Annotated in this window: 49 protein-coding genes and 2 pseudogenes; 19 read left to right on the forward strand and 32 right to left on the reverse strand. The window is 71.7% G+C overall.

Annotation, left to right across the window (positions count from 1 at the left end; translation table 11 throughout):
- The first annotated feature begins 599 nt into the window (after positions 1 to 599).
- Positions 600 to 1628 carry a tryptophan--tRNA ligase gene (trpS, locus tag ACWC2T_RS38190; RefSeq protein WP_450674926.1) on the forward strand — a complete coding sequence of 343 codons (1029 nt, stop codon included), beginning with the start codon at positions 600 to 602 and terminating at the stop codon, positions 1626 to 1628.
- 92 nt (positions 1629 to 1720) lie between these two features.
- On the opposite strand, the gene proC is transcribed toward trpS, so the two are convergent.
- The 6 genes from proC to ACWC2T_RS38220 form a co-directional block, all read right to left on the reverse strand.
- The gene (proC, locus tag ACWC2T_RS38195; RefSeq protein WP_351215921.1) at positions 1721 to 2533 is read right to left on the reverse strand and encodes a pyrroline-5-carboxylate reductase; all 813 of its coding nucleotides are present in this window, start codon (positions 2531 to 2533) and stop codon (positions 1721 to 1723) included.
- 108 nt (positions 2534 to 2641) lie between these two features.
- A complete protein-coding gene (locus tag ACWC2T_RS38200) occupies positions 2642 to 3433 on the reverse strand; it encodes an ABC transporter permease (protein ID WP_450674927.1) in 792 nt (263 codons plus the stop codon).
- Entirely contained in the window at positions 3430 to 4230 is an 801-nt protein-coding gene (locus ACWC2T_RS38205; RefSeq protein WP_450674928.1) for an ABC transporter ATP-binding protein, read from the reverse strand. Before ACWC2T_RS38205 ends, ACWC2T_RS38200 begins: the two co-directional genes overlap by 4 nt.
- A gap of 115 nt (positions 4231 to 4345) precedes the next feature.
- On the reverse strand, positions 4346 to 5140 hold the full coding sequence (locus ACWC2T_RS38210) for a class I SAM-dependent methyltransferase (RefSeq protein ID WP_450674929.1): 795 nt from the start codon (positions 5138 to 5140) through the stop codon (positions 4346 to 4348).
- 152 nt (positions 5141 to 5292) lie between these two features.
- Positions 5293 to 5817, reverse strand: coding sequence for an EamA/RhaT family transporter (locus tag ACWC2T_RS38215; RefSeq protein WP_450674930.1), 525 nt, complete (start codon positions 5815 to 5817; stop codon positions 5293 to 5295).
- A 46-nt stretch (positions 5818 to 5863) separates the two neighbouring features.
- Positions 5864 to 6187 carry an SH3 domain-containing protein gene (locus ACWC2T_RS38220; protein ID WP_450674931.1) on the reverse strand — a complete coding sequence of 108 codons (324 nt, stop codon included), beginning with the start codon at positions 6185 to 6187 and terminating at the stop codon, positions 5864 to 5866.
- Positions 6188 to 6378: 191 nt separating this feature from the next.
- Here ACWC2T_RS38220 and ACWC2T_RS38225 point away from each other — a divergent pair, with 191 nt between their 5' ends.
- Entirely contained in the window at positions 6379 to 8478 is a 2100-nt protein-coding gene (locus tag ACWC2T_RS38225) for a serine/threonine-protein kinase (RefSeq protein ID WP_450674932.1), read from the forward strand.
- A 52-nt stretch (positions 8479 to 8530) separates the two neighbouring features.
- Here the strand turns inward: ACWC2T_RS38225 and ilvD are convergent, their stop codons facing one another.
- The 4 genes from ilvD to ACWC2T_RS38245 all read right to left on the reverse strand — a co-directional run bounded on the left by ilvD (position 8531) and on the right by ACWC2T_RS38245 (position 13052).
- Positions 8531 to 10384, reverse strand: coding sequence for a dihydroxy-acid dehydratase (ilvD, locus tag ACWC2T_RS38230; protein ID WP_450674933.1), 1854 nt, complete (start codon positions 10382 to 10384; stop codon positions 8531 to 8533).
- A gap of 127 nt (positions 10385 to 10511) precedes the next feature.
- Positions 10512 to 11141: a TetR/AcrR family transcriptional regulator gene (locus ACWC2T_RS38235; protein ID WP_450674934.1), complete on the reverse strand. Its 630-nt coding sequence runs from the start codon at positions 11139 to 11141 to the stop codon at positions 10512 to 10514.
- A gap of 14 nt (positions 11142 to 11155) precedes the next feature.
- A complete protein-coding gene (locus ACWC2T_RS38240) occupies positions 11156 to 11977 on the reverse strand; it encodes a sugar phosphate isomerase/epimerase family protein (protein WP_450674935.1) in 822 nt (273 codons plus the stop codon).
- A gap of 142 nt (positions 11978 to 12119) precedes the next feature.
- Positions 12120 to 13052 (reverse strand): Ppx/GppA phosphatase family protein, encoded by a 933-nt coding sequence (locus ACWC2T_RS38245; protein ID WP_450674936.1) that lies wholly within the window; start codon positions 13050 to 13052, stop codon positions 12120 to 12122.
- 149 nt (positions 13053 to 13201) lie between these two features.
- Here ACWC2T_RS38245 and ACWC2T_RS38250 point away from each other — a divergent pair, with 149 nt between their 5' ends.
- Positions 13202 to 13993 carry a hypothetical protein gene (locus ACWC2T_RS38250; RefSeq protein WP_450674937.1) on the forward strand — a complete coding sequence of 264 codons (792 nt, stop codon included), beginning with the start codon at positions 13202 to 13204 and terminating at the stop codon, positions 13991 to 13993.
- 94 nt (positions 13994 to 14087) lie between these two features.
- On the opposite strand, the gene ACWC2T_RS38255 is transcribed toward ACWC2T_RS38250, so the two are convergent.
- Complete coding sequence (locus tag ACWC2T_RS38255) at positions 14088 to 15842, reverse strand: BACON domain-containing protein (protein WP_450674938.1); 1755 nt, start codon at positions 15840 to 15842, stop codon at positions 14088 to 14090.
- Between the two features lie 200 nt (positions 15843 to 16042).
- Between ACWC2T_RS38255 and radA the strand changes: the two genes are divergently transcribed.
- Positions 16043 to 17452, forward strand: coding sequence for a DNA repair protein RadA (gene radA / locus ACWC2T_RS38260; RefSeq protein ID WP_450674939.1), 1410 nt, complete (start codon positions 16043 to 16045; stop codon positions 17450 to 17452).
- Positions 17453 to 17533: 81 nt separating this feature from the next.
- Positions 17534 to 18658: a DNA integrity scanning diadenylate cyclase DisA gene (disA, locus tag ACWC2T_RS38265; protein ID WP_067052714.1), complete on the forward strand. Its 1125-nt coding sequence runs from the start codon at positions 17534 to 17536 to the stop codon at positions 18656 to 18658.
- Positions 18659 to 18783: 125 nt separating this feature from the next.
- Here the strand turns inward: disA and ACWC2T_RS38270 are convergent, their stop codons facing one another.
- Positions 18784 to 19584, reverse strand: coding sequence for a hypothetical protein (locus tag ACWC2T_RS38270; RefSeq protein ID WP_450674940.1), 801 nt, complete (start codon positions 19582 to 19584; stop codon positions 18784 to 18786).
- Positions 19585 to 19764: 180 nt separating this feature from the next.
- Between ACWC2T_RS38270 and ACWC2T_RS38275 the strand changes: the two genes are divergently transcribed.
- From ACWC2T_RS38275 to cseC, 5 genes are all read left to right on the forward strand, one after another.
- Entirely contained in the window at positions 19765 to 20640 is an 876-nt protein-coding gene (locus ACWC2T_RS38275) for an A/G-specific adenine glycosylase (protein WP_450674941.1), read from the forward strand.
- A 272-nt stretch (positions 20641 to 20912) separates the two neighbouring features.
- On the forward strand, positions 20913 to 21452 hold the full coding sequence (locus ACWC2T_RS38280) for a SigE family RNA polymerase sigma factor (RefSeq protein WP_067006350.1): 540 nt from the start codon (positions 20913 to 20915) through the stop codon (positions 21450 to 21452).
- A complete protein-coding gene (locus tag ACWC2T_RS38285) occupies positions 21440 to 22093 on the forward strand; it encodes a hypothetical protein (protein ID WP_450674942.1) in 654 nt (217 codons plus the stop codon). Before ACWC2T_RS38280 ends, ACWC2T_RS38285 begins: the two co-directional genes overlap by 13 nt.
- 41 nt (positions 22094 to 22134) lie before the next feature.
- Entirely contained in the window at positions 22135 to 22839 is a 705-nt protein-coding gene (gene cseB / locus ACWC2T_RS38290) for a two-component system response regulator CseB (protein WP_450674943.1), read from the forward strand.
- Between the two features lie 10 nt (positions 22840 to 22849).
- A complete protein-coding gene (gene cseC / locus ACWC2T_RS38295) occupies positions 22850 to 24205 on the forward strand; it encodes a two-component system sensor histidine kinase CseC (protein WP_450674944.1) in 1356 nt (451 codons plus the stop codon).
- A gap of 44 nt (positions 24206 to 24249) precedes the next feature.
- Here cseC and ACWC2T_RS38300 read toward each other — a convergent pair whose 3' ends face one another.
- The 3 genes from ACWC2T_RS38300 to ACWC2T_RS38310 all read right to left on the reverse strand — a co-directional run bounded on the left by ACWC2T_RS38300 (position 24250) and on the right by ACWC2T_RS38310 (position 26914).
- Positions 24250 to 24696 carry a VOC family protein gene (locus ACWC2T_RS38300; RefSeq protein WP_450674945.1) on the reverse strand — a complete coding sequence of 149 codons (447 nt, stop codon included), beginning with the start codon at positions 24694 to 24696 and terminating at the stop codon, positions 24250 to 24252.
- Positions 24693 to 25163, reverse strand: coding sequence for a helix-turn-helix transcriptional regulator (locus tag ACWC2T_RS38305; protein ID WP_450674946.1), 471 nt, complete (start codon positions 25161 to 25163; stop codon positions 24693 to 24695). Before ACWC2T_RS38305 ends, ACWC2T_RS38300 begins: the two co-directional genes overlap by 4 nt.
- Positions 25164 to 25345: 182 nt before the next feature.
- Entirely contained in the window at positions 25346 to 26914 is a 1569-nt protein-coding gene (locus tag ACWC2T_RS38310) for an MDR family MFS transporter (protein ID WP_450674947.1), read from the reverse strand.
- A gap of 124 nt (positions 26915 to 27038) precedes the next feature.
- On the opposite strand from ACWC2T_RS38310, the gene ACWC2T_RS38315 reads away from it, so the two are divergent.
- Together ACWC2T_RS38315 and ACWC2T_RS38320 are read left to right on the forward strand one after the other, a co-directional pair.
- Complete coding sequence (locus tag ACWC2T_RS38315; protein WP_450674948.1) at positions 27039 to 27638, forward strand: TetR/AcrR family transcriptional regulator; 600 nt, start codon at positions 27039 to 27041, stop codon at positions 27636 to 27638.
- Positions 27639 to 27804: 166 nt separating this feature from the next.
- On the forward strand, positions 27805 to 28422 hold the full coding sequence (locus ACWC2T_RS38320) for an HAD family acid phosphatase (RefSeq protein ID WP_450674949.1): 618 nt from the start codon (positions 27805 to 27807) through the stop codon (positions 28420 to 28422).
- A gap of 64 nt (positions 28423 to 28486) precedes the next feature.
- Here the strand turns inward: ACWC2T_RS38320 and ACWC2T_RS38325 are convergent, their stop codons facing one another.
- A complete protein-coding gene (locus tag ACWC2T_RS38325) occupies positions 28487 to 31012 on the reverse strand; it encodes an ATP-dependent Clp protease ATP-binding subunit (protein ID WP_208899532.1) in 2526 nt (841 codons plus the stop codon).
- A gap of 430 nt (positions 31013 to 31442) precedes the next feature.
- On the opposite strand from ACWC2T_RS38325, the gene ACWC2T_RS38330 reads away from it, so the two are divergent.
- On the forward strand, positions 31443 to 32102 hold the full coding sequence (locus ACWC2T_RS38330) for an SCO3374 family protein (protein ID WP_450674950.1): 660 nt from the start codon (positions 31443 to 31445) through the stop codon (positions 32100 to 32102).
- Here ACWC2T_RS38330 and ACWC2T_RS38335 read toward each other — a convergent pair.
- From ACWC2T_RS38335 to ACWC2T_RS38380, 10 genes are all read right to left on the reverse strand, one after another.
- Positions 32081 to 32416, reverse strand: a complete 336-nt coding sequence (locus ACWC2T_RS38335) for a histone-like nucleoid-structuring protein Lsr2 (protein WP_351031652.1) — start codon at positions 32414 to 32416, stop codon at positions 32081 to 32083. The two genes, ACWC2T_RS38330 and ACWC2T_RS38335, sit on opposite strands and share 22 nt — an antisense overlap.
- A gap of 216 nt (positions 32417 to 32632) precedes the next feature.
- Positions 32633 to 33166, reverse strand: a complete 534-nt coding sequence (locus tag ACWC2T_RS38340; protein WP_450674951.1) for an amino-acid N-acetyltransferase — start codon at positions 33164 to 33166, stop codon at positions 32633 to 32635.
- A gap of 9 nt (positions 33167 to 33175) precedes the next feature.
- Positions 33176 to 33592: a BlaI/MecI/CopY family transcriptional regulator gene (locus ACWC2T_RS38345; protein WP_450674952.1), complete on the reverse strand. Its 417-nt coding sequence runs from the start codon at positions 33590 to 33592 to the stop codon at positions 33176 to 33178.
- A gap of 227 nt (positions 33593 to 33819) precedes the next feature.
- On the reverse strand, positions 33820 to 33999 hold the full coding sequence (locus tag ACWC2T_RS38350; RefSeq protein WP_351216009.1) for a hypothetical protein: 180 nt from the start codon (positions 33997 to 33999) through the stop codon (positions 33820 to 33822).
- Positions 34000 to 34064: 65 nt separating this feature from the next.
- Positions 34065 to 34736, reverse strand: coding sequence for a hypothetical protein (locus tag ACWC2T_RS38355; RefSeq protein WP_450674967.1), 672 nt, complete (start codon positions 34734 to 34736; stop codon positions 34065 to 34067).
- Between the two features lie 133 nt (positions 34737 to 34869).
- Positions 34870 to 35667, reverse strand: coding sequence for a type III pantothenate kinase (locus tag ACWC2T_RS38360; protein WP_030651508.1), 798 nt, complete (start codon positions 35665 to 35667; stop codon positions 34870 to 34872).
- 5 nt (positions 35668 to 35672) lie between these two features.
- Positions 35673 to 36650, reverse strand: a complete 978-nt coding sequence (gene nadC / locus ACWC2T_RS38365; RefSeq protein ID WP_450674953.1) for a carboxylating nicotinate-nucleotide diphosphorylase — start codon at positions 36648 to 36650, stop codon at positions 35673 to 35675.
- A gap of 29 nt (positions 36651 to 36679) precedes the next feature.
- Positions 36680 to 38389, reverse strand: a complete 1710-nt coding sequence (locus ACWC2T_RS38370; RefSeq protein ID WP_450674954.1) for an L-aspartate oxidase — start codon at positions 38387 to 38389, stop codon at positions 36680 to 36682.
- On the reverse strand, positions 38386 to 39378 hold the full coding sequence (panC, locus tag ACWC2T_RS38375) for a pantoate--beta-alanine ligase (RefSeq protein WP_450674955.1): 993 nt from the start codon (positions 39376 to 39378) through the stop codon (positions 38386 to 38388). The genes ACWC2T_RS38370 and panC overlap by 4 nt, the downstream gene beginning before the upstream one ends.
- Positions 39375 to 40337 carry a Rossmann-like and DUF2520 domain-containing protein gene (locus ACWC2T_RS38380; RefSeq protein WP_450674956.1) on the reverse strand — a complete coding sequence of 321 codons (963 nt, stop codon included), beginning with the start codon at positions 40335 to 40337 and terminating at the stop codon, positions 39375 to 39377. The genes panC and ACWC2T_RS38380 overlap by 4 nt, the downstream gene beginning before the upstream one ends.
- Before the next feature lie 252 nt (positions 40338 to 40589).
- Here ACWC2T_RS38380 and ACWC2T_RS38385 point away from each other — a divergent pair, with 252 nt between their 5' ends.
- Positions 40590 to 41771 (forward strand): threonine aldolase family protein, encoded by a 1182-nt coding sequence (locus ACWC2T_RS38385; protein ID WP_450674957.1) that lies wholly within the window; start codon positions 40590 to 40592, stop codon positions 41769 to 41771.
- Here the strand turns inward: ACWC2T_RS38385 and ACWC2T_RS38390 are convergent, their stop codons facing one another.
- A complete protein-coding gene (locus tag ACWC2T_RS38390) occupies positions 41772 to 41978 on the reverse strand; it encodes a hypothetical protein (RefSeq protein WP_450674958.1) in 207 nt (68 codons plus the stop codon).
- A 174-nt stretch (positions 41979 to 42152) separates the two neighbouring features.
- Here ACWC2T_RS38390 and ACWC2T_RS38395 point away from each other — a divergent pair, with 174 nt between their 5' ends.
- Entirely contained in the window at positions 42153 to 43256 is a 1104-nt protein-coding gene (locus ACWC2T_RS38395; protein WP_450674959.1) for a DUF5937 family protein, read from the forward strand.
- Positions 43257 to 43448: 192 nt separating this feature from the next.
- Here ACWC2T_RS38395 and ACWC2T_RS38400 read toward each other — a convergent pair whose 3' ends face one another.
- Both ACWC2T_RS38400 and ACWC2T_RS38405 read right to left on the reverse strand, forming a co-directional pair.
- On the reverse strand, positions 43449 to 44120 hold the full coding sequence (locus tag ACWC2T_RS38400; protein ID WP_450674960.1) for a response regulator transcription factor: 672 nt from the start codon (positions 44118 to 44120) through the stop codon (positions 43449 to 43451).
- 74 nt (positions 44121 to 44194) lie between these two features.
- Complete coding sequence (locus tag ACWC2T_RS38405; protein ID WP_450674961.1) at positions 44195 to 45403, reverse strand: sensor histidine kinase; 1209 nt, start codon at positions 45401 to 45403, stop codon at positions 44195 to 44197.
- A gap of 118 nt (positions 45404 to 45521) precedes the next feature.
- Here ACWC2T_RS38405 and ACWC2T_RS38410 point away from each other — a divergent pair, with 118 nt between their 5' ends.
- Entirely contained in the window at positions 45522 to 46979 is a 1458-nt protein-coding gene (locus tag ACWC2T_RS38410; RefSeq protein ID WP_450674962.1) for an SAM-dependent methyltransferase, read from the forward strand.
- 52 nt (positions 46980 to 47031) lie between these two features.
- A pseudogene (locus ACWC2T_RS38415) lies at positions 47032 to 47259 on the forward strand (SAM-dependent methyltransferase); the annotation flags it as partial.
- Positions 47260 to 47291: 32 nt separating this feature from the next.
- Here the strand turns inward: ACWC2T_RS38415 and ACWC2T_RS38420 are convergent.
- Positions 47292 to 48443: an NADH-quinone oxidoreductase subunit D gene (locus tag ACWC2T_RS38420; RefSeq protein ID WP_450674963.1), complete on the reverse strand. Its 1152-nt coding sequence runs from the start codon at positions 48441 to 48443 to the stop codon at positions 47292 to 47294.
- 31 nt (positions 48444 to 48474) lie between these two features.
- On the opposite strand from ACWC2T_RS38420, the gene ACWC2T_RS38425 reads away from it, so the two are divergent.
- Positions 48475 to 48978 carry a PH domain-containing protein gene (locus ACWC2T_RS38425; protein WP_450674964.1) on the forward strand — a complete coding sequence of 168 codons (504 nt, stop codon included), beginning with the start codon at positions 48475 to 48477 and terminating at the stop codon, positions 48976 to 48978.
- Complete coding sequence (locus ACWC2T_RS38430; RefSeq protein ID WP_450674965.1) at positions 48975 to 50306, forward strand: PH domain-containing protein; 1332 nt, start codon at positions 48975 to 48977, stop codon at positions 50304 to 50306. The genes ACWC2T_RS38425 and ACWC2T_RS38430 overlap by 4 nt, the downstream gene beginning before the upstream one ends.
- A gap of 59 nt (positions 50307 to 50365) precedes the next feature.
- Here the strand turns inward: ACWC2T_RS38430 and ACWC2T_RS38435 are convergent, their stop codons facing one another.
- Together ACWC2T_RS38435 and ACWC2T_RS38440 are read right to left on the reverse strand one after the other, a co-directional pair.
- Complete coding sequence (locus tag ACWC2T_RS38435; RefSeq protein WP_450674966.1) at positions 50366 to 51763, reverse strand: hypothetical protein; 1398 nt, start codon at positions 51761 to 51763, stop codon at positions 50366 to 50368.
- Positions 51764 to 51861: 98 nt separating this feature from the next.
- Positions 51862 to 52083 (reverse strand): annotated as a pseudogene (locus ACWC2T_RS38440) (esterase); the annotation flags it as partial.

The following is a 52083-nucleotide window of genomic DNA, read 5'->3' on the forward strand; positions in this document are numbered from 1 at the left end:
GCGCTTCCCTTCGGTGTTTCCGACTCTATCAGATCTTTTCTCGATCCGATTTCCTCGGTGCTTTCCAGGTTCCCGCTCTCGCGTTTCCCTTTCCGACGATTCCGACTCTATCAGATCCTTTCGGCGTCTGACTCCCAGTCAGCGGGCTTGTCTTCCCGGCCGCTGGGCCGTTCCGACGAGTGAGACTTTAGCGGATTCCGTGCTCCCGAGCTAATCGGGGGCTGCGTCCTTTCGAACGCGGATTCCTCATTCCGTAAATAAGCACGCCAAAGCACTCGGCGCCGGAGCGTCGATTGCTGGTTGCTACTTGCGGAGTGGCTGTCCGGGGACCGACCGAGATCGGCGCTCACGTCGGACAACCCGGAGAACATTACGGATCGGCGTGGCGAGTGTCAACTCTTGCCCCTGGTGCACTCCGGGGGCGTACGCTGGTGGGCATGACGACGCGTACGTGTACCCAGCTTTGGTGGGCCGCCTGACGGCGGCCGTACTCACGTATGCATCCAACGGCCGCCGCCTCGGCGGCCGTTCTCGTATCTCCTCCGGACTCCGGGGGCCGGCCGCAGGAGCGGCGGTCTCGACCAGGAGGTGGAGTGGAGATGACACGGGTCTTCAGCGGGATCCAGCCGACCGGGCACCTGACCCTGGGCAACTACCTGGGAGCCCTGCGGCGGTGGGTGGAGGCGGACCAGCACCAGGCCGACTCGGTGTTCTGCGTCGTGGATCTGCACGCGCTGACGGTGGACCAGGATCCTGCGCGATTGCTCAGGCTCAGTCGGCAGACGGCGACGCTGATGCTGGCGGCCGGGCTCGATCCCGAGGTCTGCACAGTGTTCCTGCAGAGCCATGTCGACGAGCACACGAGACTGTCGTACCTGCTGGAGTGCGTGGCGACCGACGGTGAGATGCGCCGGATGATCCAGTACAAGGAGAAGACCGCGAAGGTCCGCGAGCGCGGCGGGACCGTGCGGCTGTCGCTGCTGACGTATCCGGTGCTGATGGCGGCGGACATCCTGGGATACGGCGCGGACGAGGTGCCGGTCGGGGACGACCAGGTGCAGCACGTCGAGCTGGCGCGGGATCTGGCGGTGCGGTTCAACCAGCGGTACGGGCACACGTTCGTGGTGCCGAGGGCGACGCGGCCGGCGGTCGCGGCGCGGGTGATGAACCTGCAGAACCCGGCGTCGAAGATGGGGAAGTCGGACGAGTCGGGGCTGGGGGTCGTCTATCTGCTCGACGAACCGGACGACGTGCGGAAGAAGGTCATGCGGGCCGTCACCGACAGCGGGCGGGACGTGGAGTACGACAGGGAGGGGCGGCCGGGAGTCGCGAACCTCCTGGAGATTCTCGCTGCGTGCACGGGTGGGAACCCTGAGTCACTGGCGAGCGTTTACCACTCGTACGGCGCCTTGAAGAAGGACACCGCGGAGGCGGTGGTGGAGGTCCTCGGGCCCGTGCAGGCCAGGCACAGGGAGCTGTGCGCCGATCCTGCCTATGTGGAGGGGGTGCTGCGGGATGGTGCGGAGAAGGCGAGGGCGATGGCGCGGCCGACCGTCGATGCGGCCTATCGGGCGATCGGGCTCTTGCCGCCGGTGTTCGAGACGGCGCTGAGCGCGGCCGGCCGTTAGGACGGTCAGGGCCTGCCGGGCCGGCTCGGGCTTGCGGGCTCGGGCTTGCGGGGGCGGGCGGCTGCGGGTGAGCCGTGGCCCCCGGCGCCGGGTCAGTCCTTCTTGCCGGAGGCGAGTTCGCGGCTGCGGTCGCGGGCGGCTTCGAGGGCGGCGATGAGGGCGGCTCGTACGCCGTGGTTCTCCAGTTCGCGGATGGCGTTGATCGTCGTACCGGCCGGGGAGGTGACGTTCTCGCGGAGCTTGACGGGGTGTTCGCCGCTGTCGCGGAGCATCACGGCGGCGCCGATGGCGGACTGGACGATGAGGTCGTGGGCCTTGTCGCGGGGCAGGCCGAGCAGGATGCCGGCGTCGGTCATGGCCTCGACCAGGTAGAAGAAGTACGCGGGGCCGGAGCCGGACAGGGCGGTGCAGGCGTCCTGCTGGGTCTCGGGGACGCGGAGTGTCTTGCCGACGGCACCGAAGATCTCCTCGGCGTGCGCGAGGTGTTCCTCGGTGGCGTGGCTGCCGGCGGAGATGACCGACATGGCCTCGTCGACCAGGGCGGGGGTGTTGGTCATGACGCGGACGACCGGGGTGCCTGCGGCCAGGCGCTCCTCGAAGAAGGAGGTGGGGATACCGGCGGCGCCGCTGATGATCAGGCGGTCGGCGGGGACGTGGGGGGCGAGCTCGTCCAGGAGGGTGCCCATGTCCTGCGGCTTGACCGTGAGGATGAGAGTGTCGGCGGTCTTGGCGGCCTCGGCGTTGGTGACCGGGCTGACTCCGTAACGGGTGCGGAGTTCTTCGGCTCGTTCGGGGCGGCGGGCGGTGACCAGGAGGTCGGCGGGGGCCCAGCCGGCCCGGATCATTCCGCTGAGCAGGGCTTCGCCGATCTTGCCGGTGCCGAGGACTGCGACTTTCTGGCTCATGGGGTTCAGTCTGGCACCGGGGTCAGGGGCGGCGGTCGGTTGTCCGGTGGGCGGAACGGGGACCGGGCGGGCAGGGGTTCCGCCTGCCCGGGCCGGCGGGGGTGCCAGCTATTCGGTACGCCGTCGTAGGGTCGCCGCCCCCAGCGCCAGCACCAGCAGCGCGCAGCCGGCCACGATCAGGACGTCCCGCACGAAGGTGGCCGTCATGTCGGTGTGCCGGAGGACCTGGTTCATGCCGTCGACGGCGTACGACATGGGCAGGACGTCGGAGATGGCCTCCAGGACGGGGTGCATGTTCGAGCGGGCCGTGAACAGGCCGCAGAGGAGGAGCTGGGGGAAGATCACCGCGGGCATGAACTGGACCGCCTGGAACTCGGAGGCGGCGAAGGCCGAGACGAAGAGCCCCAGGGCCGTGCCGAGCAGGGCGTCGAGGAGGGCGACGAGGAGGAGCAGCCAGGGTGAGCCGGTGACGTCGAGGCCGAGCACCCACAGGGCGAGTCCGGTGGCGAGGGCGGACTGGACGATGGCGAGCGTGCCGAAGGCGAGGGCGTAGCCGGCGATGAGGTCGGCCTTGCCGAGGGGCATGGCGAGGAGGCGTTCGAGGGTGCCGGAGGTGCGTTCGCGCAGGGTGGCGATGGAGGTGACCAGGAACATCGTGATCAGCGGGAAGATGCCGAGCAGGGATGCGCCGATGTTGTCGAAGGTGCGGGGGCTGCCGTCGAAGACATAGCGCAGCAGGATCAGCATCAGGCACGGGACGAGGATCATCAGCGCGATGGTGCGTGGGTCGTTGCGGAGCTGGCGCAGGACCCGGGCGGCGGTGGCGGTGGTGCGGCCTGCGTTGATGACGCCGGTCGGGGCGGGGGCGGTCGTGCTGCTCATCGTGCTGATCGTGCTCATCGGGTGCTCTCCTTGGGGCGGGCTGCCGCGGCTGCCTCGTCGACGAGGTGGAGGAAGGCGGCCTCGACGGTGTCGCTGCCGGTGCGGGTGCGCAGGGCGTCCGGGGAGTCGTCCGCGAGGATCTCGCCGTCGCGCATGAGGAGGAGGCGGTGGCAGCGCTCGGCCTCGTCCATGACGTGGGAGGAGACGAGGAGGGTTGCGCCGCGGGTGGCGGCGATGTCGTGGAAGAGCTTCCACAGGTCGCGGCGCAGGACCGGGTCGAGACCGACGGTGGGTTCGTCCAGGACGAGGAGTTCCGGGGCGCCGAGCAGGGCCACGGCCAGGGAGACACGGTTGCGCTGGCCGCCGGAGAGGTTGCCGGCGAGTGCGTCGGCGTGGCTGGTGAGGTCGACGTCGGTGATGGCGCGGATGACGTGGTGGTGGCGGCGTTCGGCGGCCGCGCGGCCGGGGTCGAGGATCGCGGCGAAGTACTCCAGGTTCTGGCGGACGGTCAGGTCGTCGTAGACGGAGGCGTCCTGGGTGACATAGCCGATGCGCGTGCGCAGGGCGGGGTGGCCGGCCGGGTGGCCGAGGACCTGAAGGGTGCCGGTGACCTTGGCCTGGGTGCCCACGATCGAGCGCATGAGGGTCGACTTGCCGCATCCGGAAGGACCGAGCAGGCCGGTGACCTGGCCGCGGGGCACCGAGAAGTCGAGGTGGTGGAGGACGGTGCGGGGGCCGCGGACGACGGTGAGGTCGTGGGCTTGGACGGCCGCGGTGGAGGGCTGGGGTGGCGGGTCCGGCACGTAATTCATCATGTGATGAATAATCTGCCCGGACAGCCTGCGCGTCAAGGGCCCGGCCGGGCATACGCGCGTGAGCGGCGGCCGGGACGAACCCGGCCGCCGCTCGGAGGGCGCTTCTTCGCTGAAATCAGGGCTTGGTGGCGACGAGCAGAAGGACGTCGTACGTCTCCTCGACGACGCCGTCCGGGAAGACCTTCAGCAGGTGGGCGCGCTCCTGTTCCAGGAAGGCGCTCCTGCGGTCCTCGGGGGTGAGGAGGAAGGCCGAGTGGCTGCCGATGTTCGCGAGGTGGGTGTCGATCGTGACGCGGCGGCTCCAGCGGACGTCGCGGCGGGTGAAGTCCAGGCGTCCGCTGGGGTCGGCCAGGTCCGTGCGCTCGCCGGCCTTGCGCTTCTCGGCGGCGACGTCCACACCGAGGAAGCAGCCGGTGCGGTCGGCGGCCTCGGCGATCCAGTCGATGTCGAGCGCGTCGGTGTTCCACCACAGCGCCAGCGCGCCGCCCGGCCGCAGCACCCGCAGCGCCTCCGGTACCGAGCGGGCGGTGTCGGTCCAGTGCCAGGCCTGGGCGTAGGTCACGAAGTCGGCGTGCGCGTCGGCGATGGGGAGGGCGTCGCCGTTGCCGCGGACGATCGGGAGATGGGGCAGCCCGCGGCGGAACTCGGCGGTCATGCCCTCACCGGGCTCGACGGCGAGCACGTCGGCGCCGCGGGCCTGCAGGAGGGCGGTCGCGATGCCGGTACCGGCCCCGACGTCCACGACCCTGGCGCCGGACAGCGACCGGCCGGCCAGTTCCTCGACGGCGTCGAAGAGGGCGGGCGGGTAGGAGGGGCGGTTCGCGGCGTACTGGGCGGCGGCGACGTTGAAGGAGTGCGCGCGGGTCGTGGGCGAGGGCGGGGGCTGATGGGGCGGTTGCGTCGCGGTCATACGGCCATGGTGGGGGCGACGGGGAGGCGACGACAGCGGGTTTTCGCGGCGGGACGACGTGCAGGTCTCACCAGCACCGCCGCAGCCACATCAACACCACCGGGAGCCCGCGTCACCGGCCCCCTTCTTCACCCGACCGCCGAAGGCCCCCGTCACCGCCGCCGTTTCTTCTTCGACGGGTTGCCGGTGCGGCGGGAGGAGCGGCGGGCGTGGTCCTCGCGGGCCTTGTCGTACTCCTCGCGGTGCAGCTTCTCGCCCGGGGCCTCGGTGAGGGAGCGGAGGAAGTAGGCGAGTAGGGAGCCGACGAAACCGATGGCGAGCAGGCCGCGCAGGGAGGCCTGGCGCTGGGGGTCGTGGCGCTTGTCGAAGCCCTCCCAGGTGTTGCGGAAGGCGAGCGCGCTGCAGATCGCGAACATGGCGATGATCAGCACGGTCACGAAGGCGCCGGTGTCGGCGATCCGGATGCCCTCGTAGGCGAAGCGGAGGACCAGGCAGGAGGCGACGGCCGCGGCGAGCGAGCCGACGGCGACGCCGGCGCGACGGGCCGCGTAGCCGTTGTCGTGGTTCACCCAGGTGGTGCCGAAGAAGCGGAGTGGCTCGGGCTTCGGGCCACCGTTCGGGACCGCGCCGTCTGGGGAGCCCGCCGGGGTGTCCGGGGTGCCGGTTTCGTCGCTCACGGAACGATTATGGCGCCGGGCGCGGGCGGGCTCCGGACGGGGGCCGTCAGGCGCAGCGCGAGGCGATGTAGCCGTCGCTGCCGGTCTGGACGTAGGCGTCGGAGACGTACTCGCCGTTGTCGATGTTGTCCCAGATGTTCGTCGTGCCGTAAGGGCCCGAGACCGTCGTGCCCGGAGCCTGGCAGTAGATCGGTACGTGCATGCCCTCGGGCAGGACGCGTACGATCCCGTAGTTGGTGCCCGGGCCACTGCGGACGTTGAGGCGGACGCCCGGAGCGACCGCGTAGGTGCGTATGGTCGCCTGCGCCGTCATCGCATCGTCCCCGGCACCGGCCCCGGCCCCGGCCTCTTCGGCACGGTCGACAGACATGTGAAACCTCCCCGTTGAACCCATGGCCTGAACCCATGGCCGCCATGGGCGTCAGTGATCCCCGTGATCGAGTCGCAGCGCATGTGCGCGCAACCCGCGCGCGCAGGCTAGCAAGCCGCCTCCGTGTCGCACGAGTCATCGACTAGGCTCCGTGCGTCGCGCGCGCGGACGAACAGCACGGGGGTGGTCGCATGGCGCCACGCGGGAACACGGGAGCGGGCGCGGAAGCGGAACTTCCCGAGTACGCCGGTCACTATCGACTGGAGGAACGCCTGGGTTCGGGCGGCATGGGTGTCGTCCACCTGGCGCGCAGCACCTCCGGGATGAAGCTCGCGGTGAAGGTCGTACACGCCGAGTTCGCCAGGGATCCCGAGTTCAGGGGCCGTTTCCGGCAGGAGGTGGCCGCCGCCCGGAGGGTGAGCGGTGCCTTCACCGCGCCGGTCGTGGACGCCGATCCGGAGGCCGAACGGCCGTGGATGGCCACGCTGTTCATTCCCGGGCCCACTCTCTCCGAGCACGTCAAGCGGAACGGTCCGATGCCGGCCGCGCAGGTGCGGCGGCTCATGGCCGGGCTCGCCGAGGCGCTGCGCGACATCCATCGGGTCGGCGTCGTGCACCGGGACCTGAAGCCGAGCAATGTGCTGCTGGCCGAGGACGGGCCGAAGGTCATCGACTTCGGGATCTCCCGGCCGAAGGACAGCGAACTGCGCACCGAGACCGGGAAGTTGATCGGCACGCCGCCTTTCATGGCGCCGGAGCAGTTCCGGCGGCCGCGGGAGGTGGGCCCTGCGGCGGACGTCTTCGCGCTGGGGTCGGTGATGGTGCACGCGGCGACCGGGCGCGGGCCGTTCGACTCCGACAGCCCGTACGTCGTCGCCTATCAGGTCGTGCACGACGAGCCCGATCTGACCGGGATGCCGGAGGGGCTCGCGCCGCTGGTGCTCCGCTGTCTGGCCAAGGAGCCCGAGGGGCGGCCGACGCCGGACGAGCTGATGCGGGAGCTGCGGTCGGTGGCGGCCTCGTACGACACGCAGGCGTTCATACCGGCTCAGCGTACGGGCGGCGACGGGCCGGGGGCGCCGCGGTCGACCGCCGAGGAGCAGCCGGGGCCGGCGGTCAGCAGGCGCGTCGGCAGGAGGGTGGCGATGGGCGCCGGGGCACTCGGGCTCGCCGTGGCCGCCGCGTTGGCCTCGGTCCAGATGATCGGGGGTGGCGGCCGTGCTCCGGCCGGCCCGAGCCCGCACACGAGGACGGCCGCGTTCAGCTCCTGGCGGGCCGAGCCGACGCCCGAGGCCTCGGGGATGCCGCAGTGCGCGTACGGGGCGGGGACGGTGTTCTGCGCACGGTCCGGTGCCGTCTTCGCGCTCTCCCCTGCCGACGGAAAGCTCCTGTGGCATCGCTCCGCTCCCGCCGGACCCGCGTGCGGGCCGCCGGTTCCGGCGGACTCCCTCGTGCAGTTCTGCACGGACGGCGGCTCCCTGCTGACGGCACGCGACCCCCGCTCCGGCGACGAGGTGTGGCAGCGGCGGCTGCGCCATGGCACGACGGTCCGGCACGCCGGCGGCACGGTCCTGATCACGGGTGCCGACGGAACGGTCACCGGTGTGGACGGCAGGTCGGGCCGTACGACGTGGCACCGGCGCCTGCCCGGCTACAGCGCGCCGTCCCTCGTCTCCTTTGCCGGGGATCCGCTGGCGTACGCGACCACCTCGTCCGAGGACGGGGGGCACACGCATGTGGCCGCGGTGGATCCGGCCACGGGTGCGGTGCGCTGGGAGGCATCGCTGGACGGCATGCTGCAGCCCGTCGGCAGCCAGGGCGGTTCCCTGTTCTTCCTGTCCCTCGACAAGACCTCGGCCGCGAACGCCGTGGTCCGCTACATGCCGGCCTCGAAGTCGTCGCGCCGGGTGGTGCTGCCGGTCCCGCGTGTGTCGCCGCAGGCCACCGCGCACGGCGACACGGTGTACCTGCTGGCCGCGGGCGGCTCGCTGGAAGCCGTCGGCCTGGACGCGGGCAAGCGGCTGTGGCACCTGGAAACGTCCGTCAGTCGTGGTTCCGCCCCGGTCGGGGACGGTGCGCACGTCTACTTCACCGCTGCCGACGGGCGCCTGCTGGCCGTCGACGCACGCGACGGGCGGCTCGTCGGGCAGACTCCGCCGCGGCTCGGTGCCGACGCGGGCGAGGTGACCGCCGAACTGCCGGCCCCCTCGGTCGTGGACGGCCGCGTCTACTCCGGCGCCCCCGACGGAACCGTCTTCGCCGTGGCCGCACGCGATCCGGCCGACTGGTGACACGGCGAGGGGCCGCCCCCACCGGAGGCGGCCCCTGGGGTGGTACGGCTGCTCAGCCCAGCTTGGTCACGTCCCGCACCGCGCCCTTGTCGGCGCTGGTGGCCATCGCGGCGTAGGCCTTCAGCGCCGCCGAGACCTTGCGGTCGCGGTTCTTCGGGGCGTACACGCCGTTCAGGGACTGCTCGCGGCGGGCGAGTTCGGCCTCGTCGACCAGGAGCTCGATCGTCCGGTTCGGGATGTCGATGCGGATGCGGTCGCCGTCCTGGACCAGGGCGATGGTGCCGCCGGAGGCCGCCTCGGGGGAGGCGTGGCCGATGGACAGGCCCGAGGTGCCGCCGGAGAAGCGGCCGTCGGTGATCAGGGCGCAGGTCTTGCCCAGGCCGCGGCCCTTCAGGTACGAGGTCGGGTAGAGCATCTCCTGCATGCCGGGGCCGCCCTTGGGGCCCTCGTAGCGGATGACGACGACGTCGCCGTCCGTCACCTCGTGGGTGAGGATGCGCTGGACGGCCTCCTCCTGGGACTCGCAGACGACCGCCGGGCCCTCGAAGGTCCAGATCGACTCGTCCACGCCGGCCGTCTTCACCACGCAGCCGTCGACGGCCAGGTTGCCCTTGAGGACCGCCAGGCCGCCGTCCTTGGAGTACGCGTGCTCGACCGAGCGGATGCAGCCGCCCTCCGCGTCCTCGTCCAGGGCCGCCCAGCGCTCGGACTGGGAGAAGGCCTCGGCGGAGCGGACGCAGCCGGGTGCCGCGTGCCACAGCTCGACCGCCTCCTGCGAGGGCGAGCCGCCGCGGACGTCCCAGGTCTTCAGCCAGTCGGCCAGGGACGGACTGTGGACGGCGTGGACGTCCTCGTTGAGAAGGCCCGCGCGGTGGAGTTCACCGAGGAGGGCGGGGATGCCGCCGGCCCGGTGCACGTCCTCCATGTAGTACGTGCGGTTCTTCGCCACGTTGGGAGCGACCTTCGCCAGGCACGGCACGCGGCGGGAGACGGCGTCGATCTGCTCCAGGCCGAAGGGGACGCCCGCCTCCTGGGCGGCGGCCAGCAGGTGCAGGATCGTGTTGGTGGAGCCGCCCATCGCGATGTCCAGGGCCATGGCGTTCTCGAAGGCCTGGAAGGTGGCGATGTTGAGGGGCAGGACCGAGTCGTCGTCCTGCTCGTAGTAGCGGCGGGTGAGGTCCATGACCGTGCGGGCGGCGTCGACGTAGAGCTGCTTGCGCGCGGTGTGGGTGGCGAGGACCGAGCCGTTGCCGGGCAGGGACAGGCCGATCGCCTCGGTCAGGCAGTTCATCGAGTTGGCCGTGAACATGCCGGAACAGCTGCCGCAGGTCGGGCAGGCGTTCTCCTCGATCCGGAGGATGTCCTCGTCGGAGATCTTGTCGTTGACGGCGTCGGAGATCGCGTCGACCAGGTCGAGCGTGCGGACCGTGCCGTCGACCAGGGTGGCGCGGCCGGACTCCATCGGGCCGCCGGAGACGAAGACGGTCGGGATGTTCAGGCGCAGGGCGGCCAGCAGCATGCCCGGGGTGATCTTGTCGCAGTTGGAGATGCAGACCAGGGCGTCGGCGCAGTGGGCCTCGACCATGTACTCCACCGAGTCCGCGATCAGGTCGCGGGAGGGCAGGGAGTACAGCATGCCGCCGTGGCCCATCGCGATGCCGTCGTCCACGGCGATCGTGTTGAACTCGCGGGGGATGCCGCCCGCCTCCGTGATCGCCTCGCTGACGATCCGGCCGACCGGCTGCAGATGGGTGTGGCCCGGCACGAACTCGGTGAAGGAGTTCGCGACCGCGATGACCGGCTTCCGGCCGATGTCCGCACCCGGTACACCGGAGGCGCGCATCAGGGCGCGGGCGCCCGCCATGTTGCGGCCGTGGGTGACTGTGCGGGACCTCAGCTCGGGCATCGTCGCTCGCTCCTTCAGAGACTGCGATCAGAGAGACTTCTGACTGGTTACGAGCGTACGCCGATGCTCCAAACCCTGGACACGGTTGTCCGGAATGCGGGACACGTGTTTCATCCCGCCGCCGGTCTCACCTGACCGTGAGGTGGTGCTGCACGACCGGTGCGACGCGCGCGATGATCTGCTCCAGGTCCGCGGAGGCCAGCGGCTCCAGTTTGATCACGTAGCGCATCATCGCCGCGCCCACCAGCTGGGCGGCGGCCAGCTCGGCGCGCAGCTCCGGGTCCGGCAGATCCACCCGGGCGGCGATGCGGCGCAGCAGCTGGGAGGCGATCAGGCGGCGGAACACGGCGGCCGCGGTCTCGTTGTTGACGGCCGAGCGGACGATCGCGAGGAGCGGCGTACGGGTCGTGGGGTTCTCCCAGACGCCGAAGATGAAACGGGTCAGCCGCTCCCCCACCCCGTCCAGGGAGCCGGCGGCCACCGCGTCGGGCGCGTTCAGCGCGGGCGCGAAGGCCACCGCGATCGCCGCCTCGAAGACCTGCTCCTTGGTCCCGAAGTAGTGGTGGACCAGTGCGGAGTCCACGCCGGCCGCCTTGGCGATACCGCGCACGGACGTCTTCTCGTACCCGCGCTCGGAGAACTCCGCGCGGGCGGCGGAGAGGATGCGGTCACGGGTGTCCCCGGACTCGGCCCGCGGGGGGCGGCCTCTTCGGCGGGCCGTCGGCTCCTTCCCGGCGGGAGGCAGGGGCTCGCTCATGGCCGCAGTGTCGCTCATCGCCGGGGCACCCGTACCGCCGACGACAGGTGCTTGCGGGTGAAGGCCAGGGCCTCGGCGAGGTCGGCCTCGCGCTCGGCGCTGGACATCGCCCGGCGGGTGTTGACCTCGATGACGACATGGCCGTCGAACCCGGAGGGGGTCAGGTGCTCCAGCACCTCGGCGCAGGGCTGGGTGCCGCGGCCGGGCACCAGGTGCTCGTCCTTGGCCGAGCCCCGGCCGTCGGCGAGGTGCACATGGCCGAGGCGGTCGCCCATGCGGCCGATCATCTCCAGGGCGTCCGCACGGGCCGTCGCCGTGTGGCTGAGATCGATCGTGAAGTGCCGGTAGTCGTGCTGGGTGACATCCCAGTCCGGGGCGTAGGCGAGCATCTCGCGGTCGCGGTAGCGCCACGGGTACATGTTCTCGACGGCGAACCGCACGTCCGTCTCGTCGGCCATCCGCCAGATCCCGTCGACGAAGTCGCGCGCGTACTGCCGCTGCCAGCGGAAGGGCGGGTGTACGACGACGGTGGAGGCGCCCAGCTTCTCGGCGGCGGCCCGGGCCCGCTGCAGCTTGACCCACGGGTCCGTGGACCAGACCCGCTGGGTGATCAGCAGGCAGGGGGCGTGGACCGCCAGGACCGGGATGCCGTGGTAGTCCGACAGCCGGCGCAGCGCCTCGATGTCCTGGCTGACCGGGTCGGTCCACACCATGACTTCGACGCCGTCGTACCCGAGGCGCGCGGCGATCTCGAAGGCCGTCGCGGTGGACTCCGGGTATACCGAGGCCGTCGACAGCGCGATCTGCACGTCCGTTGGTTCAGCCACGTGCGTCACCTTACGGCGTGGAGCAGTGCCGGTGCCGGGTGCCTATTCGCCGTTGTGATGTTTGCCATGCGTGCGGGTGCGGGTTGTCCTGGGCCGGTCGCGCCCACGCGGCGGAGCCGCATATCGATACAGCCCCGCGCCCCTCAGGCTTCTAATCCGAACCCATGTGATCAAGGCGCCGCAAGATGACGCCCTCACGCAGAGCCCAAGGGCAGATCTCCACGTTCTCCACCCCGAACAGGTCCATCGCGCCCTCGGCCACCAGGGCGCCGGCGAGCAGCTGGCCGGCGCGGCCGTCGGAGACGCCGGGGAGCTCGGCGCGCTGGTCGACCGTCATGCCGGCCAGGCGCGGGACCCAGGCCTCCAGGGACTCACGTTTGAGTTCCCGCTGGACGTAGAGGCCCTCGGCGCTGCGGGCGGCGCCGGCGATGCGGGCGAGCTGCTTGAAGGTCTTGGAGGTGGCGACCACGTGGTCGGGGGCGCCGAAGCGGCTGAACTCGCCGACCGTGCGGGCGATCTCGGTACGGACGTGGCGGCGCAGGGCGCGCACGGCCTCGGGGGTGGGCGGGTCGCCCGGCAGCCAGCCCGCGGTGAGCCGGCCGGCGCCGAGCGGCAGGGAGACGGCCGTGTCCGGCTCCTCGTCTATGCCGAAGGCGATCTCCAGGGAGCCGCCGCCGATGTCCAGGACCAGCAGCTTTCCGGCGGACCAGCCGAACCAGCGGCGGACGGCGAGGAAGGTCAGGCGGGCCTCCTCCTCGCCGGTGAGGACCTGGAGTCGTACGCCGGTCTCCTCCTCCACGCGCGTGAGGACGTCGTCGGCGTTGGTGGCCTCCCGCACGGCGGATGTCGCGAACGGCAGCAGGTCCTCGACGCCCTTGTCCTCGGCGGCCTGGAGGGCGTCCTGTACGACGGCGACCAGCTGGTGGATGCCGTGGTCGTCGATGGCTCCGCTGTCGTCGAGCAGTTGGGCCAGCCGCAGTTCGGCCTTGTGCGAATGCGCGGGCAGCGGGCGCGCGCCGGGGTGGGCGTCCACCACCAGCAGATGCACCGTGTTCGAACCCACGTCCAGGACACCGAGTCTCATATACGGAACGCTACTGCCAGATCGTCCGCCGACGGTCCCCGGAGCGGTCCTCGGCCCTTTACCCTGGACGGGTGCCGAAGACGAAAAAGGCGAAGGATCACAAATCCTCCAAGGGATCGAAGGATTCTGCGCAGGCGAAGGCGTCGTCCGTGTCCGAGAAACCCACGAAGTCGAAGAAGGCCCCGAAGGTGAGCGACGAGAAGGGGCTCGACTTCGCGCGCGCCTGGGTGGAGTTTCCCGATCCTGCGGACGACGAGCAGGTCTTCCGCTGCGATCTGACATGGCTGACCTCTCGCTGGAACTGCATCTTCGGCAGCGGCTGCCAGGGCATCCAGGCGGGCCGCGCGGACGACGGGTGCTGCTCGCTGGGCGCGCACTTCTCGGACGAGGACGACGAGAAGCGGGTCGCCGAGCATGTGGCACGGCTCACGCCGGAGATCTGGCAGCACCACGCCGAGGGCACCCGCAACGGCTGGGTCTCCACGGACGAGGAGGGCTCCCGCCAGACCCGCCCGTTCCAGGGGTCGTGCATCTTCCAGAACCGCCCAGGGTTCGCGGGCGGGGCGGGCTGCTCCCTCCACATCCTCGCGCTGCGGGAGGGCCGGGAGCCGCTGGAGACCAAGCCGGACGTGTGCTGGCAGCTGCCGATCCGGCGGACCTACGACTGGATCGACCGCCCCGACGACACGCGGGTTCTGCAGGTGTCGATCGGCGAGTACGACCGCCGGGGCTGGGGTCCGGGCGGGCACGACCTGCACTGGTGGTGCACCTCGGCGACCTCCGCACACGGCGCGGGCGAGCCGGTGTACGTCTCCTACCGGGCGGAGCTGACCGAGCTGATGGGCAAGGCCGGCTACGACCGCCTGGCCGAGCTCTGCGAACAGCGGCTGGCGTCCCAGCTGCCGCTGGTCGCCCCCCACCCGGCCGACCCGGCCGCGTAACTCCCGAGCCCGTAACTTCAGCCCCACCGCCCTCTCAGCCCCCACTGTTCTGGTCCCCCGAGCTTTCCTGACGCACCTCACTCCTAGCCCACCCCTAGCCCCCCGACGGGCTGGGCGTCTCGCTGCCGGACGGCGTCCCCGTGGGTGTCGGCGTCGGGGAGTCAGGGGGTGAGGTCGGGTCGGTGGAGGTGCTGGGCGGGGTGGTCGGTGGTGTCGGTTGGGTCGACGGGGGGTTGGTGGGCGGTGTGGCCGGAGGGGTGGAGGTGGGGGCTGAGGAGGAGGCCGGCGGGGGTGTGGGGTAGCGGGTGGGGGCCGTGCCGTAGCCGTCGATGGTGACCACCGCTCCGGCCGGGGAGATCGCCACCCGCGCGTCCCAGTGTCCGGAGGGCTCGCGGAGGTGGTCCACGTACACCTTGATCGTCAACGTCCGGCCCGGGTCCAGGGTTCCCGTGGACTGGCTCAGGTACAGCCAGGGCGCCGAGGTGGAGGCGGACCAGTGGACCGCTGAGGAGCCGGAGGAGGCGAGGGTGATCAGGGTGGTGTCGCCGTCGTTCGCCGCGCTGACTTCGAGCCTGCCGGCACCCTTGTGTCCCGCTCCGGTCACGCTGACGACCTCCACGGAGACGTCGGCCTTGCCGTCCTCGCCGATGTGGGCGCCGGGCTTCACGCTCGCGTTCCCGGCGTTCTCGTAGCCGCCGGCCGTGTCGCTGCCGAGGGAGTCGGGGCCCTGGGCCTCATGCGCGGTGGCGGAGGGGCCTTCGCCGTCTGCCGTCGGCGCGCCCCGGTAGGCGGCCCACAGGGCCAGGACGGGGGCGGCCACCACCGTGGCGACGACCGTCGTCGTCACGGCACGCGCGCGTAGCCGGTCGCGGCGGGCCGCGCGGTCCTTGGGGTCCATCGGGAAGCCGCGCCGGTCGAAGCGGGGTGCCGCCGCGCCACGCGCGCGTGGGTGGTGGGTCAGGGCCATGTGGAGGGCCGCGCGGGGAGCCTCCAGGACGGGCAGTTCGGCAGGGGTGACCGTGGCGCCGGGCCAGCGGCCGGGCACGGCGCGCTCGGCGGTGCGGCGACATCGCGGGCAGTCGTCCACGTGCCGGACCAGTTCGCGGCGCAGAGCCGTGGAGAGGACCAGCCCGCTGTCCCCTGTGAGGTGGGCCACGCTGGGGCAGCCGCCGGTCTCGACCACGGCGAGGGCCGCGCGGGTGCGTTCGACCTCGCAGGCGGCGGAGGCGAGCAGGTCGCGCGCGGCCTGCGGTGTCATGCCGAGGACGGCGGCGACCTCGTGCGCGGCCAGGTGGTGGCGGACGGCCAGCTCCAGTGCCTCGCGCTGCTCGGGGGTCGTACCGGCCGCCTCCGGCCAGGCCAGCAGGGCCAGTTCGCGGCGCCGCTGCTCCTGGTTCTGCGGGGAGACGGGCGGTTCGGGGACGCCGCTCGCCGCCTTGGCGCGGCCCGCCGCGTGGGTGGCCTGACGTTTCTGCTTGGCCTCGGCCAGCTTGCGCAGGCACGCCCAGCGGGCCAGCGCATACAGCCAGGCCCTGCGGTCGCCTCCGGCCTCCGGGGCGCGGTGGCCGCGCCGCTCGGCCAGGGCGAGGACGTCGCCGAGGGCGGCGGTGGCCGCGTCGTGGTCGCACAGCACCGACAGACAGTAGGTGAACAGCCCGTCCAGGTACGGTTCGTAGCGCGCCGGCGGCCGCTGGGCGAGGGTGCGCGCGGCGGCGCGGTCGCGCCCCTCCCGCACCTCGCGGGCCTCTCCTGCTTCGCGCCCCTCCCGCGCCGCTCGTGCTTCACGTGCCTCGCCGCGCGCCCCGTGCGCGCCGGGGCTGCGGGTGGTCGTCTCCGTACTACTGCTCATCACCCGTGCGACCGTAGGCGGCCGCGGAGTGCGCCTTCTCGAAGCTTGAGCACTTTTAATCCGTACGGGTGAAACGATCCCTCATAAGGGGACAGGAACCCTTTGTTCCGTGGCCCGAACCCGGCGGGTGGTGGCCGATACCGGTTCACCCGTCCACGGCCCGGGGACCCGTTGTCAGTGCCGCGGGCTACGGTTTCCGCATGGCTGCCCGTACCAGGACCACCAAGGACCGCCCGTCCTACCGCTGCACCGAGTGCGGCTGGCAGACGGCCAAGTGGCTCGGCCGCTGCCCCGAGTGCCAGGCATGGGGCACGGTCGAGGAGTACGGCGCGCCCGCGGTCCGTACGACGGCACCGGGCCGTGTGACCTCGTCCGCCCTGCCCATCGGCCAGGTCGACGGCCGGCAGGCCACCGCCCGCTCGACCGGCGTGCCCGAGCTGGACCGGGTGCTGGGCGGCGGCCTGGTGCCCGGCGCGGTGGTGCTGCTCGCGGGCGAGCCCGGCGTCGGCAAGTCCACGCTGCTGCTGGACGTGGCCGCCAAGTCCGCGAGCGCCGAGCACCGCACCCTCTATGTGACCGGCGAGGAGTCCGCGAGCCAGGTGCGGCTGCGCGCGGACCGCATCGGCGCCCTCCACGAGGAGCTGTACCTGGCCGCCGAGACCGATCTGTCCGCCGTGCTCGGCCACTTGGACGAGGTCAAGCCCTCCCTGCTGATCCTCGACTCGGTCCAGACGGTCGCCTCCCCGCAGATCGAGGGCGCGCCCGGCGGAATGGCCCAGGTGAGGGAGGTCGCGGGCGCGCTCATCCGCGCCTCCAAGGAGCGCGGGATGTCCACGCTCCTCGTGGGCCACGTCACGAAGGACGGCGCGATCGCGGGCCCCCGCCTGCTGGAGCACCTGGTGGACGTCGTCCTGCACTTCGAGGGCGACCGGCACGCGCGCCTGCGCCTGGTGCGCGGCGTGAAGAACCGCTACGGCGCCACGGACGAGGTCGGCTGCTTCGAGCTGCACGACGAGGGCATCACGGGCCTTGCCGACCCCAGCGGACTGTTCCTGACCCGCCGCGACGAACCGGTCCCCGGCACCTGCCTCACCGTCACCCTGGAGGGCCGCCGCCCGCTGGTGGCCGAGGTGCAGGCGCTGACCGTGGACTCCCAGATCCCCTCCCCGCGGCGTACGACCTCGGGCCTGGAGACCTCGCGCGTGTCGATGATGCTGGCCGTCCTGGAGCAGCGCGGCCGGATCAGCGCGCTCGGCAAGCGGGACATCTACTCCGCGACGGTCGGCGGGGTGAAGCTGTCGGAGCCGGCCGCCGACCTCGCCATCGCCCTCGCGCTGGCCTCCGCCGCCAGCGACACCCCGCTGCCGAAGAACCTGGTCGCGATCGGCGAGGTGGGCCTCGCGGGCGAGGTGAGACGGGTCACGGGCGTGCAGCGCAGGCTCGCCGAGGCGCACCGGCTGGGCTTCACGCACGCGCTGGTGCCGACCGATCCGGGCAAGGTGCCGGCCGGTATGAAGGTGCTGGAAGTCGCCGACATGGGGGACGCGCTGCGGGTGCTGCCGCGCTCCCGTCGCCGAGAGGCCCCACGGGAGGCGGAGGACCGCCGGTAGACTTTGCCCTGGTCTCGCCCGTCCGTACGAACCGAGTGCGGGTTACGGGGGCGCGTCAGAACCTGCGACCGGAGGAGTGCAGTGGCAGCCAACGACCGGGCAGCAGCTCCCGGAAAGTCCGGTGGGAGTGCCGGTTCCGATGGCCTGATGCGCGCCTCGCTGAGCGCTGTGGCTCCTGGTACGGCCCTGCGTGACGGCCTGGAGCGGGTGCTGCGCGGCAACACCGGCGGGCTGATCGTGCTGGGCTCCGACAAGACGGTCGAGGCGATGTGCACGGGCGGGTTCGTGCTGGACGTGGAGTTCACCGCGACCCGGCTGCGGGAGCTGTGCAAGCTGGACGGCGGCATCGTGCTGTCGTCGGACCTGTCGAAGATCCTGCGCGCGGGCGTGCAGCTGGTGCCGGACCCGACCATCCCCACGGAGGAGACGGGCACGCGGCACCGTACTGCGGACCGGGTCAGCAAGCAGGTCGGCTTCCCCGTGGTCTCCGTCTCCCAGTCGATGCGGCTGATCGCCCTGTACGTCGACGGTCAGCGGCGCGTCCTGGAGGACTCGGCGGCGATCCTGTCCCGCGCGAACCAGGCGCTGGCCACGCTGGAGCGGTACAAGCTGCGACTGGACGAGGTGGCCGGCACGCTCTCGGCGCTGGAGATCGAGGACCTGGTGACGGTGCGGGACGTGTCCGCGGTCGCGCAGCGCCTGGAGATGGTCCGGCGCATCGCCACCGAGATCGCCGAATACGTGGTCGAGCTGGGCACCGACGGCCGTCTTCTCGCGCTCCAGCTGGAGGAGTTGATCGCCGGGGTCGAGCCCGACCGTGAGCTGGTCGTCCGGGACTATGTCCCCGAGCCGACGGCGAAGCGTTCCCGCACGGTCGAGGAGGCGCTGTCCGAGCTGGACGCGCTGACCCACGCGGAGCTGCTCGAACTCGGCACGGTGGCGCGGGCGCTGGGCTACACGGGTTCGCCGGAGACCCTCGACTCCGCGGTGTCCCCGCGGGGCTTCCGGCTGCTGGCCAAGGTTCCGCGCCTGCCGGGCGCGATCATCGACCGGCTGGTGGAACACTTCGGCGGCCTGCAGAAGCTGCTCGCCGCGAGCGTGGACGACCTGCAGACCGTGGACGGCGTGGGCGAGGCCCGGGCAAGGAGCGTGCGGGAGGGTTTGTCGCGTTTGGCCGAGTCGTCCATCCTGGAGCGGTACGTCTAGGTTCGAGCCGGACGCCTAATAGCTCGGGGGCGTGCGTCATTCTGCGACTGCGGGTCCGTTGTGGTTGTTCGCGGCACTCACCCGCACCCGACGACGAACCCGCGCCACCCCAACCCTGAGCCGGCTCAGTCGGCCGACAGCACGAACGACGTCCGCATCGTCGCGAACCCCGGTGCCTTCGCCTCCAGCAGATACGTACCCGCCCCCGCCGAACCCCCGGAGGGCGTCGCACACTGCGCCGCGCTCGGCCTGCGGTCCCACGTCACGGTGTAGGTGATGCTCTGCCCCGCCGGCACCCGGAACACCAGGTTCCCCGAGCTCTTGGGACAGTCGGCCGAGGACCACAGCGGGTGGCTTCCGTCCGCCGGCGTGATGGTCAACACCGCGCTCTTCGGCCCGAGATCGACCTTGCAGTCCGCGGAGGAGCCGTTCTTCGCGGTGAGTTGGAAGGTCGGCGTCTGGTCCGGCGAGTAGGAGTTGTGCAGGCTGCGCAGGCTCAGCGTCACCGCGGAGGAGGTGCAGCCGGGTAGCGAGGAGGACGCCGGGAGCGTGTCGCCCGTACCGACGTTGCCGCCCGCGGACGCCGTACCCGAGCCACCGCCGGAACCGGAGGATCCGGCAGAGCCGGTGTCGGAGCCGCTGCCGCCGGAACCGGAATCGCCCCCACCGGAGCCGCCGCCCGAATCGCCGCGTCCGCCCGGGTGTTGACTGATCGCGGGCCCGGACGAGGAGGGCCCCGGCGTGATGGTCTGCGCGGGATTCTTGCCGTCGGACCCGCCGGCGTTCTTCTTGCCGCCCCCGCCGCCGGCGGTGGCCAGCCACGTGATCAGCAGCGCCAACACCGCGACCACCGACAGCAGTACGACCCTCCTTCGCCAGTAGATGGAGGAGGGAAGCGGCCCGACCGGATTGCGCAGAGATCCCACGGCGGAAACTGTACGAGAGATCGCCGTACTTGCTTGCCCCACCCGCCGCGCCGGCACCAACTTTTCCGGATCATCATCCCGGCAACTGCCGTGACACCCAGGGCGCTTCACCCTTCAGCACGCTCGGTGACCGCGCCGTCACCCTTCACGCATGCCGAGCCGTGGCAGGATCGGAAGGCCATGACTGAGAAGCTGCACACCCCCGTGATCGCCTGGTTCGACGCCCACGCCCGCGACCTCCCCTGGCGCCGCCCGCAGGCGGGCCCGTGGGGTGTGATGGTCAGCGAGTTCATGCTCCAGCAGACCCCGGTCAACCGGGTGCTGCCCCTCTACGAGGAGTGGCTGGCCCGCTGGCCCCGCCCCGCGGACCTGGCGAAGGAGGCGCCGGGCGAGGCGGTGCGCGCGTGGGGCCGGCTCGGCTATCCGCGCCGGGCGCTGCGGCTGCACGGCGCCGCGGTGGCCATAACGGAACGGCACGGCGGCGACGTACCGACGGATCACGCGCAGCTGCTGGCGCTGCCCGGCATCGGCGAGTACACGGCCGCCGCGGTGGCCTCGTTCGCCTACGGGCAGCGGCACCCGGTGCTGGACACCAATGTGCGCCGGGTCTTCGCGCGGGCGGTGACGGGGGTGCAGTACCCGCCGAACGCGACCACGGCCGCCGAGCGCAGGCTCGCCCGCGAGCTGCTGCCCGAGGACGAGCGGACGGCCGCGCGCTGGGCCGCGGCCTCCATGGAGCTGGGCGCGCTGGTGTGCACCGCGAAGAACGAGGAGTGCGCGCGTTGCCCGATCGCCGGGCAGTGCGCCTGGCGGCTGGCCGGCAAGCCGGAGCACGAGGGACCGCCGCGCCGCGGGCAGACGTACGCCGGCACGGACCGGCAGGTGCGCGGCAAGCTGCTCGCCGTGCTGCGGGAGGCGCACGCGCCGGTGCCGCAGGCGGTGTTGGACCGGGTGTGGCACGAGCCGGTGCAGCGCGCCCGCGCGCTCGACGGGCTCGTCGCGGACGGTCTGGTGGAGCCGCTCCCGGACGGCCTCTATCGGCTGCCTCTCAGCTGACGCACAGCCAAGTCACAGCCATCCGGCCTCTGTTACGGACCAAATTGGCCGACAAAGGCCCACGTAAAGGGACATAACGGTCACCACCTTTACCCCGTTCCTACGGCTGTTACACAACCGACGGATAGCCGATTGCTAGCCGCAGGCTGGTTCGGACAGCGCCGTGACAACCACTGCCTAACTTCTTTTCCGTGCCCGGCAGACCACCGGACACGGGGAACGCAGGACTTCAGGCACAGGCCGGAGTAAACGGGGAACGGAGGCGGTTGATCATGGCGCAGGGCGAGGTGCTCGAGTTCGAGGAGTACGTCCGCACCCGGCAGGACGCGCTGCTGCGCAGCGCGCGTCGGCTGGTACCGGACCCGGTCGACGCCCAGGACCTGCTGCAGACGGCGCTCGTGCGGACGTACGGCCGCTGGGAGGGCATCGCGGACAAGCGGCTCGCCGATGCCTACCTGCGCCGGGTCATGATCAACACCCGTACCGAGTGGTGGCGGGCGCGCAAGCTGGAGGAGGTCCCGACCGAGCAGCTGCCGGACGCGTCCGTGGACGACTCCACCGAGCAGCACGCCGACCGGGCGCTGCTGATGGACATCATGAAGGTACTCGCGCCGAAACAGCGCAGTGTTGTAGTACTGCGACACTGGGAGCAGATGTCCACTGAGGAGACGGCCGCAGCCCTCGGCATGTCGGCCGGTACGGTCAAGAGCACGCTGCACCGGGCGCTCGCCCGGCTCCGCGAGGAGCTGGAGGCCCGCGATCTGGACGCACGCGCGCTGGAGCGTGAGGAGCGGGAGCGTTGCGCGGCCTGACCGGGGCCGGGCCCGACCGGGCCCGAGGCAGTTCACAGGCGGTGATCGCGGTGGGGGCCGCGCTCGCCGCCATCGCCCTTTTCGTCGCCGCGTGCGGCACGGGGGGCACGGGCACCCGGGACGAGGGCCCGGCGCACGCGTCGGCGGTCGCGGGAGCCGTCGCCTCCGCCAGCCCGAGCCCGAGCCCGAGCACCGGTTACCGGCGGGTGGACGCGGTCTCGCTGCTCAAGAAGGATCCGGCGGTCTCGGCGACGGTGAAGCGTCAGCTGAAGCCCTGCAGCGGCGACAACTACCCGGTCGAGGTCACCTACGGCTTTCTGACCGGCGGTTCCGTCAACGACGTCCTGATCAACGTGTCGGACTGCGGTGACTGGCTGGGCATCGGCACGTACGTGTACCGGGATGTCGGGGGCACGTACGAGAATGTGTTCAAGGCGGAGGATTCGCCGGTCGTCGCGGAGATCGACGGCACCGACCTGACCGTGACCAAGCAGGTCTACGACACGAACGACACGCTGTCGAACCCGTCCAGGGAGACCGTGATCACGTACTGGTGGAAGGCGGGCCGGTTCACCGAGCACTACCGGCACGACACCTACTACAGCAAGACCGGCGGCGACGCCTCCACGCCGGACAACTGACCCCCACCTGCACGCACACCACGAGGACTGAGAGCACCGGGATGGCAGACCAGACCCACGTCCTGTTCGTCGAGGACGACGACGTCATCCGAGAGGCCACCCAGCTCGCCCTGGAGCGGGACGGCTTCGCGGTCACCGCCATGCCCGACGGCCTGTCGGGCCTGGAGGCGTTCCGGGCGAACCGCCCCGACATCGCCCTGTTGGACGTCATGGTGCCGGGTCTGGACGGGGTCAGCCTGTGCCGTCGTATCCGGGACGAGTCGACCGTGCCGGTGATCATGCTGTCGGCGCGCGCCGACTCCATCGACGTCGTCCTCGGCCTGGAGGCCGGCGCCGACGACTATGTGACCAAGCCGTTCGACGGCGCCGTGCTGGTCGCGCGGATCCGGGCGGTGCTGCGCCGCTTCGGGCACGCGGGCGGCGGCGACCGCAGCGAGGCGGTCGAGGACACGGTGACCGGGGGCGTGCTCACCTTCGGGGACCTGGAGATCGACACCGAGGGCATGGAGGTGCGCCGGGCCGGGCAGCCGGTCGCGCTCACCCCCACCGAGATGCGGCTGCTGCTGGAGTTCTCCTCGGCGCCGGGCACCGTCCTCTCCCGCGACAAGCTGCTGGAGCGGGTCTGGGACTACGGCTGGGGCGGGGACACCCGGGTCGTCGACGTGCATGTGCAGCGGCTTCGCCAGAAGATCGGCCAGGACCGGATCGAGACGGTCCGCGGCTTCGGCTACAAGCTGAAGGCCTGAGCGGGGCGCCATGCGGGGGATCCTTCGCAATCCGGTCCGGCGCATGGAGCGCGTGGGCCTGCACACCGGACTCAGATGGAAGCTCAGCGCGGCGATCGCGCTGGTCGCCGGCCTGGTGGCGATCACGCTGAGCCTGGTCGTGCACAACGCGGCCCGGGTCTCGATGCTCGACAACGCGCGCGACCTGGCCAATCAACGGCTCCAGTGGGCGCAGCGCAACTACGAGACGATCCGGCGGCCGAACTTCCCGAACATCAAGATCGACGACCCCGAGCTGCCGCACTCGCTGCGCGAGAAGATGGAGCAGGGCAGGAAGGCCAGCGATGTCGTCGAGCACGGCGGGGTGCCGGACATCTGGGCGGCCCTGCCGACCAAGGACGGACATGTGCTGTCCACGCACGGCCCCCTGCCGGACCGCTCCACCGACGTGATGAAGGACCTCGATTCGGCCCTGGTCATCGGCTCCGTCGCGGTCGTGTTCGGCGGCAGCGCACTCGGCGTGCTGATCGGCGGGCAGCTCTCCGGGCGGCTGCGCAAGGCGGCCGCCGCCGCGAACCAGGTCGCCAAGGGCGAGACAGACGTCCGGGTGCGGGAGGCCATCGGCGGGGTCGTACGGGACGAGACCGACGATCTCGCGCGTGCGGTGGACGCCATGGCGGACGCGCTGCAGCAGCGCCTCGAGGCCGAGCGGCGGGTCACCGCCGACATCGCGCACGAACTGCGCACGCCCGTCACCGGCCTGCTCACGGCCGCCGAACTGCTCCCCCCGGGCCGCCCGACCGAACTCGTCCTGGACCGGGCGAAGGCCATGCGCACGCTCGTCGAGGACGTCCTGGAGGTGGCCCGCCTGGACGGCGCCTCGGAGCGGGCGGAGCTGCAGGACATCATGCTCGGCGAGTTCGTCACCCGGCGCGTGGCCGCCAAGGACCCGGAGATCGAGGTACGGGTGGTGCACGAGTCGGAGGTCACCACCGACCCGCGCCGGCTGGAGCGGGTTCTGTTCAACCTGCTCGCCAACGCCGCCCGGCACGGCAAGCCGCCGATCGAGGTGACCGTCGAGGGCCGGGTCATCCGGGTCCGCGACCACGGTCCCGGCTTCCCCGAGGAACTGCTCGCCGAGGGGCCGAGCCGCTTCCGCACGGGCAGCAAGGACCGCGCCGGTACGGGCCACGGGCTGGGCCTGACCATCGCGGCGGGCCAGGCCCGGGTCCTGGGCGCCCGCCTCACCTTCCGCAACGTACGCCCCGTGAGCGCCCCGGCCGGCATCCCGGCGGAGGGCGCGGTGGCGGTGCTGTGGCTGCCGGAACACGCACCGACGGCGACGGGGAGCCATCCGATGCTGCCGGTGTCGGGGGGAACGGGCTGAGGGCCTCGCGAGGGCGGACAGCCGCACTCGCCGTGGCGCTCAGCTCAGCAAGCCCAGTCCTGCTCCAGATCCAGGCCCCCCTCACGCCGCTGTGTGAAGGAGAACCAGTTCCCGGAGTCGTCCCGGAACAGCGCCTCCGTGCCGTACGGCCGCTCCTGAGGCTCCTGAAGGAACTCCACCCCGCGCTCCTTGAGCTTCTTGTGGTCGCCGTGGATGTCGTCCGTCGCCAGCACCCCGGCCCCCAGCGCCCCCTTGGCGACGAGCTTCCGCATCATCTCGGCGGACTCGGGGTCCATCGCCGGCGGCCCCGGCACCATCAGCGTCAGCTCCACGTCGGGCTGGCCGGGGGCGCCGACGGTCAGCCAACGCATGCCGCCGTCGCCCATGGTCATGTCCGTACGGACCTCGAACCCCAGCTTCTGCGTGTAGAACTCCTTGGCCCGGTCCTGGTCCAGGACCCAGACGGTGGTGATGGCCAGCCCCTTGATCATGTCTCTGCTCTCCTGTCGGCGGATTCGCTCTCGTCACCGTAGGCAGGGCCGGCCCCGGACCGCTTCTCCGATCTTGCGGTGCTGAATCCGCCGGCCCAGAGCATGGCGTAGCACCCGGGTATCAGCGAGGCCCCGCGCCCCACGTGCCGGGCGCGGTACTCGCTCGGGGTGAGACCGGTGCGGGCCTTGAAGCGGGCGGAGAACGTGCCGAGGCTGCTGAAGCCGACCAGTGTGCAGATCTCGGTCACGGTGAGGTTGGCACAGCGCAGCATCTCCTCGGCCCGCTCGATCCGCCGGTGCGTCAGGTACTGGCCGGGCGTCTCGCCGTAGACCTCCTTGAAGGCGCGCAGGAAGTGATACCGCGAGTACCCGGCGCACGCCGCCACGGCGTCGAGATCGAGACCGGGGTCCGCCCAGTCCCGGTCCATGGCGTCCTTGGCCAGCCGCAGCCGCCGCACCTTGTCCATGTAGCCGATAGTGGCACGAGGCACTGACAGTCGTGTTTGTCTCCCGCGACGGCCGCAACCATCAATTGAGGAACCACGACGGCGCTCCGCCACGTCCGCGAGAGCGGCGCCGGTTTAGGCGCAAAAAGGGGAGAAGACCCCGGGGGCGGACACCTTCCCGGGGTCTTCAGTTCAGGCGAGGCTCAGACGGCCTCGACCACCTGCACCGGAGCCGCGTCCTCGCCGCTCTCCGCCGAAGGCTTCCCGCTCTTGAGCGGAACCTCCTTCACGAACAGCGCCGCGACCAGCACGACCACCGCGATCCCCGCGCCCAGCAGGAACGCCGAGTGCGTACCGGCGGAGACCGCGTGCTGGTAGGCGTCCTTGACCGGCGCCGGCAGCAGTTTGAGGTGCTTCGCGTCCAGCGCGGCGGTCTTCTCGGTCATGTGCTTGCCCACCGCACCGGCCCGCTCGGCCATGACGTGCTTGACGCGGTCGTTGAAGAGCGCGCCCATGATGGCCACACCGAAGGAGGAGCCGAGCGTACGGAACAGGGTGGTGGACGAGGACGCGACGCCCATGTCCTTCATCTCCACGCTGTTCTGCGCCACCAGCATGGTGATCTGCATCAGGCAGCCCATGCCCAGCCCCAGCACGGCCATGTAGATGCCGGACGTCAGCCGGGTCGTACCCGTGTCCATCAGCGACAGCAGATACAGGCCGGCGATCATCAGAGCACCGCCGACGATCGGGAAGATCTTGTAGCGGCCGCTGTTGGTGGTGACCCGGCCCGCGACCATCGAGGTCACGAGCATCGCGCCGAGCATCGGCAGGAGCAGCAGACCGGAGTTGGTCGCGGAGGCGCCCTGCACCGACTGCTGGTACAGCGGCAGGTAGAGCGTGGCGCCGAACATCACGAAGCCGGTGATGAAGCCGATGACGGACATCAGGGTGAAGTTGCGGCTGCGGAACATGTGCAGCGGTACGACCGGCTCGGCGGCCCTGGTCTGCCCGTACACGAACCCGATCAGCGCGGCGACGCCGATGCCTATCAGCTCCATGATCCGCGCGGAGGTCCAGGCGTACTCGCTGCCGCCCCAGGTGGTGACCAGCACGATCGAGGTGATGCCGACGGTCAGCAGCAGCACACCCCAGTAGTCGATGCGCGCCTGGGACCGCTTCTTCGGCAGGTGCAGCACGGCGCTGACCAGGGCGAGGGCCACGGCACCGAGCGGCAGGTTGATGTAGAAGGACCAGCGCCAGCCCCAGTTGTCGGTGATGGTGCCGCCGACCAGCGGACCGCCGATCATCGCCAGCGCCATGACGCCGGCCATCATGCCGGTGTACTTGCCGCGCTCCCGCGGCGGGATCAGATCGCCGATGATCGCCATGACGCCGACCATCAGACCGCCGGCGCCCAGGCCCTGCACGGCACGGAAGCCGATGAGCTCGCCCATGTTCTGGGCCATGCCGCTGAGCGCCGAGCCGATCAGGAAGAGCACGATCGAGGTGAGGAACGAGCCCTTGCGCCCGTACATGTCACCGAGCTTGCCCCAGATCGGGGTGGAGGCCGCGGTGGCCAGGGTGTAGCCGGTGACCACCCAGGACAGGTGCTCCAGGCCACCCAGGTCGCCGACGATCGTCGGCATCGCCGTACCCACGATCATGTTGTCGAGCATCGCGAGCATCATCGCGATCATGAGCGCGAGCAGGACCACCCGCACGCTCTTCGGCTGTTTACTGTCCGTGACGTTCTGTACTGTGTCCGCCATCTCTTCCCACTCCCCCTACGGCGGCTACTTACTTGCCGCCCGGCTAGTTCACTACACTGGGAAAGTAGCCCCGCAACTAGCCGGGCGTCAAGTAAGTTTCCGCGGGAGCGCGAGGAGTACGAGGATGGGCGGCACCATGGACGGCACCAAGCAGCAGCGCCGCGGCAACACCCGCCAGCGCATCCAGGACGTGGCACTCGAACTCTTCGCGGAGCAGGGCTACGAGAAGACCTCTCTGCGCGAGATCGCCGAGCGTCTCGACGTCACGAAGGCGGCCCTGTACTACCACTTCAAGACGAAGGAAGAGATCATCGTCAGCGTCTTCGCGGACCTGACGAAACCGATCGAGGACCTGATCGAGTGGGGTCGCAGCCAGCCGCACACCCTGGACACCAAGCAGGAGATCGTACGGCGCTACAGCGAGGCCCTGGCCGGCGCGGAACCGCTGTTCCGCTTCATGCAGGAGAACCAGGCGACGGTACGGGAACTGCGCATCGGCGACACCTTCAAGGACCGGATGCGCGGCCTGCGGGACATCCTCATCGACCCGGACGCCGACCTCGTCGACCAGGTGCGCTCGGTCAGCGCCATGTTCACGCTGCACGCCGGGATGTTCGTGATGCAGGACCTGGAAGGCGACCCCGACAAGAAGCGGGAGGCGGTTCTGGAGGTCGCCCTGGACATGGTCACCCAGGCGCACGAACGCGCCCGCCGACAGGACTGACCCCGGCATCCACGGCCGTGCAGCAGTGGACGGCCGGAAAAATGTGACGCACACCTCTGGCCGCCTACCGTCCAGTAACCCTACGGTTCCCCTCGCGCCACCCTCACCTCAGATCATGCCCCTGACATTTCAGGCTTGCGTACGGACGTGAGAGGAACCCCCACCGATGACCAGACGCCCCTGGGCGCTCCGCATATCCGCAACCGCCGTCTCCGTGGCCGCCCTGGCCGCGATGGCCGCGCCGGCCCAGGCGGCCGACGACACGGCGACCACCAGCAGCTCCACCACCAAGGTCGACTACGCCACCTGGCAGAAGGACTGCCAGGCGGTGATGGACCAGGCGCTGCCGTACCTGAAGGAGCGGATCGCCGACGCCCGACCGGGCGAGAAGCAGGCCATCGTCTTCGACATCGACAACACCACGCTGGAGACCGACTTCGGCTTCAGCTACCCGCAGCCGGCCAACAAGCCCGTCCTGAACGTCGCGAAGTACGCCCAGGAGCACGGCGTCTCGCTGTTCTTCGTCACGGCCCGCCCGGGCATCATCTACCTGCCCACCGAGTACAACCTCGAACACGACGGCTACGACGTCTCCGGCCTGTATGTGCGCGGCCTGTTCGACCTGTTCAAGGACGTCGCCGCCTACAAGACCGCGCAGCGCGTCGACATCGAGAACAAGGGCTACACGATCATCGCGAACATCGGCAACAGCGCCACCGACCTGTCCGGCGGTCATGCCGAGAAGACCTTCAAACTGCCGGACTACAACGGGCAGTTGTCCTGACACCCGAAAGGGGCCGGTGCCCAAAGGCACCGGCCCCTTTCAACTCGGCCAATCCGCCGGAGGCTTACGCCTCCTTGCTCAGGTTCGGCCCGGCACCGCCGGCCGCCTGCTCGATCGGCGGGACGTCGGGCAGCGCCGACTTCTCCTCACCACGGAAGGTGAAGGTCTGGGACTCGCCCTCGCCTTCGGTGTCCACGACCACGATGTGACCGGGGCGCAGCTCGCCGAAGAGGATCTTCTCCGAGAGCGTGTCCTCGACCTCGCGCTGGATCGTGCGGCGCAGCGGACGCGCGCCCAGCACCGGGTCGTAACCCTTCTTCGCCAGCAGCTCCTTGGCGGACTGGGAGAGCTCGATGCCCATGTCCCGGTCCTTCAGGCGCTCGTCCACCTTGCTGATCATCAGGTCGACGATCCGCAGGATGTCCGACTGCGTCAGCTGCGGGAAGACGACCACGTCGTCGACGCGGTTGAGGAACTCGGGGCGGAAGTGCTGCTTGAGCTCGTCCGACACCTTGTTCTTCATGCGCTCGTAGTTGGTCTTCGTGTCACCCGCGGCGGCGAAGCCGAGGTTGAAGCCCTTGGAGATGTCCCGGGTGCCGAGGTTGGTCGTCATGATGATGACCGTGTTCTTGAAGTCCACGACCCGGCCCTGGGAGTCGGTCAGACGACCGTCCTCCAGGATCTGCAGCAGCGAGTTGAAGATGTCCGGGTGGGCCTTCTCGACCTCGTCGAAGAGGACGACGGAGAACGGCTTGCGGCGGACCTTCTCGGTCAGCTGGCCGCCCTCTTCGTAGCCCACGTAGCCGGGGGGCGAACCGAAGAGACGCGACACCGTGTGCTTCTCGCTGAACTCCGACATGTCGAGGGAGATCAGCGCGTCCTCGTCACCGAAGAGGAACTCGGCCAGGGCCTTGGAGAGTTCGGTCTTACCGACACCGGACGGGCCCGCGAAGATGAACGAACCACCGGGACGCTTGGGGTCCTTCAGACCCGCACGCGTACGACGGATCGCCTTCGACAGCGCCTTGACGGCGTCGTTCTGGCCGATGACCCGCTTGTGGAGCTCGTCCTCCATGCGGAGCAGACGGGAGGACTCCTCCTCCGTCAGCTTGAAGACCGGGATGCCCGTCGCCGTGGCGAGGACCTCGGCGATCAGCTCGCCGTCGACCTCGGCGACGACGTCCATGTCGCCGGCCTTCCACTCCTTCTCCCGCTTGGCCTTGGCGGCAAGGAGCTGCTTCTCCTTGTCGCGCAGGGAGGCGGCCTTCTCGAAGTCCTGCGAGTCGATCGCGGACTCCTTGTCCCGGCGGACGGCGGCGATCTTCTCGTCGAACTCGCGCAGGTCCGGCGGAGCGGTCATCCGGCGGATGCGCATCCGGGAACCGGCCTCGTCGATCAGGTCGATCGCCTTGTCCGGCAGGAAGCGGTCGGAGATGTACCGGTCGGCCAGGGTGGCCGCCTGGACCAGGGCCTCGTCCGTGATGGAGACGCGGTGGTGCGCCTCGTAGCGGTCGCGCAGGCCCTTGAGGATCTCGATCGTGTGCGGCAGGGACGGCTCGGCGACCTGGATGGGCTGGAAGCGGCGCTCCAGGGCCGCGTCCTTCTCCAGGTGCTTGCGGTACTCGTCCAGGGTGGTCGCACCGATGGTCTGCAGCTCGCCGCGGGCCAGCATCGGCTTGAGGATGCTCGCCGCGTCGATCGCGCCCTCGGCGGCACCCGCACCGACCAGCGTGTGCAGCTCGTCGATGAACAGGATGATGTCGCCGCGGGTGCGGATCTCCTTGAGCACCTTCTTCAGGCGCTCCTCGAAGTCACCGCGGTAGCGGGAGCCGGCGACCAGGGCACCGAGGTCCAGGGTGTAGAGGTGCTTGTCCTTGAGGGTCTCGGGCACCTCGCCCTTGACGATGGCCTGGGCGAGGCCCTCGACGACGGCGGTCTTGCCGACGCCGGGCTCACCGATCAGCACCGGGTTGTTCTTGGTACGGCGGGACAGCACCTGCATGACCCGCTCGATCTCCTTCTCGCGCCCGATGACCGGGTCGAGCTTGGACTCACGAGCGGCCTGGGTGAGGTTCCGGCCGAACTGGTCCAGGACGAGGGAGGTCGAAGGCGTGCCCTCGGCCGGGCCGCCCGCGGTGGCGGTCTCCTTGCCCTGGTAACCGGAGAGCAGCTGGATGACCTGCTGCCGCACCCGGTTGAGGTCTGCGCCCAGCTTGACCAGGACCTGGGCGGCCACGCCCTCGCCCTCACGGATCAGGCCGAGCAGGATGTGCTCCGTGCCGATGTAGTTGTGGCCCAGCTGAAGGGCCTCGCGGAGCGACAGCTCCAGGACCTTCTTGGCACGGGGGGTGAAGGGGATGTGCCCGGACGGGGCCTGCTGGCCCTGGCCGATGATCTCCTCCACCTGCTGGCGGACCGCCTCAAGCGAAATGCCGAGGCTCTCCAGGGCCTTAGCGGCGACACCTTCGCCCTCGTGGATGAGACCCAGGAGGATGTGCTCGGTGCCGATGTAGTTGTGGTTGAGCATCCGGGCTTCTTCCTGAGCCAGGACGACAACCCGCCGCGCGCGGTCGGTGAACCTCTCGAACATCGTTAATCGCTCCTCAGAGCGGTCAGGCAGTGGGGGGAACTTCCCCTCCCTGTCCTTCCGCAGCTTAGTCCCGCAAGCGGGGACCGCTCATTCCAACTGCCGACACCGTCGATGGCCTCCTGACCCGTGACGCCGACATCTGCTCCAACCCGATGGTGCGAGACGATGTTCCCGCAGGCCAGGCAGTTACCCCCATCGCCAGTACGCCGATGGCGAACGTGAGACGGCCCGGCCTTCGTGTCGCCCCCTCCCACTAGGCATGTCTTACCCCCTGGGACTGTCACTCCATGCGGCGCGCACCGGTCCCCTCCGCTATGGGCGAACAACCTTGCGCCTCCCCGCACCCCCGCGCGCCCCCTCTTTCGGCGCTCTGCGTGATCGATTTGACACACAGCGTAACCCCCCGGGGGCTTCGCGGGTTGCACCTGGCATGGTTGGCTCGGTCCCCGCGGCCTCAACGGTCCCCCTTCCTCGTCGCCCCCTGGATCCGGACGTACCGAACACAGGTGATCTTCCGGATGGCCCGGATGCCCGGGTCCGTCACTGGTACGAGAACGATCTGGGCTGGGCGACAGTGCCCGGACGGCCGCTGCGGCTGCTCACCGGGGTGCGGTTCGACGTCCTGGACGTGCCGGCCGAGGCGGGCGCGGGGGCGCTCCGGCATCTCGCACCGGCCTCTCCGGTGGCCCTTCGGGGCGACCGGATGGCGCTGCTGGTGGCCGCGGGCAGCGCGGAGGAGCTGCCGGGGCTGCTGGACTGGCTGGAGTGGCACGCCGTGACCCTCGACCTGCGGGTCCTGGGGGCGGGCCACGCGATGGAGGCGCCGGCCCCGCCGACGAGCGTGGGCGAAGGGGCCGTGCGGGCCGGGGCCGTACAGGGGGCCGCCGTATGGCTGCGGCCCCCCGGGCCCGGAGGCGAGGTCGAGGCCTCGCTGCCGGCGATGCCGGCCATGGGGCGCGGGAAGGGCGCCCCCGATCTCGTACGACTGCTGGACACGGTGGCAGCACAGTGCCACCGGGTCCGGCTGCGGCGCCCGCGCGCGGGAGGGCCGACCGCCTGCCGGCGGGATCAGCCGTTGGCCTTCTCGTAGGCCTCGCGAATGGACGCGGGAACGCGACCGCGGTCGTTGACCTCGTAACCGTTCTCCTTCGCCCAGGCACGGATCGCCGCGGTGTCCTGGCTGCCACCGGAAGCGGCACGCGCCTTTCCGCGTCCGCCCGAGGCACGGCCACCGGTGCGACGACCGCCCTTCACATAGGGCTCGAGAAGGCCGCGCAGCTTGTCCGCATTGGTGGTCGTGAGATCGATCTCGTACGTCTTGCCGTCCAGCGCGAACGTCACGGTCTCGTCCGCCTCGCCGCCGTCGAGGTCGTCGACAAGAAGGACCTGAACCTTCTGTGCCACCGGATTTCCTTTCATCGATAACGTTGAGGACCAAGGGGGTGTGCGGCGTGCGCCGTTTCGCCGCCCCTGTTATATGCAGTACTGCAGTACGTCGGAAAGCAAACCGCTTTTGCCGGAAAAACACAAACCCCTGGGAGAGGACCGGTAGAGAACCGGCGGAGCGCCTCCGCCCGGAAACATGCGCGTTTCGGACATAGGGCACCGGGGCAAAGACGATCACAGATGCAGAAGCATCCGGCTGTTGCCCAAGGTGTTCGGTTTCACTCGTTCGAGACCCAGGAACTCGGCGACGCCCTCGTCATAGGAACGCAACAGCTCCGTGTACACATCGGTGTCGACCGGCGTCTCCCCGATCTCCACGAAGCCGTGCTTCCCGAAGAAGTCCACTTCGAAGGTCAGGCAGAAAACCCGGCGAACGCCGAGCCAGCGCGCGGTCTGCAGCAACTTCTCCAGCAACCGGTGGCCGACGCCGGCGCCCTTGAGTCCGGGCTTCACCGCGAGAGTGCGGACTTCCGCGAGGTCCTCCCACATGACGTGCAGCGCGCCGCAGCCGACCACCTCGGCGTTGTCGTCGCGTTCCGCGACCCAGAACTCCTGGATGTCCTCGTAAAGCGTGACCGTGGCTTTGTCGAGCAGGATGCGGTCTCGGGCGTAGGCGTCGAGGAGGCGGCGTACGGCCGGGACGTCGCTGGTCCGGGCGCGCCGGACCGTGATGGCGCTTGCGGTGGCTTCGGGGCGCTCTGCAGACATGAGCGGACGCTATCGCCCGTCGGCGTCCTGCGCCGCGCCGGGGTTCTCTTCACCGGGCTCGGGGTTCTCTTGGCCGGGACCGGGGATGCTATCCGCGATTTCCGGTCCCTGAACGATGCGGACGGCGTCCCTGAGGGCCTGGCGCTGTTCCTCGCTCATCATCCCGAAGAAGGCGACGAGAGCGGCGGCCGGGTTGTCGCTCTGCGACCAGGCGTCGTTCATGAGGGCGGCGGCGTAGGCGGCCCGCGTCGAGACGGCCTCATATCGATAGGCCCGCCCTTCGGCCTCACGGCGCACCCAGCCCTTCTGATGGAGATTGTCCAAAACGGTCATCACGGTGGTGTACGCGATGGAGCGTTCCTGCTGGAGGTCTTCCAGGACTTCTCGAACGGTCACCGGGCGGTTCCACTTCCACACCCGCGTCATGACCGCGTCTTCGAGTTCTCCCAATGGGCGAGGCACAGCTCAGAACAATAGTGGGAGATCCCGGCAATGGCGTGCGGAACGTGCATCAAGCCCACGAATGCGAACAAAAAGGGCGTACGGCTCGGAGTCGCATGGCGATGGAGAGAGCCGCGGGGGCTGTTGCGCGGAAGGGGGCGGGCCGGACGGACAGACTCGCCCCGGCCCGTCTCGGCCGACCAGGGGCCGGTTCAGGCGTCGCCGGCGGCGGAGGCCTGGCGGGCGCTCTCCGCGCGCGCGAGGGCGGCGTCGACGGCCGCGTCCTCCTTGGCCTTGGCGGCCCCGCCCTGGGTCTTCACGATCACCCTGACCACACCGATGAAGAACACGGCCATCACGACCGGAGGCACAAGCGCGGAGACGTAGTCCATGCCCTCCAGAGTAGCCACGGACCCCCGCCCGAAAGGTACGGGGTGCACAGACACCCCGGGGTTGGTCAGCCGGCAGCCAGTTGGCGGGTTTCGGTGGGGTTCGCCGGAGGCGCCGGCTTGCGGCGCGGGAAGACCTCCCCCGGCGTCGGAATGGGCCGCTTCGGCGCCGCCGGCTCCGTGCCGGGCCGCTCCCCGGGCGTCGGCGCAGGTCTCGGCGCGGGCTTCTGCGGGGGCTTCTGAGCGGGCTTCTGCGGCTCCCCGGCCTGCTCCTGGCCCCGCAGCACCCCGGACGCTCCCCCGCCGCCCGGAAGGGCCATCAGGCGGGTGCGGGAGGGCGGCACGGCGGGCGCCGGCACCCTGCGCGCGCCCCGCGCGAACCGGGCCCGTACGTCCTGCTCGGCCAATGCCTGGCAACGGTCCAGCAGCGCGGCCGCGACCCGGCTCCCGCGCAGCGCCCGCAGCGCGGCGAGATCGTCCGGCGTCGGCCGGTGCCCGGCCCCCAGCGCCTCCTCCAGGAGGGTGAGATAGCCGACGGCGGCACCCGGCAGCGCCGCCCGGTAACGGCCGAGGTCGGCCACCAGGAAAGCGCGCAGTCTCGCCCCCTCGCGCTGCGCCTCGTCGAGCGACTCGGCGAGCCGGAAGCAGTCCTGGACGTCCTCGGCGGACGCTTGGCCGGGGTGAAGGGCGAGGGCGAGGGCGCGGCGGAGCACACGCAGCTCCTCCACGCCGAACGCCATGCCGCCGCGGGATCCGTATGGCGTGGGCATGCGGCGACGCTACCGCTAATCGGACAAAAGTGACGAAACAGGATGATTTTTCGGTGCGTGTCGCTCCCGGTTTCCCCCGACCGGTGCTACGGCCCAGATCACCTCACAGCCGCGACACGTTCCGCTCGTACACCAGCCGCAGCCCGATCAGCGTCAGCCACGGCTGGTGCTCGTCGATCACCGAGGACTCCCCCAGCACCATCGGCGCGAGCCCGCCCGTGGCGATCACGGTGACGTCGTCCGGGTCGTCCGCCAGCTCCCGCGCCATGCGGCTGACGACCCCGTCGACCTGCCCCGCGAAGCCGTACACGATGCCCGCCTGCATGGCCTCGACCGTGTTCTTGCCGATCACGCTGCGCGGCCGGGCCACCTCGATCTTCCGCAGCTGCGCGCCCTTCACACCGAGCGCCTCCACGGAGATCTCGATACCGGGCGCGATGACCCCGCCGACGTACTCCCCGCGCGCGGACACCGCGTCGAACGTGGTCGCCGTACCGAAGTCGACGACGATCGCCGGGCCGCCGTACAGCTCGACGGCCGCGACCGCGTTGATGATCCGGTCCGCGCCGACCTCCTTGGGGTTGTCGGTGAGGATCGGCACGCCGGTCTTCACGCCCGGCTCGACCAGGACGGCGGGGACGTCGCCGTAGTAGCGCCGGGTGACCTCGCGCAGTTCGTGCAGCACCGACGGGACGGTCGCGCAGATCGCGATGCCGTCGATGCCGTCGCCCAGCTCCTCGCCGAGCAGCGGGTGCATGCCCATCAGGCCCTGGAGCAGCACCGCCAGCTCGTCCGCCGTCCGGCGCGCGTCGGTGGAGATGCGCCAGTGCTCGACGATGTCCTCGCCGTCGAACAGGCCGAGGACGGTGTGAGTGTTGCCGACGTCGATCGTGAGGAGCATCGCGGTTACTCCGCCTCGCGCAGGTCGAGGCCGATGTCCAGGATCGGCGCGGAGTGGGTGAGCGCGCCGACGGCCAGGAAGTCCACGCCCGTGTCGGCGTACACGCGCGCGACGTCGAGCGTGAGCCGGCCTGAGGCCTCCAGCAGGGCCCGCCCGCGGACGATCCCGACGGCCTCCGCACACTCGTCGGGCGTGAAGTTGTCCAGCAGGATCAGGTCCGCGCCCGCCTCGACGACCTCGCGCAGCTGGTGCAGGGTGTCGACCTCGACCTCGATCGGCACCTCCGGGAAGGCCTCCCGTACGGCCTTGAAGGCCTGCGCGACGCCACCGGCGGCGACCACGTGGTTGTCCTTCACCAGGGCCGCGTCGGACAGCGACATGCGGTGGTTGACGCCGCCGCCGCAGCGGACGGCGAACTTCTCCAGCGAGCGCAGACCCGGGGTCGTCTTGCGGGTGTCGCGGACCTTGGTCTTGGTGCCCTCCAGTGCGTCCGCCCACGCGCGCGTGGCGGTCGCGATGCCGGACAGGCGGCACAGGATGTTCAGCGCGCTGCGCTCGGCGGTCAGCAGGTCACGCGTGCGCGTGGTGACCGACAGCAGCCGCTGCCCGGCCTCGACGCGGTCGCCGTCCTCGACGTGCCGCTCGACCTCGAACTCGTCCGTGCAGACCACCGAGAGCACGGCCTCGGCGACCCTGAGGCCCGCCACGACGCCCGCCTCGCGCGCGGTGAAGTCGCCGGTGGCGGTGGCGTCCTCCGGGATGGTCGAGACGGTCGTCACGTCCACCCCGCCGTCCAGGTCCTCCTGGATGGCCACGTTGGCGATGTCCTCGACCTCGATCGGATCGAGCCCGGCGGCGGCCAGCAGCTCGGCGAGCGCGGGGTCGAGCCCACTCTCCAGATACTCCTCGTCTCCGTCCGCGCCACAGGCACAGCCGTCGCCGCAGCCACCGGTCGGGGCGAGGGGAAGGTCGTCGGTGCTCACGTCTGTCACTGCTCCTGAGGCGCTGGGTGTTACCGGGTAGGGGGGAAGTCTGCGGTGTCGGTGGTGTGCACGGCCAGCGACCGGTCCGGGTTCAGCCGTACGACGATGTGCCGCCGCCAGTGGGTGTCGTCGCGCTCGGCGCGGTCCTCGCGCCAGTGGCAGCCGCGGGTCTCCTCGCGCCGCCGCGCGGCGGCGACCAGGGCGCGGGCGACGCACAGGAGGTTGGTGGCCTCCCAGGTGTCGACGCCGGGCTCGGCGGTCTTGCCGTTCTCGTCCAGCGCGTCGCGGGCCTCGCTGTGCAGCTGCTGGAGCTGTTCGGCGGCCTTCGCCAGGGACTCCTCCGAGCGCAGCACGCCCGCGCCCTCGCTCATGATCCGCTGGATGGCGAACCGGGTCTCGGGGGCGAGCAGCGGGTGCGCGGGCGTCTCGGGGTGCTCGACCGGTGCGGGCACGCGCGCGTGGAGGCCGTTGTCCGCTCGCGCGGAGGCGATGTCGGCGGCGATCCGCTCGGCGTAGACGAGGCCTTCGAGGAGGCTGTTGGAGGCGAGCCGGTTGGCGCCGTGGACGCCGGTGCAGGCGACCTCGCCGCACGCGTACAGGCCGGGGACGGTCGTACGGCCCCGGGCGTCGGTGCGCACGCCGCCGGAGGCGTAGTGGGCGGCCGGGGCGATCGGGATGGGCTCGGTGAGCGGGTCGATCCCGTTGGCGCGGCAGGCGGCCAGGATCGTCGGGAAACGGTGCTCCCACATCTCGGCGCCGAAGTGCCGGGCGTCGAGGTACATGTGCTCGGCGCCCTGCTCCAGCATCCGGCGCAGGATGCCCTTGGCGACGATGTCCCGCGGGGCCAGCTCGGCCAGCTCGTGCTGCCCGACCATGAAGCGCACCCCGTCGGCGTCGACCAGATGGGCGCCCTCGCCCCGCACCGCCTCGGAGACCAGCGGCTGCTGGCCCTCGGCGTCCGGCCCCAGAAACAGCACGGTCGGGTGGAACTGCACGAACTCCAGGTCGCTGACCTCGGCGCCGGCGCGCAGCGCCAGCGCCACGCCGTCGCCGGTCGACACCGACGGGTTGGTGGTCGCGGAGAACACCTGGCCCATGCCGCCCGTCGCGAGGACCACCGCGGGGGCGTGCACGGCGCCCACGCCGTCGTGCTGGCCCTCGCCCATCACGTGCAGCGTGACGCCCGCCGTACGGCCGTCGGCGTCGGTCAGCAGGTCCAGCACGAGCGCGTTCTCGATCGTGCGCACTCCGCGCGCGTGCACCGCCTCCACGAGCGCCCGGGAGACCTCGGCGCCGGTCGCGTCGCCGCCCGCGTGCGCGATCCGGCGCCGGTGGTGGCCGCCCTCGCGGGTGAGGTGAATGTCGCCCTCGTCGTCGGTGTCGAAGTGGGCACCGGTGGAGATCAGCCGCCGTACGGCGTCGGGGCCCTCGGTGACGAGGATCCGTACGGCCTCCTCGTCGCACAGGCCCGCGCCGGCCACCAAGGTGTCGTCCAGGTGCTGCTCGGGCGTGTCGCCCTCGCCGAGCGCGGCCGCGATGCCGCCCTGAGCCCACCGCGTGGAGCCGTCGTCCAGGCGGGCCTTCGTGACCACGACCGTCGTCAGGCCCGCGGCCTGGCAGCGCAGTGCCGCGGTCAGACCTGCCACGCCGGAGCCGACGACGACCACGTCCGCGGAGATGGCCCAGCCGGGGGCGGGCGCGTGCAGTCGTATGCCGGTGCTGGTGCCTGTGCTGCTCACGAGGCGGCTCCAAAGGTCAGGGGGAGGTTGTCGATCAGCCGGGTCGTGCCGACCCGGGCGGCGACGGCGAGGACGGCCTCGCCGGTGAAGTCGGCGCCGATCTCGGTGAAGTCGGACGGGTCGACGAGCGCGAGGTAGTCCAGTTCGAGCGGCGGAACGAGCCGGGCGGCCTCGTCCAGCACCTGGCGTGCGGCCGCGCGGACGGCTGCCGGGCCGCCCGGGGAGGCCGTGGCGACCGCGTGCGCGTCGGCGGCGGCGCGGGACTCCCCGAGGGCGCTCAGCGCCTCGGCACGCGCGTGCGTGGAGGGCACTTCGCGGGCACGCGCGCGCAGTGCCTCCTGCGCGGCGTGCCGGTCACGGCCCGCGAACAGCGCGCGGGACAGCGAGAGCGCGGTACGGCGCTCGTCGGGCGAGAGGTAGCAGTTGCGGCTGGAAAGGGCGAGCCCGTCCTCCTCGCGCACGGTCGGTACGCCGACGATCTCGACGCCGAAGTTCAGGTCCCGCACCATGCGCCGGATCAGGGCCAGCTGCTGGGCGTCCTTCTGCCCGTACAGGGCCACGTCGGGACGGGTGAGGTGGAGCAGCTTGGCGACGACGGTCAGCATGCCGTCGAAGTGGCCGGGCCGCGAGGCGCCCTCCAGGCGTTCGCCCATGGGGCCGGCGGCGATCCGGACCTGGGGGGCGCCGCCGGGGTAGACCTCGCCCACGGAGGGCGCGAACACGGCGTCCGCACCGGCCTGTTCGGCGATCTTCAGGTCGGCGTCAAGGGTGCGCGGGTAGCGGTCCAGGTCCTCGCCCGCGCCGAACTGCAGCGGGTTGACGAAGACGGTGACGACGACCTCGCCGTCCGGTCCGGCGATCTCACGCGCGGTGCGGACCAGGGTGGCGTGGCCTTCGTGCAGGGCGCCCATGGTCATCACGACGGCGCGGCGGCCGCGGCGCACGCGCGCGTGGAGCTCGTCGGCGGTGCTCAGCAGGGCGGTGGTCATCGGTCGTTCCCCTCGGTGCCGGTGGTGCCTGGGCCGGTGCTGCCGTGCGTGCCGCCCGCGCCGTCGGCCAGCACGCCGAGCAGGTCCTCGGCGAGTTCGGGCTTCAGCAGGCCGTGCGCCAGTGCCCGGTCGGCGGTCGCACGGGCCATCGCGACGTAGCCCGCGACGGCCTGCGGGGCGTGCCTGCGCAGCTCGGTGATGTGGGCCGCGACCGTGCCGGCGTCGCCGCGCGCGACGGGCCCGGTGAGCGCCGCGTCGCCGGAGCGCAGCGCGTTGTCCAGGGCGGCGCCGAGCAGCGGGCCGAGCATCCGGTCGGGCGCCTCGACGCCGGCGGTGCGCAGCAGCTCCATGGACTGGGCGACCAGGGTCACCAGGTGGTTGGCGCCGAGCGCGAGGGCCGCGTGGTAGAGCGCGCGGTTCTGCTCGCTGATCCACTCGGGCTCGCCGCCCATCTCGATGACGAGGGCCTGGGCGGCCAGGCGCAGTTCCTCGGGCGCGGTGACGCCGAAGGAGCAGCCGGCGAGCCGCTGGACGTCCACGGGGGTGCCCGTGAAGGTCATCGCGGGATGCAGCGCCATCGGCAGCGCGCCCGCGCGCAGGGCCGGGTCGAGGACCCGTGCGCCGTACCGGCCGGAGGTGTGCACGAGGAGCTGGCCGGGCCGTACCGCGCCGGTGTCGGCGAGACCGGAGACCAGGCCGGGCAGGACGTCGTCGGGGACGGTGAGCAGCACCAGGTCGGCGCGCCGCAGGACCTCGGCGGGCGGCACCAGCGGCACGTCCGGGAGCATGGTCTCGGCGCGCCGCCGGGAGGCGTCGGAGACGCCGGAGACGGCCACCGGGCGGTGCCCGGCGAGCTGCAGGGACGCGGCGAGCGCGGGGCCCACGCGGCCGGCGCCGACGACGCCGACGGTGAGCCGCGCGGGGCGGTCCTTGAGGTCTTGCTGGTGGACTGTACTCACGCGACGGCGGCCTTCCCGTTCCAGTCCGCTCTGGGTACCGGACGATTTCTCGTCATGTTAACGCTATCTCGCTCCGGGGCCGATGGGTTGTCCACAGGCTGTGGGTTACGCCACGTGTACGCGCCGCAGTCGTGTGTCCAACCCGTGCCCAGCCCGTGCCCTGGCCGCGTCTCGGCCCGCGCGGCGTCACCACGCGCGAGTGGTGACGAAATCCGGCTGCCCGAACGGGCCCCCGCGCGGCATGATCCGCCCATGACCGACACGGCGGAAGCGGGCGACGAGCAGCAGACGGAGCAGTCCGGACGGGAACGGATGCGGGAGCGGCGCCGGGCCGCCTTCGCGAAGGCGGAGCGTGTGCTGTGGCGCCCGGGCTTCCAGCGCACGATCCGGGAGCGGCTGGCAGCTCTCCAGGAAGCGGCACCCGAGGTGTACGACCTGGACCGGAACGCGGACATCTACGGCAACGGGATCGTGGCGGACCTGGAGGAGCGGGTCGCGGCCCTGCTCGGTACGGAGGCAGCCGCGTTCTTCCCGACCGGAACGATGGCCCAGCAGGTCGCCCTGCGCTGCTGGGCGGGCCGCACCGGCAACCCCACGGTCGCCCTGCACGCCCTGGCCCACCCCGAGGTACACGAGCGGCATGCGTTCAGCGAGGTCAGCGGGTTGCGTCCGGTACGCGTGACCAGTGAGCCCCGGCTGCCCACCGCCGCCGAGATACGCGACTTCGACGAGCCCTTCGGCACGCTGATGCTGGAACTGCCCCTGAGGGACGCCGGTTTCGTGCTGCCCGCCTGGGAGGAGCTGGCCGAGGTCGTCGAGGCCGCGCGGGAGCGCGACGCCGTGGTGCACTTCGACGGCGCGCGCCTGTGGGAGTCCACGGTCCACTTCGGCCGGCCACTGGAGGAGATCGCGGGCCTGGCGGACAGCGTCTACGTGTCGTTCTACAAGTCCCTCGACGGCTTCGGCGGCGCCGCGCTGGCCGGCCCGAAGACCCTGGTGGACGAGGCGAAGACGTGGCGGCACCGGTACGGCGGCATGGTCTTCCAGCAGTTCCCCACCGCGCTGTCGGCGCTCGCCGGCCTGGAGCGCGAGCTGCCCCGGCTGCCGGACTACGTGAGGCACGCGCGCGTGGTCGCCGCCGCGCTGCGGGAGGGTTTCGCCGCGGCGGGCATCCCGTGGGCGCGCGTGCATCCCGAGGAACCGCACACCCACGACTTCCAGGTCTGGCTGCCGTACGACGCGGACGTCCTGACGGAGGCGGCGGTGCGCCAGGCCGAGGAGACGGGGACGTTCGTCTTCGCCAACCCCTGGGACCGCGGCGGACCGGGTGTGTCCTTCACCGAGGTCGCCGTGCGCTCACAGGGCCTGGAGTGGACGGCGGACGACGTACGGGCGGCCGTCGCCGGCTTCGTCGAGCGCCTGCCCACGGGGTGATCACAACGCGCGCGGGCGCAGCCACCGGCGCAGGGCGCACCACACGCGCCCCCGCGCCGGGCGCCCGGCGATGACCGCGTGGAAGCGCCGGTGGTCGCGCAGTTCGCGCACCAGCTCGGCGTCGTGCCGGCCGGGCGCGGGCGGCTCCGGTTCGCCGAGGACGCGGGCGCGGTAACTGTCCAGGAGGTACTGCTGCGTGATGCTCACGGTGGATCGCCTTCTCGGGACGTGAACTGGTCGGTGACGGACGGGTGTCCGGTCGGGCTCCGCGGCTGCCCCGGTGCCTCCAGCCTGCTCCCGGCCGGGGCGGCTGTCCCGTGGATTGACGGTCGCCGTCAATCCACGGCGGCACTGTCAGTGGCCGGGTGCACGATGGAGGACATGAGCGTGACCATCGACATCACCGGACTGCCACAGGAGCGGGTCTTCGTCGTGCCCTCTCCGCTGGCCGAGCTGGGGATGGCCCTGCACGCCCTCAGCGAGCCCGGCCACCACCCCGGCCTCCAGGGCTGGGCGACCGCCGTCTCCTCCCGGCTGGACCCCTGCCTGGCCGACCGGCTGTGCGAGGCCGACTTCCTGTGGCGCACGACGTTCTCGGACGTCTTCGCCCCGTTCGCGGGCCTCCCCGGCGGCCGCGCCCTCCCCGGCGCCACCCTCGCCGAGGAGCTGGACCAGCTGGACAAACTGACGGACAACCAGTTCGTCACCGCCGCCCTGGAGTTCACCTGTCAGTTGCGCTACGACGTCCGGGATCCCGGCCCGCTCGGGGACCCGGAACTGCGCCGCCGCTCCCTGGAACTGGCCGCCGCGCGCGGTGCCGTGCAGGAGCGGTTCACCCGTCGGCTGCTGGACGATCCGCCGGCCGTCCGCGCCTGGTTCCGGGAGCTGATGCTCGACTGCGACGAGGCGTTCTTCGCCGACGTCTGGGCCCGCGTCCAGCCCCAACTGGCCGCGGACGCCCGGCACAAGACCGAGCTGCTGCGCCGCAAGGGCCTCACCGAGGCCCTTGCGTCCCTCTCGGGAGCCGTCTCGCTGGACCAGGAGGCCGCGCTCATCACCGTCGACAAACTCCTGGTGGGCCACACCGCCACCGGCGACGGCGGCCTGGTCCTCGTCCCGACGAGCCTGGGCTGGCCGCACCTGATGGTCCTGCACCGGTACGGCTGGCAGCCCTCGATCACCTACCCGGCCAGCGGCTCCCGCCCGCAGGCCCCGTCCGTCGAGCAGCTGACCCGCCGCATGGAGGCGCTGGCCCACCCGGTGCGGATGCGGCTGTGCCGGCATCTGGCGCGGGCCCCGCACACCACGAGCGAACTGGCCGACGCCCACGGCATGTCGGCGCCCGAGGTATCCCGGCACCTGGCGGTGCTGAAGAAGGCGGGCCTGATCACCGACTGCCGCCGGGGCCGGTACGTCCAGCACCAGCTGGACCTGGCGGCGGTGGCCCGGCTGGGCAGCGACTTCATCGAGGGCGTCCTGCGCTGACACGCCTCGCTGCGGCGGGGCGCCGGCCGTGACCGCGGGGGCGTCCGGACAGCCCGGCCTCGGCCGTGAGGCGGGAGCAGCGGGCAGGGCCGGTCCAAGGCATGACCGCGGGAGCAGCCGAAAGGACCGCGCCCGCCGCCAGAGCCAGCCGGCCTCAGCCCTGACCGCGCAGGAATCCCGGCAGGGCCGGCTTCAGCCGTGGCCGCCCGCGCGTACCAGCCCCGTCTCGTAGGCGAGCACCACGACCTGCACCCGGTCGCGCAGCCCGAGCTTGGTCAGGATGCGGCCCACATGGGTCTTCACCGTCGCCTCGCTCAGCACCAGCCGGGCCGCGATCTCCCCGTTGGACAGGCCCTGCGCGACCAGCACCATCACCTCGCGCTCCCGGTCGGTGAGCCGCTCCAGCTCCTTGTGCTGCGGCTCCTTGCCGGTGGACGGCAGCATCGGCGCGAAACGGTCCAGCAGGCGCCGGGTGGTGGACGGCGCCACGACCGCGTCGCCGCTGTGCACGGACCTGATCGCGCCCAGCAGGTCACCGGGCGGCACGTCCTTGAGCATGAAACCGGAGGCGCCCGCCTTCAGCCCGGAGAAGGCGTACTCGTCCAGGTCGAAGGTGGTCAGGATCAGCACCTTGGGCGGATCGGGCTCCGCGCAGATCCGCCGGGTGGCCTCCACGCCGTCCAGCTTGGGCATGCGGACGTCCATCAGGACGACGTCGACGGGCGTGTCCCGCAGCACCTGCAGGGCCTCGACGCCGTCGCCCGCCTCCGCCACGACCTCCATGTCCGGCTGGGCGGCGAGCACCATCCGGAACCCGGTGCGCAGCAGCACCTGGTCGTCGACGAGCATCACGCGGATCGTCATCGGGCCTCTTTCGGTCGGGGGGACTGCTTCAGTGCGAGGGTGTTACAGGTGTCAACAGGGGGCGTGCGGCCGCGTCAGTGCGCCGGTTTGAGCGGGAGCAGGGCGCTGATGCGGAATCCTCCGCCCGGCCGCGGGCCCGCGTCCAGGGTGCCGCCGACCATCCCGACCCGTTCGCGCATACCGATCAGGCCGTGCCCCTGACCGTCGGCGCCGCCCTCCTCGTACAGCTCGTGCGGCGCGCCCTTGCCGTCGTCCTCCACGAGCAGGCCGAGCCCGTCGTCGAAGTAGACCAGCCGGACGCTCGCGCCCGCGTTGGGCCCGCCGTGCTTGCGGGTGTTGGTGAGCGCCTCCTGCACGATCCGGTACGCGGTCAGCTCCACGCCACTCGGCAGCGGACGCGGGGTGCCCTCGACCTTGAAGTCGATCGGGAGGCCGGAGCTGCGGCACTGCTCGATCAGCTCGTCGATCTGCTCGACGTCGGGCTGCGGGACGTACTCCCCGCTCTCCTGGTGCTCCCCGGTGCGCAGCACGCCCAGCAGGCGGCGCATCTCGGCGAGCGCCTGCCGGCCGGTGGAGGAGATCGTCTCCAGGGCCTTCTTGGCCTGGTCGGGCGCGGCGTCGAGGACATAGGCGGCGCCGTCGGCCTGCACCACCATCACCGACACGTTGTGCGCCACGACATCGTGCAGCTCGCGCGCGATACGGGCGCGCTCGGCGGCCACCGCGACCTTGGACTGCGCCTCGCGCTCCTTCTCCAGGCGGGCCGCGCGCTCCTCCAGCTGGGCGAAGTAGGCGCGGCGGGTGCGCATGGAGTCACCGAGCACCCAGGCGAGCGCGAAGGGCACCGTCTGGAAGACGACGATGGCGATCTGCCCCGGAAAGCCGGCGTGCCCGGCCGGCCAGCGAAGCTGTGCGAGGGTCGCGGCGACGAGGCTGGCGGCGAGCGCGAGCCGGGAGGCCCAGCGCGCGCCGATCGCCGCCACCGTGTACGTGATCACCAGCAGCGCGAAGTCGGCGACGGTCGTCTCGACGTCCAGCACCAGCTGGACCAGCCCCGTCGCGAGGGCGACCAGCACCATCGGCTCCGGGAAGCGGCGGCGCAGCGCGACGACGACGCACAGGACGGCGGACACGGCGATCCCCGCGGCGAGCGACACGTGGTGAGCGCCGGGGCGCTCGCTCGTGCTCACCACGACCATTCCGGACAGCCCGAACAGGACGACGGCCCAGAAGGCGTCGACCCCGGTCGGGTGGCGGCGGAGGAAGTCGTAGAGGCGCTGCACGTAACCCAGAGTAGGGAAACCGGATGCATGCAGGGGTCAACCGGAGGGCCGATCCGCGCCCGGGGCGCGTACTCCGCAAGGTGGAGGAAGTGATCACCGGTGTGCCTAGTCTGTTGCGGTGACGGATGAGACGGCACGGGGAGCGGGACGACGCCCCGGTGACGGAGACGGCCGGCGCGGTCGGCGCGGCCGGCGCGGCCGGCGCGGCTGGCGCGGCTGGCGTGCGGCGGCCGAGGCGGCGTTGTACGGGCCCGGGGGCTTCTACCGCCGCCCGGAGGGTCCGGCCGGCCACTTCCGTACGTCCGTACACGCCTCCCCGCTGTTCGCGCAGGCCGTGTCCCGGCTGCTGCGCCGGGTCGACGAGGCGCTGGGACGACCGCCGGTGCTGGACTTCGTCGACATGGGCGCGGGGCGGGGTGAACTGATCACCGGGGTGCTCGCCTCGCTGCCGGCCGACGTGGCGGCACGCGTGCGTGGGTACGCCGTCGAGCTCGCCGACCGCCCTGCCGGACTGGACGCGCGCATCACCTGGCTGGACACGCCCCCGGCCACCGTCACGGGGCTCCTGTTCGCCAACGAGTGGCTGGACAACGTGCCCGTGGACGTGGTCGAGGTCGACCCCGCGGGCGTGGCCCGGCTGGTGCTCGTCGGCGACGACGGCACCGAGCGGCTGGGGGAACCGGTGACCGGCGCGGAGGCGGACTGGCTCGCCCGGTGGTGGCCGTTGCAGGCCGAGGAAGGGCTGCGCGCGGAGATCGGGCTCCCCCGGGATCTGGCGTGGGCGTGGGCGGTGGCCCGGGTGGCGCGCGGGCTCGCGGTGGCCGTGGACTACGCGCACACCATCGACACGCGCCCCCCGTTCGGGACACTCACCGGATTCCAGCAGGGGCGCGAGACGGCGCCCGTGCCGGACGGGTCGTGCGACATCACAGCACACGTCGCACTGGACGCCTGCGCGGCGGCTACCACGGCGCACACGCCCTCGAAAACGCCCTCCGACGCAGCGCACACGCCCGGAGAAACAGCGCGCACGCCTGGAGAGACCGCGGACGGGCTGGGAAGGACGGCGCAGGGGCTTGCGGAGACCGCGGGCGGACTCGAGGAGACCGCGCACGGACTCGAGGCGACGGCGCACGGGCTCGGGAACACCGCAGACGTGCTCGGAGAGACGACGCAGGGGCTCGAGGAGACCACAGACGGACTCGGGAACACCGCGGACACGCCCGAGGAGACCGCCGACGGGCTCGGGAAGACGACGCGCCTGTCTCACGACACGCCCCGTACAGCCTCGGGCCCACCCCAGAGTGCAGCGCGTACGCCCTCCGGGGCGGCGCAGGGGCCCTCCCGCGCGGCGCGCTCGCTGTCTCCCGCGCGCCTCCTCACGCAGCGCGCCGCTCTGCGCGCCCTGGGCCTCACCGGCGCACGCCCTCCGCTCGCGCTGGCCTCCACGGACCCCGCGGCCTATGTGCGCGCCCTGGCGAGCGCCGGGGAGGCCGCCGAACTCACCGCCCCGGGCGGCCTCGGCGACTTCGGCTGGCTGGTCCAGCCGGTTGGAATTCCGGACCCACTCGCCTGACCGGGCCCGCACCCCGGACCGCCCTGCTGCCCTACTTGTCGATGTCGCCGACGCGGCGCGCTCGCTGTCTCCCGCGCGCCTCCTCACGCAGCGCGCCGCTCTGCGCGCCCTGGGCCTCACCGGCGCACGCCCTCCGCTCGCGCTGGCCTCCACGGACCCCGCGGCCTATGTGCGCGCCCTGGCGAGCGCCGGGGAGGCCGCCGAACTCACCGCCCCGGGCGGCCTCGGCGACTTCGGCTGGCTGGTCCAGCCGGTTGGAATTCCGGACCCACTCGCCTGAACCGGGCCCGCACCCCGGACCGCCCTACTGCCCTACTTGTCGATGTCGCCGACCACGAAGAACATCGAGCCCAGGATCGCCACCATGTCCGCCACCAGCGTCCCCGGCAGCAGCTCGGTCAGCGCCTGGATGTTGTTGTACGAGGCAGAGCGCAGCTTCAGCCGGTACGGCGTCTTGTCGCCCTTGCTGACCAGGTAGTAGCCGTTGATGCCGAGCGGGTTCTCGGTCCAGGCGTACGTGTGCCCCTCGGGCGCCTTCAGCACCTTCGGCAGCCGCTGGTTGATCGGCCCGGGCGGCAGCTCGGCGAGCCGGTCCAGGCAGGCGTCGGCGAGGTCGAGCGCGTTGTGGGTCTGCGCCAGCAGGACCTCGAAGCGGGCGAGGCAGTCGCCCTCGGTCCGGGTGACGACCTTCAGGGTGTCCTGGAGGTCGCCGTACGCCAGGTACGGCTCGTCGCGGCGCAGGTCGAAGTCGACACCCGAGGCACGCGCGATGGGCCCGCTGACGCCGTAAGCGTGGACAGTCTGCGGGGTCAGCGCGCCCACCGAGCGCGTACGCCCCCGGAAGATCTCGTTGCCGAGCACCAGGTCGTCGAAGACGTCCATGCGCGAGCGCACGTCGGCGACGGCGGCACGCGCGCGTGCGGTCCACCCGGCCGGCAGGTCCTCCTTGAGGCCGCCGACGCGGTTGAACATGTAGTGCATGCGCCCGCCGGAGATCTCCTCCATGACGTTCTGGAGCACCTCGCGCTCCCGGAACGCATAGAACACCGGGGTGATGCCACCCAGCTCCAGCGGGTAGGAGCCGAGGAACATCAGGTGGTTCAGCACCCGGTTCAGCTCGGCGAGCAGCGTGCGCATCCACACCGCCCGCTCGGGCACCTCCATGCCGAGCATCCGCTCCACGGCGAGGACCACGCCCAGCTCGTTCGAGAACGCCGACAGCCAGTCGTGGCGGTTGGCGAGCACGATGATCTGGCGGTAGTCGCGCGCCTCGAAGAGCTTCTCGGCGCCGCGGTGCATATAGCCGATCACCGGCTCCGCGCGCACGATGCGCTCCCCGTCCAGCACGAGCCTGAGCCGCAGCACGCCGTGCGTGGACGGGTGCTGGGGCCCGATGTTGAGCACCATGTCGGTGCTTTCCGCGGCGCCGCCGATCCCGACCGTGGTCTCCGTCGTAGGAGTCATGGCCCCAGTTTCCCCTACGTACGCTGGCCCCATGGAAACGGGGAGCCCGGAGGAGACCGGGATACCGGGGGCCGAGCTGGTGTGGCGGGGGCTGCAGCCCGCCCTGATGCGGGTGCGCCGGCTGTTCGTGGTGCTGTGGACGGCGGTGCTCGCCGTCGCCGTCGGGCTGCTGCTGGGCCTGCTCGTGGGGGCCGCGTGGGCCGCCTTCGCCCTGGTGCCCGTGGCCTGCGCCGCGTGGTGCTGGCGGCTGGTGGGACGCAACTGGCGCTCGTGGCGGTACGCCGAGCGCGCGGACGACCTGCTGATCAGCCGCGGCGTCCTGTGGCGCGAGGAGACGGTGGTGCCGTACGGGCGGATGCAGCTGGTGGAGGTCACCTCCGGGCCCGTCGAGCGGCGCTTCGGGCTGGCCACCGTGCAGCTGCACACGGCGGCCGCCAGGACCGACGCGACCATCCCCGGCCTGGACCCGGCCGAGGCGGAACGGCTGCGCGACCGGCTCACCGAGCTGGGCGAGGCGCGATCGGCGGGCCTGTGACGCCCCCGGATCTCGACGCGGGCTCATCTGCGCCAGCCTCGGTCACCGAGCGCCGGCTGCACCCCGTCACGCCCTTCCGCCGGGCGTGGGCGCCGATCGCCGTACTCGCCGGGTGGGCGGTGCACGACCCGAACGGCGCTCAGGAGCAGCTGGCGCGGCTGACCGGGACCATGCTCCTGCTGGGGCTCGCGGTGCTGGTGCCGGTGGCCGGCCTCTACGGCTTCCTGTCCTGGTGGTTCACGCACTTCGCGGTCACCGACACCGAACTGCGCATCCGCAGCGGCCTGTTGTTCCGGCGCACCGCGCACATCCGGCTGGAGCGCATCCAGGCCGTGGACGTCTCCCGTCCCCTCCTCGCGCGCGTGGCGGGCGTCGCCAAGCTGCGGATCGACGTCGTGGGCGCCGACAAGAAGGACGAGCTGGCCTTCCTCGGCGAGCAGGAGGCGCGCGCCCTGCGCGCGGAGCTGCTGGCGCGCGCGGCGGGTTTCGCACCCGAGACGGCGCGCGAAGTCGGCGAGGCCCCGGCGCGCGAGTTGCTGCGCGTGCCTCCTCGCGCGCTTGCGCTCTCCCTGGCGCTGACGGGCTCCACCTGGGGCTCGCTGTGCGCCGCGCTCGTCGTTCCGACCGTGCTGTGGCTCACCACCCACAACCTGTGGACGGTCCTCGCGACCGCCCTGCCGCTGATCGGCGCGGCCGGCACGAGGAGCGCGGGACGGTTCGCCGGCGAGTTCGACTGGCAGGTGGGCGAGTCACCGGACGGGCTGCGCATCGACCACGGGCTGCTCGACCGCACGCACGAGACCGTCCCGCCCGGCCGGGTGCAGACCGTACGGATCGTGGAGCCGCTGCTGTGGCGGCGGCTCGGCTGGGTGCGGGTGGAACTGGACGTGGCCGGGTCCGCCAACTCGGTGCTGGTACCGGTCGCCCCGCGCCCGGTCGCCGAGTCGGTCGTCGCGCGCGTGCTGCCCGGTGTGACGGTGCCTCAGGAGCTGTCACGGCCGCCGCGGCGGGCCCGGTGGTGCGTGCCGGTGTGGTGGCGCGGCCACCGCCTCGCGGTCACCGGCGCGGTGTTCGCCACCCGGCACGGGCTGCTGCGGCGCCGTCTCTCGCTGGTCCCGCACGCCAAGGTGCAGAGCGTGCGGCTGAGCCAGGGGCCCTGGCAGCGCCTGTGGCGGCTCGCCGACATCCATGTGGACACCGGGGCCGACAAGACCGTGACAGCCCGGCTGCGGGACGCCCAGGAGGCCGCGCGGCTCCTGCACGCCCAGGCGGAGCGGTCCCGTACGGGCCGCCGGGACGCCCGCCCCGACCGCTGGATGACCGGATGACAGCGGGCCCGGCTCCCCTCACGGGAAGCCGGGCCCGGTGCCTGGTATCCGGTGCGGCCTCAGGAAGCCGCGGTGCGCAGCCCCTGGATGTCGATCTGTTCGGTCTCGTCGTGCGCGGTCAGGTCGATGACCTGGCCGACACCGTCCGACCGTGGGTCGGCGTCCTTGAACCCGGCCTCGTTCTCCGCCTTGTGCACGGCGAGGGCCTCCTGGCCGACGACGTCGGCGAGATCCTCGTTCTGCACGGAGTCCAGCGCGGTCTCGGGTGCGCCCTTCTGGGTGCCGAAGAAGTCGAAACCGCCCTCGACCACCGGGCGCCGCGCGGGCGCGGCCGGTACGACGGCCACCGCGGTCGGCACCGTGAAGTGCCCGGTGGGCGGCGGGCCCACGGGCTGGGCGGGCTCGGCCGGTGCCATGGAGGTGGCGGCCGCGCGCGCGTGCCCGCCGGCCGCCTCGGGCTGCCCCTGGGCCTCGTCCTCCTGGCCGGCCGGCGCGCCGCTCTCGCTCGCGGCGGCAGCGGCGTCGTGCGTCACACCGTCCGCCGCGTCTTCCCGGGCGCCTTCCAGGGGGCGTTCCACCTGAGCGACGGATCCGGCTCCGCCCGCGTCGGCCTTGCGGACATCGGCGCGGGCATCGGCTGTGCCCGTCGGTACGACGCCCGCGTCGGCCCGGGCCTCGGCGGCGCCGGGGTCGGTCGCCTCGGGAGCCGCCGCCTTAGGGGCCGTGTCCGCGGAAGCCACCGCCCCGGAAGCAGCGGGCGGGGCCGTCTCCCCGGCGTCCGTCCCGGAGTCGCCCGAGGCCTCGGCGCCGAACCGGGCCAGGGCCATCAGGGCCCGCGCGTACAGCCGTGCGCCCTCGGGCGAGAACACCGCGTACGCCGTCGGCGCGGCACCGGAGTCCGCCCCGGCCTCGGCGGGCTCCCCGGCCGCGGTCACCTCAGCCGGCTCCAGGTCCGGCTCGGCACGGCGCGCCGGTGGCAGCGCGGGCGAGGACGAGGGCGCGGCCGCCTCGAGCTCCAGCAGCCGGCGGCCCTCCAGGGCGCTCGCGCGCTCGGTCTCCGCCGTGGCGTACCGGCGCAGCAGGGCGGCGTGCTCGTTGCGCAGGCCGGCCAGCTCCGCGCGCTTGGCGCGCAGCCGCTGCTCCAGCTTCGTGCGCAGCTCGCGCGACTCCTCCAGGTCGGTCTCCAGTTCGGCGACCCGCTCCTCGTACCGCCACTCGTCGCCGGCACGCGCGCGTGTGAGCTCGGCGACCTGCTTGCCCGCCTGTGTGTCCCAGCGGCGCATCACGACCGCGCCGACGACCGCCGTCGCCGCGGCGGCTGCTGCCAGTGCGCGCAGCACCATGGTCTCGGAGAACACCCAGGGAGCCAGCGCGCAGGCGGCGGAGACACCGGCGATCGCCGAGGGAGGCAACAGCCGGTGCAGAGGCGGTGAATGGCGGTGGCGTCCACGTGGCATGGCCAGAAACTTACCGCGCGTAGGCGAATCGTGGACCCCCGCCCCGTAAAAACACGGCCACATCACCGGCTTCACGCAACGTCACGCACCGCAGGGGTTCAGTGGGCGACCAGTCGTGAGCTGAGCCACTGGAGCGTCGCCGGGATCTCCCGCCGCCAGGTGTTGAAGTTGTGTCCGCCGCTGGGGAGAATGATCGACGAGATCCTGGTCACATTCGTGTCCTGTACGCTCTTGATGAACCTGAGCGTGTCCTTGTAGTTGTGCTCACCGACCCTGCTGCTGGTGACGAGCAGCGACGTCTCGGGCGCCGTCAGGTGCTT

Source organism: Streptomyces sp. NPDC001393 (genome assembly GCF_053597455.1).

What these genes read in the sequence shown, in the direction of transcription:
- trpS (WP_450674926.1), top strand. Translation starts at nt 600, where the DNA reads ATGACACGGGTCTTCAGCGGGATCCAGCCGACCGGGCACCTGACCCTG.
- proC (WP_351215921.1), bottom strand. Translation starts at nt 2,533, where the DNA reads ATGAGCCAGAAAGTCGCAGTCCTCGGCACCGGCAAGATCGGCGAAGCC.
- ACWC2T_RS38200 (WP_450674927.1), bottom strand. Translation starts at nt 3,433, where the DNA reads ATGAGCACGATCAGCACGATGAGCAGCACGACCGCCCCCGCCCCGACC.
- ACWC2T_RS38205 (WP_450674928.1), bottom strand. Translation starts at nt 4,230, where the DNA reads ATGATGAATTACGTGCCGGACCCGCCACCCCAGCCCTCCACCGCGGCC.
- ACWC2T_RS38210 (WP_450674929.1), bottom strand. Translation starts at nt 5,140, where the DNA reads ATGACCGCGACGCAACCGCCCCATCAGCCCCCGCCCTCGCCCACGACC.
- ACWC2T_RS38220 (WP_450674931.1), bottom strand. Translation starts at nt 6,187, where the DNA reads ATGTCTGTCGACCGTGCCGAAGAGGCCGGGGCCGGGGCCGGTGCCGGG.
- ACWC2T_RS38225 (WP_450674932.1), top strand. Translation starts at nt 6,379, where the DNA reads ATGGCGCCACGCGGGAACACGGGAGCGGGCGCGGAAGCGGAACTTCCC.
- ilvD (WP_450674933.1), bottom strand. Translation starts at nt 10,384, where the DNA reads ATGCCCGAGCTGAGGTCCCGCACAGTCACCCACGGCCGCAACATGGCG.
- ACWC2T_RS38235 (WP_450674934.1), bottom strand. Translation starts at nt 11,141, where the DNA reads ATGAGCGAGCCCCTGCCTCCCGCCGGGAAGGAGCCGACGGCCCGCCGA.
- ACWC2T_RS38245 (WP_450674936.1), bottom strand. Translation starts at nt 13,052, where the DNA reads ATGAGACTCGGTGTCCTGGACGTGGGTTCGAACACGGTGCATCTGCTG.
- ACWC2T_RS38255 (WP_450674938.1), bottom strand. Translation starts at nt 15,842, where the DNA reads ATGAGCAGTAGTACGGAGACGACCACCCGCAGCCCCGGCGCGCACGGG.
- radA (WP_450674939.1), top strand. Translation starts at nt 16,043, where the DNA reads ATGGCTGCCCGTACCAGGACCACCAAGGACCGCCCGTCCTACCGCTGC.
- ACWC2T_RS38275 (WP_450674941.1), top strand. Translation starts at nt 19,765, where the DNA reads ATGACTGAGAAGCTGCACACCCCCGTGATCGCCTGGTTCGACGCCCAC.
- ACWC2T_RS38280 (WP_067006350.1), top strand. Translation starts at nt 20,913, where the DNA reads ATGGCGCAGGGCGAGGTGCTCGAGTTCGAGGAGTACGTCCGCACCCGG.
- cseB (WP_450674943.1), top strand. Translation starts at nt 22,135, where the DNA reads ATGGCAGACCAGACCCACGTCCTGTTCGTCGAGGACGACGACGTCATC.
- cseC (WP_450674944.1), top strand. Translation starts at nt 22,850, where the DNA reads ATGCGGGGGATCCTTCGCAATCCGGTCCGGCGCATGGAGCGCGTGGGC.
- ACWC2T_RS38300 (WP_450674945.1), bottom strand. Translation starts at nt 24,696, where the DNA reads ATGATCAAGGGGCTGGCCATCACCACCGTCTGGGTCCTGGACCAGGAC.
- ACWC2T_RS38305 (WP_450674946.1), bottom strand. Translation starts at nt 25,163, where the DNA reads ATGGACAAGGTGCGGCGGCTGCGGCTGGCCAAGGACGCCATGGACCGG.
- ACWC2T_RS38310 (WP_450674947.1), bottom strand. Translation starts at nt 26,914, where the DNA reads ATGGCGGACACAGTACAGAACGTCACGGACAGTAAACAGCCGAAGAGC.
- ACWC2T_RS38315 (WP_450674948.1), top strand. Translation starts at nt 27,039, where the DNA reads ATGGGCGGCACCATGGACGGCACCAAGCAGCAGCGCCGCGGCAACACC.
- ACWC2T_RS38320 (WP_450674949.1), top strand. Translation starts at nt 27,805, where the DNA reads ATGACCAGACGCCCCTGGGCGCTCCGCATATCCGCAACCGCCGTCTCC.
- ACWC2T_RS38325 (WP_208899532.1), bottom strand. Translation starts at nt 31,012, where the DNA reads ATGTTCGAGAGGTTCACCGACCGCGCGCGGCGGGTTGTCGTCCTGGCT.
- ACWC2T_RS38330 (WP_450674950.1), top strand. Translation starts at nt 31,443, where the DNA reads ATGGTTGGCTCGGTCCCCGCGGCCTCAACGGTCCCCCTTCCTCGTCGC.
- ACWC2T_RS38340 (WP_450674951.1), bottom strand. Translation starts at nt 33,166, where the DNA reads ATGTCTGCAGAGCGCCCCGAAGCCACCGCAAGCGCCATCACGGTCCGG.
- ACWC2T_RS38345 (WP_450674952.1), bottom strand. Translation starts at nt 33,592, where the DNA reads ATGACGCGGGTGTGGAAGTGGAACCGCCCGGTGACCGTTCGAGAAGTC.
- ACWC2T_RS38350 (WP_351216009.1), bottom strand. Translation starts at nt 33,999, where the DNA reads ATGGACTACGTCTCCGCGCTTGTGCCTCCGGTCGTGATGGCCGTGTTC.
- ACWC2T_RS38355 (WP_450674967.1), bottom strand. Translation starts at nt 34,736, where the DNA reads ATGGCGTTCGGCGTGGAGGAGCTGCGTGTGCTCCGCCGCGCCCTCGCC.
- ACWC2T_RS38360 (WP_030651508.1), bottom strand. Translation starts at nt 35,667, where the DNA reads ATGCTCCTCACGATCGACGTCGGCAACACTCACACCGTCCTCGGCCTG.
- panC (WP_450674955.1), bottom strand. Translation starts at nt 39,378, where the DNA reads ATGACCACCGCCCTGCTGAGCACCGCCGACGAGCTCCACGCGCGCGTG.
- ACWC2T_RS38385 (WP_450674957.1), top strand. Translation starts at nt 40,590, where the DNA reads ATGACCGACACGGCGGAAGCGGGCGACGAGCAGCAGACGGAGCAGTCC.
- ACWC2T_RS38395 (WP_450674959.1), top strand. Translation starts at nt 42,153, where the DNA reads ATGAGCGTGACCATCGACATCACCGGACTGCCACAGGAGCGGGTCTTC.
- ACWC2T_RS38400 (WP_450674960.1), bottom strand. Translation starts at nt 44,120, where the DNA reads ATGACGATCCGCGTGATGCTCGTCGACGACCAGGTGCTGCTGCGCACC.
- ACWC2T_RS38420 (WP_450674963.1), bottom strand. Translation starts at nt 48,443, where the DNA reads ATGACTCCTACGACGGAGACCACGGTCGGGATCGGCGGCGCCGCGGAA.
- ACWC2T_RS38425 (WP_450674964.1), top strand. Translation starts at nt 48,475, where the DNA reads ATGGAAACGGGGAGCCCGGAGGAGACCGGGATACCGGGGGCCGAGCTG.
- ACWC2T_RS38435 (WP_450674966.1), bottom strand. Translation starts at nt 51,763, where the DNA reads ATGCCACGTGGACGCCACCGCCATTCACCGCCTCTGCACCGGCTGTTG.